The sequence below is a fragment of the Flavobacterium hydatis genome (genome assembly GCF_000737695.1).
Lineage (GTDB): Bacteria > Bacteroidota > Bacteroidia > Flavobacteriales > Flavobacteriaceae > Flavobacterium > Flavobacterium hydatis.
Map to the genome: position 1 here is coordinate 173015 of NZ_JPRM01000006.1, position 57671 is coordinate 230685.

The 57671-nt window shown below is 32.2% G+C and carries 53 protein-coding genes (2 of these 53 running past the window's edge); 24 read left to right on the top strand and 29 right to left on the bottom strand.

Annotation, left to right across the window (positions count from 1 at the left end; genetic code table 11):
* The 6 genes from IW20_RS05300 to IW20_RS05325 all read left to right on the top strand — a co-directional run.
* Nucleotides 1–1352, top strand: the 3' portion of a protein-coding gene (locus tag IW20_RS05300; RefSeq protein WP_035619932.1) for a SusD/RagB family nutrient-binding outer membrane lipoprotein. Its footprint begins 97 nt before the window's first position; only the last 1352 of its 1449 coding nucleotides appear in the window; its start codon lies off the left edge, out of view; its stop codon occupies nt 1350–1352.
* A gap of 86 nt (nt 1353–1438) precedes the next feature.
* Nucleotides 1439–2173, top strand: a complete 735-nt coding sequence (gene rlmB / locus IW20_RS05305; RefSeq protein WP_035619647.1) for a 23S rRNA (guanosine(2251)-2'-O)-methyltransferase RlmB — start codon at nt 1439–1441, stop codon at nt 2171–2173.
* 51 nt (nt 2174–2224) lie between these two features.
* Nucleotides 2225–3013 (top strand): DUF2490 domain-containing protein, encoded by a 789-nt coding sequence (locus IW20_RS05310; protein ID WP_035619649.1) that lies wholly within the window; start codon nt 2225–2227, stop codon nt 3011–3013.
* 446 nt (nt 3014–3459) lie between these two features.
* Nucleotides 3460–3684, top strand: coding sequence for a carboxypeptidase-like regulatory domain-containing protein (locus IW20_RS26570; RefSeq protein WP_035619650.1), 225 nt, complete (start codon nt 3460–3462; stop codon nt 3682–3684).
* Between the two features lie 6 nt (nt 3685–3690).
* Entirely contained in the window at nt 3691–6651 is a 2961-nt protein-coding gene (locus IW20_RS05320; protein WP_035619652.1) for a SusC/RagA family TonB-linked outer membrane protein, read from the top strand.
* Between the two features lie 4 nt (nt 6652–6655).
* Complete coding sequence (locus tag IW20_RS05325) at nt 6656–8101, top strand: RagB/SusD family nutrient uptake outer membrane protein (RefSeq protein WP_035619654.1); 1446 nt, start codon at nt 6656–6658, stop codon at nt 8099–8101.
* Nucleotides 8102–8191: 90 nt separating this feature from the next.
* Here the strand turns inward: IW20_RS05325 and IW20_RS05330 are convergent, their stop codons facing one another.
* Both IW20_RS05330 and IW20_RS05335 read right to left on the bottom strand, forming a co-directional pair.
* A complete protein-coding gene (locus IW20_RS05330) occupies nt 8192–8692 on the bottom strand; it encodes a hypothetical protein (RefSeq protein WP_035619655.1) in 501 nt (166 codons plus the stop codon).
* A 79-nt stretch (nt 8693–8771) separates the two neighbouring features.
* Entirely contained in the window at nt 8772–9521 is a 750-nt protein-coding gene (locus IW20_RS05335) for a rhomboid family intramembrane serine protease (protein WP_394363650.1), read from the bottom strand.
* Nucleotides 9522–9759: 238 nt separating this feature from the next.
* Here IW20_RS05335 and IW20_RS05340 point away from each other — a divergent pair, with 238 nt between their 5' ends.
* A complete protein-coding gene (locus IW20_RS05340; RefSeq protein ID WP_035619657.1) occupies nt 9760–11037 on the top strand; it encodes a replication-associated recombination protein A in 1278 nt (425 codons plus the stop codon).
* 16 nt (nt 11038–11053) lie between these two features.
* Here the strand turns inward: IW20_RS05340 and IW20_RS05345 are convergent, their stop codons facing one another.
* From IW20_RS05345 to IW20_RS05365, 5 genes are read right to left on the bottom strand one after another with little or no spacing between them, the layout of a single operon-like run.
* A complete protein-coding gene (locus IW20_RS05345) occupies nt 11054–11812 on the bottom strand; it encodes a hypothetical protein (RefSeq protein ID WP_035619659.1) in 759 nt (252 codons plus the stop codon).
* A 4-nt stretch (nt 11813–11816) separates the two neighbouring features.
* On the bottom strand, nt 11817–12509 hold the full coding sequence (locus tag IW20_RS05350) for a YjjG family noncanonical pyrimidine nucleotidase (RefSeq protein ID WP_035619661.1): 693 nt from the start codon (nt 12507–12509) through the stop codon (nt 11817–11819).
* Nucleotides 12510–12511: 2 nt separating this feature from the next.
* Nucleotides 12512–13207: a RadC family protein gene (gene radC, locus IW20_RS05355; protein ID WP_035619663.1), complete on the bottom strand. Its 696-nt coding sequence runs from the start codon at nt 13205–13207 to the stop codon at nt 12512–12514.
* A gap of 5 nt (nt 13208–13212) precedes the next feature.
* The gene (locus IW20_RS05360) at nt 13213–14574 is read right to left on the bottom strand and encodes a UDP-N-acetylmuramate--L-alanine ligase (protein WP_035619665.1); all 1362 of its coding nucleotides are present in this window, start codon (nt 14572–14574) and stop codon (nt 13213–13215) included.
* Between the two features lie 44 nt (nt 14575–14618).
* The gene (locus IW20_RS05365) at nt 14619–15314 is read right to left on the bottom strand and encodes a tetratricopeptide repeat protein (RefSeq protein ID WP_035619666.1); all 696 of its coding nucleotides are present in this window, start codon (nt 15312–15314) and stop codon (nt 14619–14621) included.
* Nucleotides 15315–15434: 120 nt separating this feature from the next.
* Here IW20_RS05365 and IW20_RS05370 point away from each other — a divergent pair, with 120 nt between their 5' ends.
* Nucleotides 15435–21920, top strand: a complete 6486-nt coding sequence (locus tag IW20_RS05370) for an alpha-2-macroglobulin family protein (RefSeq protein WP_035619668.1) — start codon at nt 15435–15437, stop codon at nt 21918–21920.
* A gap of 67 nt (nt 21921–21987) precedes the next feature.
* Here IW20_RS05370 and IW20_RS05375 read toward each other — a convergent pair whose 3' ends face one another.
* Nucleotides 21988–24132 (bottom strand): S46 family peptidase, encoded by a 2145-nt coding sequence (locus tag IW20_RS05375; RefSeq protein WP_035619670.1) that lies wholly within the window; start codon nt 24130–24132, stop codon nt 21988–21990.
* Nucleotides 24133–24392: 260 nt separating this feature from the next.
* Between IW20_RS05375 and IW20_RS05380 the strand changes: the two genes are divergently transcribed.
* Nucleotides 24393–24923, top strand: a complete 531-nt coding sequence (locus IW20_RS05380) for an outer membrane beta-barrel protein (protein ID WP_035619672.1) — start codon at nt 24393–24395, stop codon at nt 24921–24923.
* A gap of 73 nt (nt 24924–24996) precedes the next feature.
* Here IW20_RS05380 and obgE read toward each other — a convergent pair whose 3' ends face one another.
* From obgE to hpt, 4 genes are all read right to left on the bottom strand, one after another.
* A complete protein-coding gene (gene obgE, locus IW20_RS05385) occupies nt 24997–25998 on the bottom strand; it encodes a GTPase ObgE (protein ID WP_035619673.1) in 1002 nt (333 codons plus the stop codon).
* 78 nt (nt 25999–26076) lie between these two features.
* Nucleotides 26077–27351, bottom strand: a complete 1275-nt coding sequence (locus tag IW20_RS05390) for a hemolysin family protein (RefSeq protein ID WP_081912435.1) — start codon at nt 27349–27351, stop codon at nt 26077–26079.
* 99 nt (nt 27352–27450) lie between these two features.
* The gene (locus IW20_RS05395; RefSeq protein WP_035619675.1) at nt 27451–28023 is read right to left on the bottom strand and encodes an adenylate kinase; all 573 of its coding nucleotides are present in this window, start codon (nt 28021–28023) and stop codon (nt 27451–27453) included.
* Nucleotides 28024–28115: 92 nt separating this feature from the next.
* A complete protein-coding gene (hpt, locus tag IW20_RS05400) occupies nt 28116–28646 on the bottom strand; it encodes a hypoxanthine phosphoribosyltransferase (RefSeq protein WP_035619676.1) in 531 nt (176 codons plus the stop codon).
* A 99-nt stretch (nt 28647–28745) separates the two neighbouring features.
* Between hpt and IW20_RS05405 the strand changes: the two genes are divergently transcribed.
* The 3 genes from IW20_RS05405 to purE all read left to right on the top strand — a co-directional run bounded on the left by IW20_RS05405 (nt 28746) and on the right by purE (nt 31342).
* On the top strand, nt 28746–29297 hold the full coding sequence (locus IW20_RS05405) for a hypothetical protein (protein ID WP_035619677.1): 552 nt from the start codon (nt 28746–28748) through the stop codon (nt 29295–29297).
* 54 nt (nt 29298–29351) lie between these two features.
* The gene (locus tag IW20_RS05410) at nt 29352–30500 is read left to right on the top strand and encodes a 5-(carboxyamino)imidazole ribonucleotide synthase (RefSeq protein ID WP_035619678.1); all 1149 of its coding nucleotides are present in this window, start codon (nt 29352–29354) and stop codon (nt 30498–30500) included.
* Between the two features lie 359 nt (nt 30501–30859).
* Nucleotides 30860–31342 carry a 5-(carboxyamino)imidazole ribonucleotide mutase gene (gene purE, locus IW20_RS05415; RefSeq protein ID WP_035619679.1) on the top strand — a complete coding sequence of 161 codons (483 nt, stop codon included), beginning with the start codon at nt 30860–30862 and terminating at the stop codon, nt 31340–31342.
* Between the two features lie 53 nt (nt 31343–31395).
* Here purE and IW20_RS05420 read toward each other — a convergent pair whose 3' ends face one another.
* Nucleotides 31396–32064, bottom strand: a complete 669-nt coding sequence (locus IW20_RS05420; protein ID WP_035619680.1) for a hypothetical protein — start codon at nt 32062–32064, stop codon at nt 31396–31398.
* Between the two features lie 205 nt (nt 32065–32269).
* Between IW20_RS05420 and IW20_RS05425 the strand changes: the two genes are divergently transcribed.
* The gene (locus tag IW20_RS05425; protein WP_035619681.1) at nt 32270–34297 is read left to right on the top strand and encodes a M3 family metallopeptidase; all 2028 of its coding nucleotides are present in this window, start codon (nt 32270–32272) and stop codon (nt 34295–34297) included.
* 171 nt (nt 34298–34468) lie between these two features.
* Nucleotides 34469–35878 (top strand): hypothetical protein, encoded by a 1410-nt coding sequence (locus tag IW20_RS05430; protein WP_035619682.1) that lies wholly within the window; start codon nt 34469–34471, stop codon nt 35876–35878.
* Between the two features lie 31 nt (nt 35879–35909).
* Here IW20_RS05430 and IW20_RS05435 read toward each other — a convergent pair whose 3' ends face one another.
* From IW20_RS05435 to IW20_RS05495, 15 genes are all read right to left on the bottom strand, one after another.
* A complete protein-coding gene (locus IW20_RS05435) occupies nt 35910–36398 on the bottom strand; it encodes a hypothetical protein (RefSeq protein WP_035619683.1) in 489 nt (162 codons plus the stop codon).
* Nucleotides 36399–36400: 2 nt separating this feature from the next.
* The gene (locus IW20_RS05440) at nt 36401–37576 is read right to left on the bottom strand and encodes a hypothetical protein (protein ID WP_165571405.1); all 1176 of its coding nucleotides are present in this window, start codon (nt 37574–37576) and stop codon (nt 36401–36403) included.
* Nucleotides 37577–37700: 124 nt separating this feature from the next.
* Nucleotides 37701–39551: a hypothetical protein gene (locus IW20_RS05445; protein WP_035619685.1), complete on the bottom strand. Its 1851-nt coding sequence runs from the start codon at nt 39549–39551 to the stop codon at nt 37701–37703.
* 106 nt (nt 39552–39657) lie between these two features.
* Nucleotides 39658–39921, bottom strand: a complete 264-nt coding sequence (locus tag IW20_RS05450) for a hypothetical protein (RefSeq protein ID WP_035619686.1) — start codon at nt 39919–39921, stop codon at nt 39658–39660.
* Between the two features lie 310 nt (nt 39922–40231).
* Entirely contained in the window at nt 40232–40645 is a 414-nt protein-coding gene (locus IW20_RS05455) for a DUF1842 domain-containing protein (protein WP_035619687.1), read from the bottom strand.
* Nucleotides 40646–40672: 27 nt separating this feature from the next.
* On the bottom strand, nt 40673–42508 hold the full coding sequence (locus tag IW20_RS05460) for a hypothetical protein (protein WP_035619689.1): 1836 nt from the start codon (nt 42506–42508) through the stop codon (nt 40673–40675).
* Between the two features lie 252 nt (nt 42509–42760).
* The gene (locus IW20_RS05465; protein WP_035619690.1) at nt 42761–43957 is read right to left on the bottom strand and encodes a phenylacetate--CoA ligase family protein; all 1197 of its coding nucleotides are present in this window, start codon (nt 43955–43957) and stop codon (nt 42761–42763) included.
* Nucleotides 43958–43968: 11 nt separating this feature from the next.
* Nucleotides 43969–44883 carry a glycosyltransferase family 2 protein gene (locus tag IW20_RS05470; protein ID WP_035619691.1) on the bottom strand — a complete coding sequence of 305 codons (915 nt, stop codon included), beginning with the start codon at nt 44881–44883 and terminating at the stop codon, nt 43969–43971.
* 19 nt (nt 44884–44902) lie between these two features.
* Complete coding sequence (locus IW20_RS05475) at nt 44903–46132, bottom strand: hypothetical protein (protein WP_035619692.1); 1230 nt, start codon at nt 46130–46132, stop codon at nt 44903–44905.
* Between the two features lie 44 nt (nt 46133–46176).
* Complete coding sequence (locus tag IW20_RS05480) at nt 46177–46989, bottom strand: hypothetical protein (RefSeq protein ID WP_035619694.1); 813 nt, start codon at nt 46987–46989, stop codon at nt 46177–46179.
* A 47-nt stretch (nt 46990–47036) separates the two neighbouring features.
* A complete protein-coding gene (locus IW20_RS05485; RefSeq protein ID WP_035619695.1) occupies nt 47037–47615 on the bottom strand; it encodes a class I SAM-dependent methyltransferase in 579 nt (192 codons plus the stop codon).
* Nucleotide 47616: 1 nt separating this feature from the next.
* Nucleotides 47617–49041 (bottom strand): radical SAM/SPASM domain-containing protein, encoded by a 1425-nt coding sequence (locus IW20_RS05490; RefSeq protein WP_035619696.1) that lies wholly within the window; start codon nt 49039–49041, stop codon nt 47617–47619.
* Nucleotides 49042–49115: 74 nt separating this feature from the next.
* Nucleotides 49116–49289 carry a DUF1843 domain-containing protein gene (locus IW20_RS25735; protein WP_081912436.1) on the bottom strand — a complete coding sequence of 58 codons (174 nt, stop codon included), beginning with the start codon at nt 49287–49289 and terminating at the stop codon, nt 49116–49118.
* A 74-nt stretch (nt 49290–49363) separates the two neighbouring features.
* Nucleotides 49364–49540, bottom strand: a complete 177-nt coding sequence (locus IW20_RS25740) for a DUF1843 domain-containing protein (RefSeq protein ID WP_081912437.1) — start codon at nt 49538–49540, stop codon at nt 49364–49366.
* A gap of 91 nt (nt 49541–49631) precedes the next feature.
* Nucleotides 49632–49943: a hypothetical protein gene (locus IW20_RS05495; protein ID WP_089052137.1), complete on the bottom strand. Its 312-nt coding sequence runs from the start codon at nt 49941–49943 to the stop codon at nt 49632–49634.
* Between the two features lie 380 nt (nt 49944–50323).
* Between IW20_RS05495 and IW20_RS05500 the strand changes: the two genes are divergently transcribed.
* The 9 genes from IW20_RS05500 to IW20_RS05540 all read left to right on the top strand — a co-directional run bounded on the left by IW20_RS05500 (nt 50324) and on the right by IW20_RS05540 (nt 55689).
* Complete coding sequence (locus IW20_RS05500) at nt 50324–50827, top strand: GbsR/MarR family transcriptional regulator (RefSeq protein WP_035619700.1); 504 nt, start codon at nt 50324–50326, stop codon at nt 50825–50827.
* Nucleotides 50828–50895: 68 nt separating this feature from the next.
* Nucleotides 50896–51231, top strand: coding sequence for a hypothetical protein (locus IW20_RS05505; RefSeq protein WP_035619702.1), 336 nt, complete (start codon nt 50896–50898; stop codon nt 51229–51231).
* Nucleotides 51231–51944, top strand: a complete 714-nt coding sequence (locus IW20_RS05510) for a YqjF family protein (protein ID WP_035619703.1) — start codon at nt 51231–51233, stop codon at nt 51942–51944. The genes IW20_RS05505 and IW20_RS05510 overlap by 1 nt, the downstream gene beginning before the upstream one ends.
* A complete protein-coding gene (locus IW20_RS05515; protein WP_035619704.1) occupies nt 51941–52297 on the top strand; it encodes a hypothetical protein in 357 nt (118 codons plus the stop codon). Before IW20_RS05510 ends, IW20_RS05515 begins: the two co-directional genes overlap by 4 nt.
* 13 nt (nt 52298–52310) lie before the next feature.
* Nucleotides 52311–52697, top strand: coding sequence for a hypothetical protein (locus tag IW20_RS05520; RefSeq protein WP_035619706.1), 387 nt, complete (start codon nt 52311–52313; stop codon nt 52695–52697).
* A gap of 80 nt (nt 52698–52777) precedes the next feature.
* Entirely contained in the window at nt 52778–53560 is a 783-nt protein-coding gene (locus IW20_RS05525; RefSeq protein ID WP_035619707.1) for a fatty acid desaturase family protein, read from the top strand.
* Between the two features lie 4 nt (nt 53561–53564).
* Nucleotides 53565–54473, top strand: a complete 909-nt coding sequence (locus IW20_RS05530; RefSeq protein ID WP_035619935.1) for a TIGR01777 family oxidoreductase — start codon at nt 53565–53567, stop codon at nt 54471–54473.
* Nucleotides 54474–54610: 137 nt separating this feature from the next.
* A complete protein-coding gene (locus tag IW20_RS05535; RefSeq protein WP_035619709.1) occupies nt 54611–55066 on the top strand; it encodes an SRPBCC family protein in 456 nt (151 codons plus the stop codon).
* 224 nt (nt 55067–55290) lie between these two features.
* Nucleotides 55291–55689 (top strand): DUF1090 family protein, encoded by a 399-nt coding sequence (locus IW20_RS05540; RefSeq protein WP_051885578.1) that lies wholly within the window; start codon nt 55291–55293, stop codon nt 55687–55689.
* Between the two features lie 58 nt (nt 55690–55747).
* On the opposite strand, the gene IW20_RS05545 is transcribed toward IW20_RS05540, so the two are convergent.
* Nucleotides 55748–56563 (bottom strand): UbiA prenyltransferase family protein, encoded by an 816-nt coding sequence (locus IW20_RS05545; protein ID WP_035619710.1) that lies wholly within the window; start codon nt 56561–56563, stop codon nt 55748–55750.
* A gap of 134 nt (nt 56564–56697) precedes the next feature.
* Here IW20_RS05545 and gcvP point away from each other — a divergent pair, with 134 nt between their 5' ends.
* Nucleotides 56698–57671: the beginning of an aminomethyl-transferring glycine dehydrogenase gene (gene gcvP / locus IW20_RS05550; protein WP_035619711.1), read on the top strand. The gene runs 1876 nt beyond the window's last position; the window shows 974 of its 2850 coding nt (coding positions 1–974); it begins with the start codon at nt 56698–56700; its stop codon lies beyond the right edge, outside the window.

Below are 57671 nucleotides of genomic sequence, written 5' to 3' on the forward strand. Positions count from 1 at the left end.
TTCCTGGATCTCTTATAAATTATGCGCAAAAGGAATTAAGTGATTACGTAAACACTCCAAGTGTAAACGAAAACAACTTTAGATTAACAATGCAGTACTGGCAAGAAGCTATATATGTAAACGAAAGTAATTATGACTTTGTTAACAGAAATGTTTCTAATAACATTTACGTAGATAACTATGTTAATGTATTGAACAACTTAGGCAAAGCAAAAGAACTTGTTAATGCTTATGTACCAACTATCGCTGAAGCTCCAGCATGGCCAAAAAACAAAAAGAATCAATTGGCTATTATTGATATCATGCAGGTATACACATTTCAGATGTTAGTAGATACTTTCGGAAATATCCCTTATACTCAAGCTGCAAATCTTTCAGCTTACCCATTACCAGCATACGATGATGCTTCTAAAATTTATGAAGATTTAATTGTAAGAATAAATGCTGACATAACTAACTTAGACGCTACAGCAACAGGCTTTAAGACTTTTAGTGATGGTGACAAATATTACAATGGAGCTATTGCAAAATGGATTGTACTTGCTAATTCGTTAAAATTAAAATTAGGAATAGCAATTGCTGATGCAAATCCAGCTTTAGCACAGACTACAGCACTTTCTGCTATAGCTGCAGGCGTTATGACTTCTCCTGCTAATAATTGTCAATTCCAATACTTATCTCCATCTCCAAATTTCAACCCTTTGTTTGAAAACTTGGCTGCAAGTGGTAGAGATGATTTCTTTGCTGCTAAACCATTAGTTGATTATATGAACGCATCTAATGACCCTAGAATAAGTCATTATTATGAGCCAACAGCAGATGACACATTTATAGGTCAAGAAGTTGGAAAAAGCGGAAAGTATAGTGATTTTTCTAGTATCGGAGCATTTGCATACACTCGTACAACTCCAGGTATTATATTAAACTATACTGAAGTTGCTTTTTATGTAGCCGAAGCTAACGCACGTTGGACTTCACCAGCAGCTGCAGCACCTTTTTATGATGCAGCAGTTAAAGCTTCAATCTTAGAATGGGGTGGTAATGCAGCAGATGTAACAGCATATCTTGCTACAAAACCTTATGATGCTACTAATTGGAAAAAATCAATTGGGGAACAAGCTTGGGTAGCAATGTTTAACCAAGGTATAACTTCATGGAATTTCTGGAGAAGATTAGATTTCCCTGTTTTAGTTGCACCTCCTACTGCTATTACTAATGCTGGTGGTAAAGTTCCAGTAAGAATGACATATCCAGTTCTTGAACAACAAGTAAATAATTCAAATTGGAAAGCAGCTGCTGATGCTATCGGTGGAGATTTATTAACAACAAAAATATTCTGGGATAAATTCTAATTTTTTATCTTAGTAATCATAATTAAGCCACTCTGTTCGTTCAGAGTGGCTTTTTTTTATATGAACATTATAACTATATTTGCCGTATGGAAAAAGAACATCAAATATTCGGAATAAGAGCCATCATAGAGGCGATACAATCAGGAAAAGAAGTAGACAAGGTCTTCATACAAAAAGAAATATCAGGCGAACTGATGAAAGATTTAATGAAAGTGATGAAACGCGCCAACATAAATTTTTCTTATGTTCCTGTTGAAAAACTAAACAGATTAACACCAAATAATCACCAAGGCGCTGTTGCAACAATATCACCAATTGGTTTTATTGAATTAGAGCATTTAGTAGATTCAACTATTGCTTCTGGAAGCACTCCCCTATTTTTAATATTAGATCAAATATCTGATGCCCGTAATTTTGGTGCCATTATCAGAACAGCTGAGTGTACAGGTGTAAACGGAATCATCGTACAAAAATCAGGTTCAGCCCCAGTTAACGGAGATACTGTTAAGACATCTGCCGGAGCGGTATTTAATGTACCTATTTGCAAAGTAGAACACATAAAAGATGCTATTTTCTACCTACAAGGTTCAGGCATAAAAACTGTTGCTGCAACCGAAAAAACCGACCAAAACATATATGACGTTTCATTAAATGAAGCTGTCGCTATAATAATGGGATCTGAAGATAGAGGTATTAATCCATCGGTATTAAAAATAGTTGATGAAAAAGCTAAACTTCCAATGTTTGGAACAATAGGATCTCTAAATGTTTCTGTTGCTTGTGGAGCATTCTTATATGAGGCTGTTCGTCAAAGAAAATAAAACAAACACATAAGATTAGAAGATAAACAGAATGATTTTAAATATTTTTTTATGCATTCCAATTCTATTCGTAGTATTTCAACAAAAAAAGTCATATTTATACTTGTAATACTTCTAATTACAAGTATAAGTCATGGACAAACTTCTACATACAATCAATTCTGGAGCGAGATTCAATTCAACAGGACTATAAATGAAAAATGGTCACTTGAATTAAATCTTGACAACACTTACAGCAGCACAGAATCGTCTTCACAAATTTTCCAAACAAACACCCAGAAAGCTTTTAGAACATGGGGACACTACTACTTAAGCCCACGATGGAAACTATCTAGCTTCTTAGCCTATTATGACAATAAAGATGTTCCTGAAATAGGACAATTTAAATCTCCTGAATGGAGGTTTGCATTACAAGGCATTTACTATTTTCATAAAATAGGATATACTCTCAGTACACGAATGAGAATAGAACTCCGATATATAAGAGATGAGAACGGAGAATATCAAGACATATATAGATATCGCCAACAAATAAAATATCTAAAGCCTATAAATAGCAAAATACTGCGCAAAGGAGTTGTTTATGCAATAGCTTCTGATGAAATTTTCTTCAAATCTGATGCAAAAATCACTGGGTTAAGTTTCTTTGATCGCAATAGGTTAAACCTAGGCGCAGGATATTTATTTACAGATGACATACAGATTGAGCTAACCTATGCCAATGAATACCTTCCAAGAGATACAGATTCTCAAGTAATAAATGCCGCTTCTGTGACACTAACTTTTAATAATATTTTCAAGAATAAAAGTAAAAAAACAAATCAAAAAACAAATCAATAACACTCCTGTTACAGACAAAACAATTTAATAACATTAGCTTTTATTGCCTACCAAAACACATCTATTCTAAGTTAAATTTAACGTTTTTAAGTAAAAAAAAATATCGTAAAGGTGCTGTAACCCCTATTACCAATGCTTTTTTTAAATATTTCAAGAGAAAAAAGCATTATTTAACTCATAATTTAGCAACAAAAATTACTTTTATTTTTTTCTTTTATTCTGCTCAAAAAAAACAAAAAACAAAAAAAAACCAACCAAAAAATTTAAATATTTTTAAAAATTTAACGATATCGCTTACAATAAGCAGATCCGAAAACAAAGAAAAATTGATTTTTTAATAAGAAATACTTTGTTTATTTACATATTTCGAATAAAAGGAGACAAATCCATTAGGAAGATTAACAAATTATTAAGATTTTTGTCAAACTAATTCAAAATATTTAAAAATGAAACTAAAATTCAATGGATTCTTAGTACTGCTATTGGTACTAGTGGCGCAATTAGGTTTTGCGCAAGAAAAAGTTGTTTCAGGAATTGTTTCTGATGACACAGGAATGCCAATTCCAGGGGTTACTGTATCTGTAAAAGGAACAAAAAATGCAACACAAACTGATTTCGACGGAAAATACTCAATTAAAGCGTCGTCTAATCAAATTATCCTTTTCACTTAAATTGGGATGAAAAGTAAAGAGCAACCGGCTACATCTTCTGTTGTTAACGTAAAGTTAGCGGGAGACGCAATGGAGCTTGAAGGCGTGGTAGTTGTAGCTTTTGGAACACAAAAGAAAGAAGCTATAACAGGAGCTGTTGCAAAAATTGATGCAAAAGCATTGGAAAATACGCAAGCATCTAACGCAATTCAATCTTTAACAGGTAAAGTTGCGGGTGTACAAATCCAAGCAAATTCAGGACAACCTGGAGACGCACCTCAAGTACGTTTTAGAGGTATTGGATCTATCTCATCTTCTAATGCACCTTTGTATGTTGTAGATGGTTTTCCATATAATGGAGACATAAACGCTATAGCAACTCAAGATATCGAATCTATCAGTTTCTTGAAAGATGCGTCATCTAATGCATTATACGGAAGTAGAGGAGCAAACGGTGTAATCATTGTTACAACCAAAAAAGGTAAAAAAGGTCAACTAAAAGTTACTTACGAAGGAAAAATAGGGGTTAACTCTAGAGCTGTTCCAGAATACGACATGATTACTGATCCAGGGCAATACTACGAAGCAGCCTATGGAAGAATCAGAAATGGTTTAATTTTTCAAGGAAAAACTCCTGCAGTAGCATCAGCAACTGCATCAAAAAATTTAATAAGTGGGAACCCATCTTACTCATTAGGGTATAATAATTACAACGTAGCAAACGATCAAGTAATAGATCCTGCTACAGGAAAAATAAATCCTAATGCACAATTATTATATCATGATAATTGGGAAAAAACATTATTTAACGACAATACAAGAATTGAGCACTTTTTAAGCTTAGCGGGTAGCTCAGAAAAACTTAATTCTTACTTATCTGTAGGTTACCTATCTGATAATGGATACACAATTAACTCAAACTTTAAACGTGTAACTCTAAGATCAAATGTTGACTATACGATTACTGATAAAATTAAAGTAGGAGCTAACCTTAACTATGCAAACTCTAATCAGAATGCTCCAATCTCACAAGTAAGTTCTGGAACATACAGTAACCTATTTAGCTGGGCGAGAAATATAGCTCCAATTTATCCTGTTTACCTTAGAAACGAGGCTGGAAACATTGTAACGAACAAAGTAGGAGAGAAAGTATATGACTTTAACCAATCAGGAGATCGTCCTTATGGTTTCAACTTAAACCCATACGGAACTACATTATTAAATACAAATTTAAACCAAGAAAACAAATTTGGAGCTAGAGGTTACGTATCTATCGACTTCTTTAAAGATTTCAACTTCAGATACAATCTTGGTTATGATTTAATGTCTGGATACTATGTAAATAGCACAACTGGAATTGGTGGGGATGACCAAGGGGTAAACGGTAGTATAGGAACAGCATCACAAGATGATTATACTATTACAAACCAACAATTATTATCTTGGAAAAAATCTTTTGGAGAACACTCACTTGATATTCTTGTTGGACACGAGTCTTCAGATTTCACATCAAAAATGTTGACTGGACAAAAAACAGGTGTTGTAATACCAGGTTTACCAGTAGTAAGCAATGCAACTAGATTTTCTTATTTAGATGGTTACAATGACTTATACAAAGTAGAAGGATTCTTCTCTAGATTAAACTATAGCTACAAAAACAAATATTTTGTAAATGGTAGTTTCAGAAGAGATGGATCATCAGTATTCGCACCAGAAAACAGATGGGGTAATTTCTACGGATTTGGAGGAGCATGGTCTGTAACGAAAGAATCTTTCTTTCCTCAAACTAAATGGATCACTGACTTAAGAATTAAAGGAAGTTATGGAGAACAAGGAAATGATAATATCTACTACCCTTCTTCTACAAGAATCAGCAGCCGTAGCTACTTTGGAAGTGAAAGAAACTACTATGCATACCAAACACAATATGAGATTTTACCTGATGCAGACGGAAACGCGAGTGTAGTTACTGTATATGAAGGAAACAAAAAAATTAAATGGGAGAAATCTAAAAACTTAAACATTGGATTCGAAGTTGAATTATTCAACAGAGTGAACCTTGAAGCTGAATATTTCGAAAGAAATGTAAGTGATTTAATATATAACCGTCCTTATGCACCAGCAACTGGAATCCCGTTTGTTACTGAAAACATTGGTGACATGTCTAACAAAGGAATTGAGGTTAACTTAGGTGTTGATGTAATTAAAACACAAGATATCGATTTTAACATTTGGGCTAATGCAACTCATTACAAAAATAAAGTAACATCATTACCAAGTCCTTTTACAAGTGGTATCTTCAGATTTGAAGTTGGTGCTCCAGCTTATGCTTACTTCCTAAGAGAATTTGCAGGTGTTGACAAAACTAATGGAGATGCTTTATGGTACATGGATGTAAAAGATGCTTCAGGAAACGTAACTGGTAAAACAACAACAAATGTTTACGGAAATGCAACTCAATACTTAAGTGATAAAGATGCAAATCCAGATGTATATGGAGGTTTCGGAACTATGTTCAGATTTAAAAACATCACATTCCAAGCAAGTTTTGCATACCAAGTTGGAGGATATATGTATGATGGTGTTTACCAAAGTGCTTTAAGTTCAGGTGACGATAATGTAGGTCAAAACTACCATAAAGACATAGCAAAATCATGGTCTGTTGATAATCCAAATTCAGATATGCCAAGAATTGACCATATTTCTCAATATCAAATGGCGTCTTCTGATTATTTCTTAGCAAAATCAGATTACATCAGCTTACAAGATGTTTCTATATCTTATGATTTCAAAAATAGTAAATTACAAGATCTTGGAATTTCATCTACTAAATTTAGTTTAATGGGAACTAATTTAGCATTATGGTCTGACAGAAAAGGTATGGATCCAAGATTAAGCAATTTAGGATCAAGAACAAATAATGGTCAGTCATTAAATGTTTATGGAGTTATGAAAACTATCTCATTTGGTTTAACAGTAAATTTTTAAGAATATGAAAAAAATATTAACTATAACATTATCATTGTTGATGTTAACAAGTTGTGATAAAGAATTTCTAAACACAACACCTGAATCAACAATTAATGACGAACAGCTTGCAACATCCGAAGAAGGGTATGCTGCAATTATAAACGGTGTATATTCTGCATTAAGATCATACGGATTATCTATCGGGGCTAACCACGAAGATTACGGACACAAATCTATTCTTGCAGCAACAGATATTATGTCAAATGATGTTGTGCAAACAAAATCAAGTTGGTATGGATCTTTCTACAACTACATAGGAAGACAACAAACAAGTATTAGATCTAAACTTGCTTGGAGTACATACTATCCACAAATTAAGACTTTAAATATCGTTCTTAATGCAGTTCCTGCTGAAGCAGCAACAACTGAAAAACTGAAAAACATTAGAGGAGAAGCATTAGCTTTAAGAGGTTACCTTTACTTTATGTTAGCACGTATGTATGGCCCAACTTATGTAGGTCATCAAACAGACCTATGTGTACCTATTTACACTACAGTATCATTAGAGCCACACGCAAGATCAACTGTAAATGAAGTTTATACTTTAATAGAAAATGATTTAAAAGAATCTCTTCCTTTATTAAAAACTTATACACGTAGAAATACTTCTGCAGTTAATCTATCAGTTGCTCAGGCATTTTTAGCAGATATTTACCTTGAAATGGGTAAATATGCAGAGGCAGCAACTTTAGCGCATACTTCAAGACAAGGATATCCTTTATTAAGTGAAGGTGAATGGAACACTGGATTTTATGACGTGAGTAACAAAGATACTATGTGGGGAATAGCATTAACATCTGCACAAAGTTCTTTCGTAGCTAGTTTCTTTGGGCATTTTGATAACACTAACGGTTCTGCTTATGCAGGTGGTGGAGAGATTTACAAAAATATAGACAAAAGACTATATGATGCTATCCCTGATACCGATTACAGAAAAAAAGCATTTGTTGCTCCAACCGGAAATGTTACTTATCCTAAATTACCAGCTTATGCTAACATCAAATTTAGAGACCCTACAGTTAATGGTGGTGACTACATTTACTTAAGAGCAGCCGCAATGTACTACATCGAAGCTGAGGCTTATGCAAGATCAGGAAACGAAGCGCAAGCAGCTCAAACTTTATACGATATTACAGTAACTAGAGACCCTTCTTACGTAAAATCTACAAACACAGGAGCAGCCTTAATCAATGAAATCATTCTTCAAAAAAGAATCGAACTTTGGGGTGAAGGATTTGCTTGGTTTGACATGAAACGTTTAGGACTTCCTTTAGTAAGAGATTATGCTGGATCTAATCATGCAACTTTTGGAAAATTCAATATCCCTGCTGGTGATAATAAATTCACCTTCCAGGTTCCACAAGCAGAAATAGATGCAAATACATTAATTGTACAAAGCCCACTATAATTCTTAGTGTTCTTATAAACATAAAAACCATCCCAAATTTGGGATGGTTTTTTTTATACGAGCTATTCAATAAAATAATCAGTTTATTATCTATTTCCCCTCTTCTTTAAGGAAACAATTTAACTGCTCAATGATTGCATTTTTATGCAGCTTAAAATCATAATCTCGAACAAACTCGGTACCTTTCATATTGATACTAGCAGTAACAGCTTCGTAAGTTGAAAATGCTTTTAAATCATCTTTATCGATTATATACAATACTTGTAAAATAGAATCTTGTTTTAAGTATTGGGTGTCGTAATGTTTTAATTTATATTTTACCTTGTTTGATAATTCCAACGATAAATCATCTTTTATGTTTTTCCCCACTTCTTTTGGTGGAAATGGAATTGGCTGCAAAGCAATAAAATAATTTTCTTTATCTGTTACAATATTAATTTTTAAAGATTTTGATTGTGTCGTATAAAATGGAGTCGGGTTAATATAATAAAACATGGAACCGTCAGCCTGAATTCGATTCTGGATTTCGCATTGTGCAAAAACCATTGGCATCGACAATAAACACCCTACTAATAAACTTATCTTTTTCATATCCAGAGTTTTTGAAAGAATTAAATTATTCTAACAAAAATACTCATTAAAGAAATATGTTTTTACAATGAGCTAACAATTAGAGATTATCATCTAATTCTTCTTGTTTTACAACGGTGTACTCTACTAAAGTATCTGAATAGAAATATGGTGTTTCCTCAGGGATTTCGGTATTAACAAAATTACCATTTTCATCAAAATGTTTCATAAAATCATCCTCTTCTGGGTTAAAATCAGGTTTTTGCCAATCATACAAAATAGGCTTTTGATATTCGGGAGTTTTAAATTGTATCGACATTACAAAACCTGTAATAAAACCTGCCAAATGTCCTTCCCAAGAAATAGAGTTATCTACTTCGGGGAAAACATACCAAATCATTCCTCCGTAAAACATAATTACCGATAATGACAAAGCAACCAAACGGTAATATTTTGTTTGAATTCCTTTAAAAAAGATAAAACTTACCAAAACATAAATTAATCCACTTGCACCAATGTGATAATTAGATCTTGCAATAACCCAAGTAATCAATCCTGAAAATAATATTCCGTAAACAATTACTGCAATGGTTTGCTTAGGATAAAAAAACTGAAGCGCAGCTAATAAAACCAATAATGGTATTGAGTTATTATACAAATGACTAATATCTGCGTGGATAAAAGGACTAAAAATTATGCCTTGCAATCCCGAAAATGTTCTTGGGTAAATTCCGTGTTCGTAAAAATCAAAATCATAACGAATTTGCAACCAATATACAATCCATAAAAGCAGCACAGAAAACAATGGTAGTGCAATAACCGAATTGGTAAACTTGAAATCTTTTTCCACTATTGTATATGATTATGATTAACAACTAAATTCAAGTCAAAAATTTATCCAAAATAAATATAGTGCTATTTTGTCAGACACCGATGTATTGATTAAGCACCTTTTTTAGCCCAGATCGCAACGGCATCCTTTATTATTACTTCTTTAGTAATAATAAAGATAGAGTGAAGAGCTGGAAAAGCTCCTAAAAAAACTAATTGTGGCAACAAATTAAAATTGAAAATAGTAATTTTACAAAATGGAAGCACCATTAGCAGAACGTATAAGACCTCAGAAATTAGAAGACTATGTTAGCCAGAGTCATTTGGTTGGACCAAATGGTTCACTAACTCAACAAATAGCAAAAGGAATTATTCCTTCTTTGCTGTTTTGGGGACCTCCTGGAACTGGAAAAACAACTTTGGCACAAATCATAGCGCAAGAGTCTAAACGTCCTTTTTATATCTTAAGTGCTATAAATTCGGGGGTAAAAGACATTCGTGATGTTATCGAAAAAGCAAAACAAAGTGGCGGCTTATTTACAGCCAAAAATCCGATTTTGTTTATTGATGAGATTCATCGTTTTAGTAAATCGCAACAAGATTCACTTTTGGCAGCTGTCGAAAAAGGTTGGATAACACTTATTGGTGCAACTACCGAAAACCCGAGTTTCGAGGTAATTCCCGCTTTACTTTCCCGATGTCAAGTTTATATTTTGAATGCTTTTACAAAAAGTGATTTAGAATTATTATTACATCGTGCCATGAAAACTGATGTTGTATTGGCATCTAAAAAAATTGACTTAAAAGAAACCGAAGCTTTATTGAGGCTTTCTGGTGGTGATGGAAGAAAGTTATTAAACATTTTTGAATTGGTCATAAATGCATCGCCAGATGATAAAATAACGATAACTAACGAACGTGTCTTCGAACTTGTACAACAGAACACTGTTTTGTATGACAAAAGTGGAGAACAACATTATGATATTGTTTCGGCATTTATTAAATCAATACGCGGAAGTGATCCTAACGGTGCCGTTTACTGGTTAGCCAGAATGATTGAAGGTGGTGAAGATGTGAAATTTATTGCACGAAGAATGCTTATTCTATCGAGTGAAGATATAGGAAATGCAAACCCTACTGCATTTATAATGGCTAACAATACTTTTCAGGCTGTTACTACAATTGGTTATCCCGAAAGTAGAATAATATTAAGTCAGTGTGCAATTTATTTGGCTACATCGCCAAAAAGTAATGCATCTTATATGGCAATTGGTAACGCACAACAGTTGGTAAAACAAACTGGAGATTTGCCTGTACCAATTCATTTGCGCAACGCTCCAACAAAATTAATGAAGGAGTTAGGTTATGGTGATGATTATAAATATTCGCATGATTATGCAAATAATTTTGCAGAACAAGAGTTTCTGCCAGACGCATTATCTGAGACTGTAATATATAATCCCGGCAACAATTCTAGAGAGAATAGCAACCGGGAATTTTTGAGAAATCGTTGGAAAGATAAATACGGGTATTAACTCCGTATAAAATAGTTTAGAATTTTACAATTACTTTTTCTGAAACTAGTTTATCATTTTTATAGTATTCAAAATACCATTCGTTGTCTTTTGCATTTAATGAACCTTGAATATCTCCTTTTATAGCAATGAAAGAATCTGGACGAGACGTTTTCATTAATTTCATAACTACTTTAGGTGTTTTATCGATTAATTGATAACCTGTTTCTGTAGGTTGTGCATACAATAAATTAGGATCATTACTATTTACAACTGAGTTAACAACAGCAGCACTTGTTGTTACCGCAACAGGGGCAACTGCAACTTGATTATTTACTGAAGTCTGGTTATTATTCATAGCTCCTGATGCTTTTTTGCCATTGTACTTATAATGTAAAGCATTTATTGATAAAAAAGCTTGATTTAAAGCTTCGGCATATGCCCCATCAAAATCTTTTATTTTACTTTTCCCTATCTCTGATGTAAAAACTATTTTTCCGTAACAATCTTTAAATGTTACATATAGTTTTGTTACCAGAAAACCATTATCTCTAACTACATCTACATTCAATAATTCGCAACGGTTGTAATCTTGCGGAATTGCATCATTTGCATAAAATGCTTCGAAACCTGCTTTATTTAAATTAAACTTGGTAAGTGTAGCTAATCTGTATTGATTATCTGTCTTCATAAAATCATATTTCAACGGAATAATTACTGCTTTGTAATCATTCACTGACTGAGAAAAGCCATAGCTAGAAATAAATATAAGTAATAATAAGATTTTTGTTTTCATAATTTTATAAGTAATTTTTAAGTTCTAATAAATGGTTTATTTGTTTAATGTTATGTTCCGCTTCTACTTTTTTATCATTGAAGAAAATCGCATCAAGTCCAGCGTTTAAAGCTCCTTGAACATCGGCATCTAAACAATCTCCAATCATGATACTATTTTCTTTTTTAGAATTAGCAGAATTCAATGCATACTCAAAAATAATAGGATTTGGCTTCTTTACCCCAGCCTTTTCAGAATTTGTTATTGTCTGAAAGTATGTTTCAATATTAGAATTTGTTATTTTCTTATACTGAACTTCTGCAAATCCGTTTGTAATGATATGCAATCTGTATTTATCTTTTAAATACTCTAGAATTTCAATTGCTCCATCAAAAAGATAATTATTTAATGGCAGTAACTGAATATACTCTTCGGCCATTTCATCTATTGATGCATCTGAAACAACATAATCTAAAGCATCAAAAGTATGTTTTAGTCTATTATAACGTAATTCTACATGCGAAATCTTATCGTTTTGATACAATTTCCAACAAGCTTGATTTATTGGAATATACTTTTCTATAAAAGCATTAATTTCAATTGTCGGGTGATTTTTTTTCAAAATAGCTTCGAATGCTAACTCTGAGTTTTTATCAAAATCCCAAAGCGTATGATCTAAATCAAAAAAAACATCTGTAATTATGGTATTATTTTTCATTCTTAAAAAATTCCTTCGTCTAAAAAACTGTAATATCCAGTTTCGATAATTATAATATGATCTAACACTTTAATATCTAAGCTTTCACCTGCCAATTTAAGCTTTTTTGTAATTTGTTTATCAGCTTCGCTAGGATTTAATCCTCCTGAAGGATGATTGTGACATAAAATCAGTGAGGTTGCTCCTATCTCTAATGCCATCTTAAAGACTAAACGAACATCTACCAGCGTGCCGGTAATTCCTCCTTTACTCAATTGAGATTTTGAAATAACTTTATTTGAGTTATTCAAAAATATAATCCAAAACTCTTCATGCGGTAATTCGCCAATGATAGGCTGCATGATTTCAAAAACTATTTTACTCGATGTAATCTTGATTAAATCAGCAACATCTTCTGCCCTTCTGCGTCGTCCTAATTCGGTTGCAGCAATTATAGAAATAGCTTTAGCCTCTCCTATTCCTTTAAAACCTATTAATTGCGTGATAGATAATTTGCCTAAAGTATTAAGATTATTATCTACACTGGAGAGAATTCTTTTACTCAAATCTACCGCCGATTCGTTTTTGCTTCCTGAACCAATCAAAATAGCGATTAGTTCAGCATCACTTAAAATATCTTTGCCTTTTAGCATCAATTTTTCACGTGGTTTATCGTCTTCGGACCAATTGGATATAGATAAAAAAGAACTTTCTTCCATTAACGTTATAGTATTGTAATTAATCCCTTTACATCATCAAAGTTCAAACCACCGTAATTTCCCGAACTCATTAATAACAATGCCGAATTTTCTAGATTTAAATTGAATAAATAATCTTTAAAGTCTTTTGGGTTTGTATAGATAATCAAATCTTTACGATTAAAAGCTGTCGCGATTTGCTCGTAAGTTACCTCTTCTAATTGTTTTATTTTTACTGCATCTGGCGAATAAAAAACTACAGCAACATCTGCGTATTCTAAAGCTCCTTCATATTCTTTTAAGAAATCCGCATTTAAACTACTATAGGTGTGTAACTCTAAACAAGCTATTAATGTACGATTTGGGTATTGTTCTTTTACCGCTTTTGTTGTTGCAGCAACTTTACTTGGTGAATGTGCAAAATCTTTATAAGCAACTTTATCCTTTGTTTCTGCAATTTTCTCTAAACGTTTAGAAGCTCCTTTAAAACTAGCAATTGCTTCATAAAAATCAGCTTCATCTACACCCATATTTTGGCAAATCCATTTTGCCCCAGCTAAGTTATTTAAGTTATGAGCTCCAAAAACTTCTATAGGCATATTCCCTTCTGGAGTTTCAAGAAGTGTTACTCCGTCGCTTACCGTATAATTTGGTGTCTGATATGGTAATTTTCTTATTGGGTTCGTAGCCGCTTCTGCCACACGTTTCACTTCCGAGTCATCTTCATTATAAACCAATATTCCTCCGTTTGTAATTTTTTCGATAAAAATTTCAAATTGCTCTACATAGTTCTCATAAGTAGGAAAAACATTGATATGATCCCAAGCAATTCCAGAAATCAAAGCAATGTTTGGTTGATATAAATGAAACTTTGGTCTTCTGTCTATTGGTGAAGATAAATACTCATCTCCTTCCAGAACCATAAAATCATTCTCTTCGGTAAGATGCACCATAGTATCAAATCCTTCTAATTGTGCACCAACCATATAATCGACCTCGATATTATGATAATGCATTACGTGCAAAATCATCGAAGTAATTGTAGTTTTTCCGTGAGAACCTCCAATAACAACACGTGTTTTATTCTTTGATTGTTCGTATAAAAACTCTGGATAAGAATAAATTTTCAATCCTAATTCTTGAGCTTTTAGTAATTCTGGATTATCTGCCTTAGCATGCATTCCTAAAATTACAGCCTCGATATCTGAAGTAATTTTTTCAGGAAACCAACCCATTTCCAGAGGCAAAATTCCTTTTTTCTCCAAGCGTGATTTCGAAGGTTCAAAAATCGCATCATCACTTCCTGTTACTTGATATCCTTTATTGTGTAATGCTAATGCCAGATTGTGCATTGCACTCCCACCTATGGCGATAAAATGTGTTCTCATTTTAGTTTGTTCGGTTATTCGTTTATTTATTATTGGTCAGTTAATTAGTGCTGATTCTGTTTGTATTCTTCCAAAATCGTTTTGGCCTTTTCAGGCTGATTCATTTTTTTCTGATACAAATTAGCAAGCATTAAATAACTGGCTTTTGATTTACTTACAATGATGGCATGTTTATATTGTCGTTCAGCATCCAAATATCTTTTAAAATATTCATCGATATGCCCTCTTGACAAATAACCATCTATCGGTGAAAGTTTTAACAATTCATCCGAATATTTTAAAGCTTTAGTCTGACTACCTCCCGCAATTCCTGGCAGTTGCAAATTTAATTCTATAAGCGCCCAACGTGCTTCTATATGTTTAGAGTCTAGTACAATTGCTTGCTCAAATGAACCTCTTACTTCATCTATCATTCCAAAAGCCTTAAACTTACTTACTCCAAGGGCTTTCATACCTAAAGCTGCTCCATATTTATAAAAATAGTTAGCTCCAGATGGGTTAAGTTGTTTTAACTTTTTATAATACCCAACTGCCTGATCCCATTCTTTAGTATGAGTAGCAATATCTCCTAAATATTCAATTGTTTTTAAATCAGATGGTTTTTCTTTTAAAACTGATTCAAAAAGTAATTTAGCTTTATCAAATTTGCGTGCTTCAAATAACTTCTGTGCCTTGTCAAAATTAGATTGCGACCATATTAAGGTCGGAAGCAAAAGAAAGACAATTATTATTTGTTTCATTCTTCAAAAATAGTGGAAATATAAAACGTATCATTTCTTTTTAAGTATAAATTAGTAATTTGTACGAGATTTATTTTCAATACTACATCAATCTTTTAAAATAATACTAAACCAGTTTTTATGAAGAATATCTATTTTGTCTTATTACTAATTTCCACCTCCTTATTTGGGCAACAATATGAAAAGAACTGGAATAAAGTAATTGAAAACGAAAAACTCGGCAAAATAAAAACCGCCAATCAAATTGTTTCAAAAATTTACAAAAAAGCAGTTGCCGATAAAGACGAAGTACAAATTATAAAATGCTTTTTTTATAATTCAAAATACCTACAAGTTGTTGACGAAAATGCTCAATCAAAGATTCTAGACAACTTGAAATTTGAAATAAATCGGGCTTCAATACCATCAAAAGCAATTCTAAATTTAGTTTATGCTAAATGTTTGAATGATTATTATACTCGAAATGATTATAAAATTGGAAGGAGAACAAATGCCACTTTTTTAAATGATGATTTTTTGACATGGACCGAAACCTATTTCAAAGATCAGATTAATCTAGCACTGAAGAATTCTCTAGAAAATGAAACCGTTTTAAAGAATACTCCTTTAATAAAATACGAACTCATTTTTGATTATTCAACTATAGACAGGTTCAAGACCTTGGGTTTATTAGACTATGTTATATCAGAAAACATTGGAATTTATACACAAAAAATTCGCCAGTGGGGAATCCAAAAAAGTGATTTTTCACCTTATAAAAAAGACTTATTAGCAAAATCAGATACTTTTTTAAAGCTAAATTTTGACTTTATAACAAACGAAAATCTAAAATTGACTTTAAAATTATATCAAAGACAAGAAGCAAACAAGCCTAATACAGAAAACTTATGGCAACGAATTCAGTTTTGCAAACAATATTTAATAGATTTTGATAATGACTATTTCCAAGCATTAATATCTCTCCAAAAAAGTTCAACTGACATACTTTTAATTCAAAAAATTCAATTAGAGAAAGCTACATATTTATCGGAAAATGCTTCAAAAAAAGACTATCCAAATTATAACATTCAAGCAATTAAAACTTTAGATAGTATCCTAAATATAAATAATCGTTCGAATGCCTATAAATTAGCTATTCAAAAAAAAGAAACTATTTTAAATAAGACTTTGAATGTAGAGCTTCAAAAATACAATTATGACAATGAAAATACCCGAGCATTTGTAAAATATAAAAATGTTGAAAATTTTAAAATTTCATTTTATAGAATAACCCAAAATCAAATTACTTATTTAGAAAGATATAATTCAAAAAGAGACAGTGTAAAAAACTTCATTATTGAAAACAAACAACCCATTGTTACAAAGTCTTATTCCCTTACCAATAAAAAGGACTTTTTAGAATATTCAACCGAAGTACTACTTCCACAACTAAAAACGGGCTCATATTTAGTGTATTTTGAAAGTGAATCCGATTCAAAAGACAGGAAAGCTTTTACTTTTGAAACCATTACAATTTCGAACATAATACTTTTAGCCTCACAGAACAATAAATCAGAATTTTATCAGGTTTTAGATAGGAAAACAGGAAAACCATTAGAAAATGTAACTATTCAATCCTCAACTTTCAACATTAAAACCAATAAAAATGGAGTTGCCGTTTTTAATAAAACAAAGGAAAATTCCGCTTATGAAGTTATAAACTTGTACAATACAAGCGATACACTTTCGATTAAAAAAAACTATTTATACTACAATAGTGAGTATTCATCAGAAGATAAAGAAACCTCTAAAGGGAAAGTCGAATTTTATCTAGACCGCGCCATTTATAGACCAGGACAAACTGTATATTACAAAGGAATTGCTGTACAGAAAATAAAGCAAAAAACATCAGTCATCCCAAATACAAGATTTAGCATTATTATTGAAGATGCCGATAATGATGAACTCAAAAAATTTGATGTAACCACAAATGAATTTGGTTCTTTCTCTGGTGAATTTGTGTTGCCAAAAACAGGACTTACAGGAAACTACACAATAACTACTGAAGAGCCAGATAATTATGAAAATGATGTAGTTTACAACAAAAAAGAAGACGAACACCCATTCTGGGATAAGGTTGATTTTGAAGATTCTAAAATCGACTTTAGAGTTGAAGAATACAAACGCCCAAAATTTGAAGTTACTTTTGAACCTAAAAAAGAAAGCTTTCAACTTAACCAATCAATAAAGATAAAAGGCAATGCTAAAGCTTTTGCAGGAAGTAACATCTCTGACGCAAACGTAACTTATACCGTAAGTAGATATACTAGTTATTTTAGAAACTATTATTCCCAAGAGCAGAATGAAACTATTGCTAGTGGTGAAACCAAAACTGATACTTCAGGAAAATTTATAATTGAATTTATTGCTCAGCCTTCTAAAAACGCAATAAAAGAACAATTGCCTATTTTCAATTATCTCATAAAAGCAACTGTAACAGATATAAATGGTGAAACCCATGAATCTGAGACAACTATTAAAGTAGGTTATCATGATTTAAATTTAAATGCAATAATTGCCAGCAAAATTGAAACTAAAAACAAAAACGAAATCAAACTTAACAGCACCAACTTAAATAGTGAGTTTCTAGCTGTAAAAGGTGAACTGAAGATATATTTCATCAGCCCACAATCATCTAAATTCAAAGGAAGAATTTTTCCTCAGCCAGATATCGAAGGTATATCACCACAAGATTTTGAAAAATTATTTCCTTACGAAAACAATCCGAATCTTAAAGAAAAAATAACTGAATCGTTAGTCTTTTCTAAAAATATTAACACCGAAAATGACAAAATTATTCCTTTAGATTTTATCTCAAATTATAAATCGGGAGATTACAAAATTGTTTTTTCAGCAAAAGACAGCTTTAATAATCTGATTGAAAACATTTCAAATTTCGAGCTTATACAAAGCAAAGACAAATTTGACACTAGTAGATTATTTAATGCACAACAAATTAATATAGACCCAAAGAAAGATGGTTTTGTATTAATAAAACTTTCATCTGTTGTTCCTGAATTATACATAACTGCAACTGGAAATTATAATAGTTCCATCTATTATGAGGAAACTTATCATCTTCAAGATAACGAAACTACAATTAAAATTCCTTTGAAAAAAGATTTCCAAAATGTGGTAAGCCTCACCTTTGAAAGCATATTCGAAAATGATAGATTCAATTCTAATCTTACTGTATTTCTAAAAACCGAAAATCCGCAATTAAAATTTAATGTAGAAACTTTTAGAAGTAAAATACAACCCGGAAGTAACGAAAGTTGGTCTTTTAAGTTAAAAGGAAATAAGACTAAAAATGAAGCTGAAGTACTGGCATCAATGTATGATAGTTCTTTAGATCAGTTTAGCACAAAAGAATGGAATGGTTTAACTTTTAATGAATATAATATCGGAACTACCTATAAATCACTTTTAGGTTTTGAAAAAACTAACACATCAATTTCTAACTTGAATAATCCCTCAAACCGTATAAATTTAAGAAACGAAAGCACTAAATTAATTTGGTTTGGGTTTGACTTTAATAATAGTACTGATGCTCTATATCTGCAAAAAGAATATCAAAGACAACTCAATAAAAAAATCAAAAAACCTTTAAACGCTAAAATGATTTCTGGAGTCATCTCAGATAATAAAGGTTTACCAATTCCAGGCGTATCAATCACTATCAAAGATACTCAGAGAAGTGCCAGTTCTGATTTTGATGGATATTACGAGATTGAAGCTGTAAATGGCGAAGAATTAGTCTTTTCGTTTATAGGATACGATAGTCAATCAATTATTATACAAAACAAAAAAAACCTTGATATTATTTTAGAGGAAGCTTCACAGAGCTTACAAGAAGTTATAGTTACTGCGTATGGAATTAAAAGAGAAAAAAAATCACTCGGATATGCTGTTAGAAAAGTCAGTTCAGAGAGTATTGAAGTTGAAGAAGACAATCAAGTATATAGTATTGCAGGCACATTATCAGGAATAGTAAAAGGAATAGCAATAAGAGGAGTTGGTTCTCTTGATTCAAATAGCAATCTTTTATATATACTCGATGGTGAAGTTGTCTCCGAAAACTCTGTTAAAAACCTTAACCCTAACGACATTCTTTCTATGGATGTTTTAAAAGCCCCACAAGCAATTGCTCTTTATGGAAGCAAAGCTGCCAATGGTGCGATAATCATTACTACAAAAAATGCTCTAGAAGAACTAACACAAGTAAAAGCAAGAAAAAATCTATCAGAAACTGCTTTCTTTTACCCTAATTTAAAAACTGATGCCAACGGTAAACTAAGTTTTAACTTTACTTCTCCAGAAGCTTTAACAGCTTGGAAACTTCGATTAATGGCACATAACAAAGCTGCTGTTTCGGGTTATCTTGAGAGAACAGTGATTACACAAAAAGAACTAATGGTTTTGCCGAATTTCCCAAGGTTCTTTAAAGAAAAAGATACTATTGTTATCAGCACAAAAATAGCTAACATTACTGGGGAAGCTAAAACTGGAATTGCCGTTTTACAGTTTTTTGATGCTGTAACCATGCAACCTATTGATGCCAAAATGCTAAACGCAAAAAACATCCGAAACTTTACAATTCCAGCATTTGGCAATACAACTGCAAGTTGGACCATTTCAATTCCAGAAGGTTTACAAGGTGTACAATATAAAATTCTAGCCAAATCAGGTAATTTCTCTGATGGAGAAGAAAACATACTTCCTGTTTTAACTAATAATATGTTGGTCACCGAAAGTATCCCAATTTGGGTTCGAGAGAATTCAGCCAAAGAATATACGTTTGAGAATCTAAAAAACAATACTTCTACAACTTTAAAAAATCACCAACTTACATTAGAATATACTTCTAATCCTGCTTGGATTGCGATTCAGTCTTTGCCTTATTTGATGGAATATGAACATGAATGTGCCGAACAAACTTTTGCGCGTTTTTATGCAAATTCTTTGGCCTCAGAAATCATATCGAGTAATCCGAAGATTGCAACTGTTTTTGAAAATTGGAGAAAGAACGGAAAACTGAATTCGAAATTAGAAGAAAACGAAGAACTAAAATCAATTATTCTAGCAGAAACTCCTTGGTTAAATGATGCACAAAGCGAAGACGAAAAGAAAAAGAATATGGCACTTTTATTTGATTTAGAAAAAATGAAAGCTTCGCAAGAAGCTACTTTTGATAAATTAAAACAAAAACAAAAAGCATCTGGAGGATTCTCTTGGTTTGACGGAAGTGACGAAAACGAATATATTACAAGACACATTCTAGCAGGTTTAGGTCATTTAACTAAATTGAATAAAACTGAAGATAATGATGCTAAAATTGATGTTATTGCCAAAACTGGAATTCCGTTTTTAGACAATAAATTTTTGGAATATTATAAAATCCAAACTAAAAACTTAAAAGCATCTAATAAACTAATCTGGATTAATCCTTATTCTGATTTGCATTATCTCTATACCAGAAGTTTTTATTTAGATAATTATCCTCTATCAGACACTTTAAAAAAAGCAACTAAATTGTACTTGGAAACAGCCAAAAAAGATTGGCTAAAATATTCTCTTTACGAAAAAGGACTAGCTGCATTAACCCTAAATCGTTTCGGAGAAAGTGAAACTGCTAAAAAAATTATTGAGAGCTTAAAAGAATCGGCTTCTAACAATGAAGATTGGGGAATGTATTGGATATCTAACAAAGCGGGATGGTATTGGTACCAAGCACCTATAGAAACTCAGGCATTATTAATTGAGGCTTTCGCCGAAGTAAATCACGACACCAAATCTGTTGATGCAATGAAAGTCTGGCTATTAAAAAATAAACAAACCAAAAACTGGCCATCAACAAAATCGACTACCGAAGCTATTTATGCTTTATTAATGCAAGGCAATGATTGGTTAAGTGTAAAGGACAATACAGTCATTAAAGTTGGAGATGAAAAAATCCTAACCAAAAAACTAACCGAAAACGAAAAAGAAGCTGCAACTGGTTATATCAAACTCAACTGGAAAGCTGATGAAGTAAAAAAAGAAATGGCTTCTATAAAAATCGAGAACAAATCAAAAGTTCCAGGTTTTGGAGGCGCGTATTGGCAATATTTTGAAGATTTAGACAAAATTAAAACCAACCCAAATACAGCTTTATCAGTTTCTAAAGAATTATATATAAGAACAAAGGCAGTTGGCGGAGATCAATTACAGAAAATCACAACTAAATCTCCTTTAAAAATTGGCGATTTAATCACGGTAAGATTAATCATTTCGTCCAAAGAAGATATGGAATTTGTTCATTTAAAAGATATGAGAGCCTCTTGTTTTGAACCTGTAAATGTTCTTTCAGAATATAAATACAAAGATCGATTAGGATATTATATGAGTACAAAAGATGCCGCAACACATTTTTTCTTTGATCGAATAAATAAAGGAACATATGTAATAGAATATGACATTAGAGTAAATAATGGCGGTAACTTCTCTAACGGAATTACAACAATCGAAAGTATGTATGCTCCAGAATATTCAAACCATACCAAAGGTATAAGAGTAAATATAAAATAAGTTAAGAGCAACAAAAAACCCCATCTCATACAAATGAGATGGGGTTTTGTAATTATAGAAACTACTATTACTTCACAATTGTCATTTCATCAACAATGTGTTTAGCTCCTGCATATTTATCGATAATCCAAAGTACGTAACGAATATCAACATTGATAGTTCTTTGTAATTTAGGGTCAAAAATAACATCTCCAGCCATAGCTTCGATATTACCATCAAAAGCAACTCCTATTAATTCTCCTTTTCCGTTAAGAACTGGTGAACCTGAGTTTCCTCCTGTAATATCATTATCTGTTAAAAAGTTTACTGGCATATATCCAGCTTTGTCTGCATATTGACCAAAATCTTTTGCTTTGTTCAATTCTAATAATCTAGCTGGCAAGTCAAATTCTTGATCTCCTGCTTTATACTTTTTAACCATTCCGGCCATTGTAGTATAATTATTAATCTTAGCATCGTTTCTCTTATCTTCTGGTAAAGCACGAACTTTTCCGTAAGTTAATCTTAAAGTAGAGTTTGCATCTGGGTATTTAATTGTGTTTAATTTAGACACTCTTAAACCTTCTACAAGTTCACGGTAAGCAATTGCAAAACTATCATCAGCTTTTAATTGTCCGTCTGTTTTAGTACGGTATTTAGTTAGCAAATCGTTAGAGATAATATACAATGGATCGTGTACAATCGCCAATGGTTTAGGGTCAGCCATAAATGCTAATACTTTATCTTTAGTTGTAAAATAACTTATTTCAGTCGCTTTTGCAACATCTGCAGTAAAATCACCATTATTCTCTGATTTCATTTTAGCTATTTGTGGAGCTAAACCATACTCAGCAGCTTTTGCAGCGTATAAATTCAATTGAGCAGTTAATACATCTTTTTCAAGCGGTGCATAAAACTCTCCATAAACACTTTCAATCATTGCATTAATCTTAGGTAACATCTCTGCTTTTTTAGCATCGTTTTCCTTGTAATAAGCAATTAATGCATTACCTAAATTTGCAGGTCCTGTAGCGTAATTAGAAGTACGCAAAAGTTGTATTAAGTAATTATCGTGAGTCGCTTTTAAATTAGTTTCTCTATAATAACCATTAATAGTAGGAATTACATTTTCGTATTTTTCTTTATTCTCTGGTTTAGTTGCCCATTCGTAGAACTTATCTTCTTGTTCTGTTTTTGTAGCTACTGTTCCCGCTTTTGTTAAAGCATCGATCATACCTTGACGGTTTTTCCAGTAGTTTGCTGTCGAAGCATATTTAGACGCATATTGCAAACGAACTGTTGCATCTTTGTCCATATACTTTTTCATTTGGTCCATTCCAGTTTTTGCACCTTCAACCCAAGCAGGGTAAGCATACTTAATGTTTTGCTCAATTCCACCTGCTGGCATCCAACGGTTTGTTCTTCCTGGATAACCTAAAATCATGGCAAAATCATTCTCTTTAACACCTTTTAAACTTACAGGTAAGTAATGTTTTGGTTGTAAAGGCACATTGTCTTTAGAATATTCTGCAGGATTTCCGTTTTTATCGGCATATACTCTAAACATAGAGAAATCTCCAGTATGACGTGGCCACTCCCAGTTATCAGTATCTCCTCCAAATTTACCAACACTTTCTGGTGGTGTTCCTACTAAACGTACATCTTTGTAATCTTGGTATACAAAATAGTAGTATTCGTTTCCTTGAAAGAATGGACGAACTGAAACAGTATATTTTCCACCTTCATTATTTTCTTGCTCAATTAAAGCAATTTCTTGCTGAATAACTTTGTTTCTTTCAGCTTCAGTCATTTTATCATTTACTTTAGATAAAATTCTTTTAGAAACATCATCCATACGAACGAAGAAACGAACATATAATGATTTTGGTTTCATCTCGGCACTTTTATCTTTTGCCCAAAAACCATTTTTTAAGTAATTCTGCTCTTCAGTAGAAAGTTCTGCAATTGCGTCGTAACCACAGTGGTGATTTGTTAAAACTAAACCGTTTTTAGAAACGATTTCGGCAGTACATCCTCCGTTAAACTGAACGATAGCATCTTTCAAACTATGGTTGTTGATACTATAAATTTCTTCGGATGTAAGTTGCAAGCCCATCTTCTGCATATCTCTATGGTTTAATCTCTCGATAAACATCAAGAACCACATTCCCTCATCTGCTCTCACAGGAAAAGCCATAAGGCACATTGTCAAAAATAAAATTATTTTTTTCATACGTATTAAATATTATTAGTTCTGCGAATATAGTGCATTTTCACAATTAAACATCTAACCAGAATCCCTAAAATAAACATATCAACCAAATCACACCTAATATTTATGAATTCCGCAGATTCAAAAACAATTCCACATTCATATATTCATTTTATTTCACAATTAAATATGTAATAAATAATTTATTAAAAATTAATTACTCATAATCAATTTCTTATAAAAAAATCTATACTTTTGCATAAATTAAATTTATATTAGAGATGAAAAAATTACTATTATGTGTTGCTTTAGTTGTTTCTGCAATGGCTACTGCACAAAAAGGGTCAATACTTGTAGGAGGAAACGTAGGATATTCTTCTGAAAAAATTGGCGATGCAAAGGCAGAATCATTTGAATTTTCTCCAAGATTTGGTTATCAGTTTTCAGAAAGCTGGACTGCAGGAGTTGACGCTACTATTGGTAGCATCCACAATGATCTTGTTGACAACTCTAACAATCAAAAGATTGGAGCATTTGTTCGTTACTCTAGACCATTAAACGAAACGTTTGCAATTTTTGCTGACATAGGATCTGGTTACCAACAAAACTCTATTAATGATGCTAAAGGAATGTACGCTTACATTACTCCAGCTTTATTCATAAACATGAAAAGAGGTTTTGGTTTAAATTTCTCTATTGGAGGACTTAACTACGACAACATTGATGGAAAAAATGACCCAAGACAAGAACGTATTGGATTCAATTTCGGAAAAACAATGAACATTGGTATTTCTAAAAACTTCAGTTTGTAAAAACACCTTGCCCCATAAAATAAAAAACCACCAATTGGTGGTTTTTTTATTTTATGATATATCTATAATAGAATTAATCATTCAACATTTTCCACAATTTATCTTTCAATTCAGATAGTCCTTGCTGCGCAACAGATGATATAAACATATAAGGAACATCTTTAAAAGCAACATCAAGTTCAGTCTTTAATTCAGCTTTAAGTTCGTCATCTAGCATATCACATTTAGAGATCACTAACAAACGCTCTTTATCTAGCATTTCAGGATTATACTTAGTTAATTCATTAACCAAGATGTCATACTCTCCTTTAATGTCTGGTGTATCTACAGGAACAAGAAATAATAAGGTTGAGTTACGCTCTATATGACGCAAGAAATAATGACCTAATCCCTTTCCTTCAGCAGCACCCTCGATAATTCCAGGAATATCTGCAATTACAAAAGATTGAAAATCTCTATAAGCTACAATACCTAAATTTGGTTTTAATGTTGTAAACGGATAATCGGCAATTTTAGGCTTTGCAGATGTTAATACAGATAATAAGGTAGATTTCCCTGCATTAGGAAAACCAACTAATCCTACATCGGCAAGAACTTTAAGTTCTAATATTACATCCATTTCTACACCTGGCAAACCTGGTTGTGCATATCTTGGAGTTTGGTTTGTAGAACTTCTAAAATGCCAGTTTCCTAAACCACCTTTTCCTCCTCTAGAAAGGATTTGTTTTTCTCCGTGCTCCGTAATTTCAAACAAGGTTTCGCCTGTTTCTTTATCTTTTACAACAGTACCCAATGGCACTTCAATAAATTTATCATCACCATCGGCTCCAGTACTTCTGTCACCTCCACCATCTCCACCGTGACCCGCTTTAATATGACGAGCAAACTTTAAATGAAACAATGTCCAAAGTCCTTTATTCCCAACTAAAAAAACATGACCACCACGACCACCATCTCCACCATCTGGACCACCTTTTTCAATAAACTTCTCTCTATGTAAATGCGTAGAACCTTTTCCTCCTTTACCGGAAGAAACAAATATTTTAACGTAATCTACAAAATTTCCCTCTGTCATATTTCTCAGTATTCAGTCGCAGTTACATTTTTCAGTGCTATTTGCAATTGAAAACTGTAACTGAAAACTATTTTAATGTTAACCTTTTAATGCTTTTATTAATACTTTATCAATCTTTACGCCATCCATATCGATGACCTCTAATTCAAATTTTTGCCAAATTAATTTCTCGCCTTCTTTTGGAATACGAGATAATTCAGTCATTATTAAACCACTTACCGTGGTAACTTCATAATCATTAATTAATTCATCTAACTCAAAATAAGTTAAGAAATCATGTAATGAATAATGTCCATCGACCAACCAAGTTCCGTCTTCTCTTTCTATTAACTGAAATTCGTCTTTATAAAAATCGGCAGCATCTCCTACAAGAGCTTCCAGAATATCATTTAATGTTATAATTCCTTGGAAAATTCCATATTCATCAGAAACGAATGCATAATGGATTCCTGTTTTCTTAAAATTCTCTAATGCTTTGTAAGCCGTTGTCTGCTCCATTATAAAAGGAGCTTCAGTCATTATAGACGCTAAGCTGAAATCTTCTTTTTCAATATTAGCAAAGATAGTTTTCAAGTTAACAACCCCCGAAATATCATCATAGTTCTCTGTATAAACAGGATAAATGGAGTGTAAATCTTCTAAAATTAATTCTTTTACACGCTGTTTATCTGAATTTAACGGCAAGAAAACCACCGATTTTCTGTGTGTCATTAACGAGTTTACTTTTCTATCACCGATATGAAAAACACGTTCCACAATATCTTGTTCTATCTCCTGTACTTCACCACCCTCTGTACCTTCTTTAATAATGGCTTTTATTTCTTCTTCGGTAACTTTACCATCGGCAGTAGGCTTTATTTGCAAAACATTCAATAAAAAATCTGTCGAATTAGTCAGCAACCAAATAAATGGAGCTGTAATAATCGAGATAACCTTCATTGGCAAAGCCACAGCTTTGGCTATAGCCTCTGGATGATTCAAACCAATTCTCTTAGGCAACAACTCACCCAAAACAAGAGAAAAGAAAGTTAAAACTACAACTACAATCCCTACAGCAACAGAATGTGCGTAAGGCTGTAAAACTTCAAATTTGCTTACAAAAACCTCAACATCCATCGTGATTTTATCTCCACTATAAATACCTGTCAAAATCCCTATTAAGGTAATTCCGATTTGTACAGTCGATAAAAACTTATTTGGCGAATTGGCTAAATCAAGAGCGATTTTAGCACTTTTATTTCCTTTTTTGGCTGCTGTCTCTAATCTATTCTTCCTTGCCGAAATCAATGCGATTTCCGACATAGAGAAAACCCCATTTAAAATTATTAGAAAAAATATTATTAGTATCTCCATTTTTATATTTAAACATTTAAAGTTTAAAGCCTAAAATTTGCCCAAATAAATATTACTCAGGCAAATCTTAAACCTTAAACTTTAAACTATTTCTTTTTATTACAAATTATCAATTACACTAGTCAAACGCTCCGTTATTTCTTCAATAGATCCGATTCCGTTTACAGCGTGAAATTTATTTTGCTCTTTATAATATCCTATTAATGGAGCTGTTTTTTCATTATATTCCTGATATCTAACACGAATTTTTTCTTCGTCCTGATCATCAGCTCTACCACTTGTTTTTCCTCTTTCTAATAAACGAGCTACCAGAATTTCATCATCAGCTTCTAAAGCGATTGTAGCTGTAACACTAGATCCAATTGTTGGTAAAAATTCATCTAAAGCTCTTGCCTGATCTAATGTTCTTGGGTAGCCGTCAAACAAAAAACCTTCTGTATCAAGATGTTTGTTTACTTCATCTATTAACATTGCAGTGGTAACTTCGCAAGGAACTAATTCGCCATTGTCCATAAAAACTCTTGCTTTCTTACCTAAATCTGTATCGTTTTTTAAATTAAAGCGAAAAATATCTCCTGTTGAAAGATGCGTTAATTTATATTTTTCTTTTAAAAATTCTGCCTGAGTTCCTTTTCCTGCTCCAGGTTTTCCGAATAAAACAATATTAATCATAGTTTGTGTGTTGTGTCGTACTTCCTTTTTTATTTTTTAAAGAAGTTTAAAGTGAATAGTTAATTTATAATTCTTTGGTTTTTGGTTCTAGTTTATTCTGCTAATTTATATACCTCAGCCAAATTTCTTCCCAAACCATCGTAGTCTAAACCGTAACCAACAATAAATTTGTTTGGAATTCGAATTCCGATATAATCAATCTTAATGTCTTTTTTGTATGCCTCTGGTTTAAAGAACAAAGTAGCAATTTTTAAATGCTTTACATTTTGTTGTTTAAACATCTCTTTAAGTTCAACCAAGGTATTCCCAGTGTCAACAATATCCTCAATGATAATTACTGTTCTACCTGTTAAATCCTGATTTAAACCTATTAATTGCTTTACATCATGAGTTGTTTCTGTTCCTTCATAAGAAGCCATTTTTATAAAAGAAACCTCGCAGTGTTTTTTATATTTTTTCAAAAAATCGGCAACAACCATAAAAGAGCCATTTAATACTCCAATAAAAATTGGAATATCATCTCCAAAATCATCTTGTACCTGAGCTACCATTTTAGTAATTGCAAAATCAATTTCTTTAGCCGAAATAAACGGAACAAATTGTTTATCGTGAAGTTGTATCATTATTTTTTACATTTAAAATAATGGGCAAAGATACAGAATTCGAGTTTTAGAATCGAAAATTGACTCTAAATTTGTATTTTTAAATCAAAAATAAAATCAATGCCCTCTGAATTACAAAAAAACCTTGATTACGTAAGTGCTTACAGAGAAAACAGACTTAAAGGAGCGCAAACTGTTTTAGAAAATCCTGATTATTTTCCCGAATTAATTTCGATTTGCTTCGACGTTCATGACAAAAACACGCACAAAGCCTGCTGGATTTTAGAATTTGTATCTTATGAAAAGCTCGAATGGCTACAACCTCATCTTGATTTTTTTTGTTCGAATCTTAAAAAATTAAAAGATGAAAGTGGCATTCGTCCTATTGCCAAAATCTGCCAACTTTTAGTTATTGCGCATTATAAAAAATCAGAAACAAATATTTCTCTTTCCGAAACGCAACTTCAGGATATTATCGAAACCAGTTTTGATTGGCTTATTACCGATACCAAAGTAGCTGCAAAAGCTTATTCTATCCGAACTTTGCATATATTAGGAAAGTATTACGACTGGATTCATCCCGAATTGCAAATTATCTTAACCAAGGATTATGCAAATCATACCGCTGCTTATAAAGCAGTTGCAAGAGAGGTTCTTAAGAAAATAAAATAGCATTTTCCTATTCAATCATTATAAAGTATCTTTGCGCATCACAAACACACAACAATGAATTATTTTTCTTCTGATTTTAAATTAGGAATCTTAGGTGGTGGACAATTAGGCAAAATGCTACTTTTTGACACTCGCAAATTTGACATACAAACCTATGTTTTAGACCCAAGCGATGAAGCTCCTAGCAAAATTGCCTGTAACAAATTCTGTCAAGGGGATTTAATGGACTTTGAAACTGTTTACAATTTTGGAAAACAAGTAGATGTTTTGACCTTCGAAATAGAGCTTGTAAACCTCGAAGCGCTGGAAAAACTAGAAAATGAAGGCGTAAAAATATACCCTTCTCCAAAAACTTTAAGGGGTATTCAGAATAAAGGAATCCAAAAAGATTTTTACATTAAAAACAATATTCCTACTGCTCCATTTGAAAGATTTGAAAATCTGGAAAGCTTAAAAGCTAAAATTCAAGATTTAAAATTGCCTTTTGTATGGAAATGTACGGAATTTGGATATGACGGAAATGGTGTAAAAGTTATTCGTCAAGCTTCGGATTTAGATAATTTACCTAATGTAGAATGTATTGCAGAAACAATGGTTCCGTTCAAGAATGAACTTGCCATTATTGTTTGTCGCAATCCATCGGGAGAAATAAAAACGTATCCTGTTGTAGAAATGGAATTTCATCCAGAGGCAAATCAGGTAGAATATGTAATTTGTCCTGCAAGAATCGACGAGAAAGTAGCTCAAAAAGCAAGAGCAATTGCGCTTAATGTTTCGGAGAAATTTAATCATGTTGGTCTTTTAGCAGTTGAAATGTTCCAAACTCAAGACGATGAAATCTTAGTAAACGAAGTTGCTCCTCGCCCACACAATTCTGGACATTATTCTATCGAAGCAAGTTATACTTCACAATTTGAAAATCATTTACGTGCTATATTAGATCTTCCGCTAGGAAATACCGATAGTAAAGTCGCAGGAGTTATGGTAAACTTAGTTGGAGCCGAAGGATTCTCTGGCGATGTAGTTTATCAAAACATCGAAACTATTTTAGGATGGAACGGTGTTACACCACATATATATGGTAAAAAACAAACCCGCCCTTTCAGAAAAATGGGTCACGTTACAATCGTAAATGGTGATATGAACGAAGCAAGAAGAATTGCCGAGGATGTTAAGAATACGATTAAAGTGATTAGTATATAGTTTTCAGTTGCAGTCACAGTTTACAAGTTGAAACGAAATAAACACTTTTAGTTTAATTAATTTTTAAATGAGTTTTGTAGAAATATCAATTAACCTTTTGAATTTAAGCAATGAGTCAAATTGGTTTAAAATTCATTTTGAAAGATTTACAGATAAATACGAATATAAAGGTGAGAGAATAAAAAGTTTTATTCTATTTATAATTCTTGTATTATGTTCACTAATATTAATACTCGGAGTTTTATTTTTGATTTATAAATTCCTAATCAAATTAAACGCTTAAACTTTAAACAAAAACACAATCAGTTTTCAGTCGCGGTTTGCAACTTTAAACTTTGAACCTTAAACAAAAAAAACAAATGAGCAAAGTAGCCGTAATCATGGGGAGCATCTCCGACATGCCAGTAATGCAAGATGCCATAGACATATTAAAAGGATTTGATATAGAAGTTGAAGTTGATATTGTATCTGCTCACAGAACTCCAGAAAAATTATTCGATTTTAGTAACAACGCTCATACTCGCGGTATCTCGGTAATTATTGCTGGAGCAGGTGGAGCAGCACATTTACCTGGAATGGTTGCTTCGATGTCGCCGCTTCCTGTAATTGGAGTTCCAGTAAAATCAAGCAATTCTATCGATGGTTGGGATTCGGTTTTATCGATTCTGCAAATGCCAGGCGGAGTTCCAGTTGCAACTGTAGCTTTAAACGGGGCCAAGAATGCTGGAATCCTTGCAGCACAAATCATAGGAAGCCATGATAAAGTAGTTTTAAACAAAATCATAGCGTATAAAGAAAGCCTAAAAGAAGCTGTTTATAAATCTTCGGAAGGCTTGAAATAGTTTTTAGTTTTCAGTCGCAGTATTTAGTATAAACTGCGACTGAAAAACTAAAATTATGCTTCATCTTCAATTTCCTCGAGAACAGATTCAAACTCATATTCATTTATATCTTCGTTATTTATCCAATTCTCTGAGGTAACCAAGCTGTAATTTATATTATCTTTTGTTGTCAATTCCCAAACTATATCGTCAGCTTCGGGAAATGGAATATTTTGTGACATTTGATTTTCAAACAATCTTTTAATCAAATTCCTGTCAGACAAGCCTTTATTCAATAATTTTAGGACATTTTCGGCTGTCAATTTTTGTACTTCACCATTAGTTGATGTCATCGAAAAATGAACAACTGAGGCTTTTGCATTTGGAAATTTTCCGTTGTATGCTTTAAACAGTAATTGATTTATATGGAACAAAGTTCCTTGCATATCTATCTCTGGATATTCCTCGCAAACTTTATCAATTAACATATTGTGTGCTATTTGCTCGATTTGTCCATCGGTCAATCTATCTGCAAATTTGTATTCCAAAACTATTTCCGCAGCTTCGTTAGGTTCGTAATCGGAGATAGCCATTTCTAATAATTCTGGCAAACTACTTCTCTCTGCCGCTGCTCCATCTGGATAGTTGAATTTTTCTAATAACTGAATAAAATCTACATCAGTCCAATATCCTTCTACTTCATTAACCGTATCTATTCTCTTTATCGCAATTTGATAATTCATCGTTTTTCTATTTTACAGTTTCTAACTAGTTTTTTTTCAATTTACGCTTTTAAAAACGTGCACAGGAATAAATAACATATCTATAACACAATTTAAGAGGATTTTATGCCGAGAATCGATTTTGTTTAGATGATTAAATTTTTATAAATTGCTATCTTTGAGTTTCAAAAATATCGACTTCTATTAATAAAATAATTACATCATAATGAGCGTTTTACTTTCAACATTTATTACTAAACACAATACTGCTCCTTTTTCGCAAATTAAAATCGAAGATTACGTTCCTGCATTTGAGGAAGGGATTTCTTTGGCGAAAGCCGAAATTGATGCTATTGTAAATAATACCGAGGCTCCAACTTTCGAGAACACTATCGAAGCAATGGATTATACTGGAGATATTCTGGACCGCGTTTCGAGTATATTTTTCAACCTAAATTCTGCTGAGACTAGTGACGAAATGCAAAAAATCGCTCAGGAAGTTTCTCCGCTATTATCTGAATTCGGAAACGATGTTCGCTTAAACGCTGACTTATTTGCTAAAGTAAAGGCTGTTTATGACCAAAAAGAAAGCTTAAATCTTAATCCGGAACAAACGACTCTTCTTGACAAAAAATACAAAAGTTTCTCCAGAAACGGAGCAAATCTGCCTGAAGAAAAGAAAAACCAATTACGCGAAATCGACAAAGAATTATCTAAGTTGAGTTTGCAATTTGGTGAGAATGTTTTGGCTGAGACGAATGCTTTCGAATTACATCTTACTGATGAAAAAGATTTAGCTGGATTACCAGAAGGAACTATCGAAGCCGCTCGTTCATTGGCTAAAAGCCAAGAAAAAGAAGGTTGGATTTTTACCCTAGATCATCCGAGTTACCTTCCGTTTATGACGTATGCTGATAATCGTGAATTGCGTAAAAAACTAGCTATCGCTTTTGGCGCAAGAGCTTTCCAAAACAACGAATTAGATAATCAGGAAATAGTTCTTAAAATTGTAAAACTACGTTTTGAAAGAGCCAATTTATTAGGTTATAAAACGCACGCTCATTTTGTTCTAGAGGAACGCATGGCCGAAAACCCAGAAAAAGTTCTTTCTTTCTCTAATGATTTATTGGCTAAGGCTAAACCTGCTGCTAAGAAAGAGTTTGCTCAACTTACTGCTTTCGCAAAAGAGTTAGACGGAATCGAGCAATTAGAAAAATGGGATAGTGCTTATTATTCGGAGAAGTTAAAGCAACAGCTTTTTAATCTGGATGATGAAAAATTGAAACCTTATTTTCAATTAGAGAAAGTACTGAACGGTGCTTTTACAATTGCAAAAAAACTATACGGACTTACTTTTACCGAAGTATTTGACATCGACAAATACCATGAAGAAGTAATGACTTATGAAGTTACGAATGATAAAAACGAATTGGTTTCAATCTTCTACGCCGACTTTTTCCCAAGAAAAGGAAAACGAAATGGTGCTTGGATGACTTCGTTTAAACATCAATACAGAAAAGATGGCGTAAACGAAAGACCACATATCTCGAACGTTTGTAATTTTACAAAACCAACTGAAACAAAACCTTCATTACTTACATTTAATGAAGTAACAACTTTGTTCCACGAATTTGGTCACGGATTACACGGAATGTTAGCTGATACAACTTATCCAAGTTTATCTGGAACATCTGTTTATTGGGATTTTGTAGAATTACCGAGTCAGATTATGGAAAACTGGTGTTACGAGCCTGAAGCTCTAGCATTGTTTGCAAATCATTATGAAACTGGCGAAATCATTCCGATGGAATATGTAAACAAAATCAAAGAAAGTGCTAGTTTTCAAGAAGGTTTAGCAACATTACGCCAGCTAAGTTTTGGATTGTTAGATATGGCTTGGCACTCGCAAGACCCAACAAGTATTACTGATTTAAAAGCATTTGAAACAGAACAGTTTAAAGACAGTCAATTATATCCTGATGTAAAAGAAAATGCTATGAGTACTGCTTTTTCACATATTTTCCAGGGTGGATATTCTTCTGGTTATTACAGTTATAAATGGGCTGAAGTTCTAGATGCTGATGCATTTGAATACTTTCAGGAAAAAGGAATCTTTAATCACGAAGTAGCAACAAAATTTAAAGACAATGTGCTTTCTAAAGGAGGAACAGAACATCCGATGATTTTGTACAAACGTTTTAGAGGTCAAGAGCCAAAACCAGAAGCTTTATTAAAAAGAGCGGGATTGATATAAATTTTCAAATCGTTAGATAAGTAAAAAGCCGGAGTAAACACTTCGGCTTTTTTTATTAGAAAACGCGCTGATTAACACTCTTTATACTATCTAAAAGTTTTCTTACTAATGCGATATAATTATTTTATATTTGTTTATAAATCGTTTTAAACATCATTTAAATATTTATTAATGACCGAAAAATACTCTGTAACACAAAAAAAAGCTTTAAACTCCATTTGGATATTGATTTCAGTTATTGCATTCTTTTACTGTAGTAATTACTTTGTTTCTTTTTATGGACCAGAAACAACCACGTATGATACGATATGGAAAGCTCAGAGTTGGTTCTTACACAGTCTTGTTTTTGCTTGGTACTTTTATAAAAATGACCTTATAAAAAAAGGAATTATTATTCAGTTATTATTCATACCCTATTTTACATTAAGGAATGATTTGTATTTAACGGCCGATTATTATCTTCCTATCGACAATAGCACCTACATTCATTCTTTTGTTCATTTTTTTACATTTATCATCCCGATACTGTACTTTTCAACTTCGTATTTTAGAAATGAAAAACATACCACAACTTTATCAAAAGCAAAAACATTCCTGATTCAGTTGGTCATAACAATTGTTTTATCGTACATAATAGAGAGTGATGTCGATGAGTTTTATAAATTCTTTGCTTCTATAAGCGACTCTCCATATACACAGGATATAATTGTTTGCTTTATTTTTCTTCTAATTTCAATAAAAACTGCACTTGTTTTGGCTGGATATTTTTACATATCAAACCGAATTTATTCTAGAAAAGAAATAATTAACCCAATAGATGTTCAGCCTATTTCTAGTTCATTTTTTAAATGGGGATTTATTATCAGTTATACGGTTTTAATAATGTGTATTATAGATTTAGGTAGTAATGCTCTTCGCGTTTCTTTTTATGCATTTGATAAGATTGAATACACTCGCGTTTTATTTTTCTTATCAAGTTTCTTTGTCCTTTTTGTAAGTGGTCGTTTTCTAGGAAACTTGCTTCAATACAGAAATTATTCGCTTAAAAAATATTTTGGTGTAATCAACGCTCTTTCGTTGCTTCCTATATTAAATCTTATTTCGTTTTTTATCTTATTATTTTCGAAAAAAGACAACCAATCTATTCCAGAATATATAACTAAACTAAAAACTAAAAGAAATATCCATCTGGCTATTTACTGCGTTCTGGCTATTTTATTAATTTGTTATGGATATTTCTCTACTGAAGCTGAATATCGAAACCCGAATGTTTTTTATAAAATACCAATGTTAATCATTGCCGTAATTTTATTATCGAGATTCAGGATTACTACTAAAATTGTTCCTTTTGCAATAGCGATTATAACTTATTATGAGGATATAAAAGAGATCTTTGACTTTACAAAAGGGTATCTATTTTTTATTCAGGATAAAATTTTCTCTTTCCTTTGGCTGGCAGTAATTTCAGTGTTTATGGTTTATTATGTTTTTTATTATATAATACATAAATCATTTTATACTGAATATTTTCAAAACCAGGATGAAATAGAGTTTGAAGAAAACATCAAACAATTCCAATAAAAAAAAGCTGTCGGTTGACAGCTTTTTTTATTTATTTCTTTCTAATTATAACCGAAGTACTACTACTGTTTTTCGCAAAAAAATCTAGTTCAGGAGCTTCTAATTTAAAGTCAAAATCATACTTCCCGTCTTGAGGAATTTTAAACGATTTGTTTTCTATTTCAAATTCCCAATTCTCGATATGTTCTATCGAATCTTTACCTTTTGATGATGAATGAATAATTTCATCTTTTGTTATTTTTGAGTTTATGGTATGTTCTCCATTAGCCACATAAGTACTGTCAAAATGAATAATTTTACCATTAAGGCTAATACTGTATTTCATCTTATATTTTGAAAACGACGAGTCTTTGCGTGTCGTAACTTTGGACCAAAACACAATTTCTTCTCCTTTTTTTAAATCTAAACTATCTATTGATGAAATGGCGTTTTGAAACAACGGCATTTCTCCCAAATTTTCTCCAACTGGATTGCAGGAAGTCAAAGCTAAAACTAATAAACCAACGATACTTTTTTTCATAATTATTTTTTATTAACTAAATCTAAAGTGAAGTTTTCTGAATAATAATTAAACATTTTGACGAAAAAATCAGTCGTTTTTTCATTTAAATTATTTTCAGTTTTCAGTAAGAAAGTTTTTTTGTCATAATTGATTATCGAAAAAACCATAAATTGTTTTTCATAAACTTCTCCATCATAATTTAACCTGGTAATCTCTACGATAGAAGATGCTCCTTTTGGGATTACCTTACACTTATCGTCTGTATAAAACAACTCGCTTGCCCACTTTGTATCTTGAGCCTCATAGGATTTCCCAGTCTCTAATTTATTTAAAAATTCGTAAAATAAAGTATCTCCATTTGGAGCTAATCGATACAACTTAACCAATGAGTGACCATCATATTCTGGGCTTGCAATTTCATTTACATTTAGAAAAGCTCCCATTTCTTTTTTGAAATTTTTGAAATAAAACTTCATTAAATTTATTTCGATTTTTGGTCTGTTATCTACATAATCTTTCCATGTAAATTCTTGCTTTGTAAAATTAGTGCTCAAAAGATTTTTAGCATTTCGCAAAAAATAAAAAGCCAAATCGAGTTTGTCTTCATTAGGAAAAGCTTTGCTCCAACTAATGCCTCCTCTATAAATTAAATAACTTTTGGTTGTTGAATCGTATTGAAAATGTATTGTTGTAAAAGTTTTATCTTCACTAAATACGATGCTGTTTTTATCTTCAAAATAGATAGTTTCTATTTCATAATCTTCTTTTAAATCATCGATTGTAAGCAGGTTTGGATTATCATCTTTTATAATTACTACGCTTTCTTCGCCTAATTTGTTATTAATAAATAAGGAATTTATAATTTCGACATAATCATAACTTTCTTTTGTAGCCAAAGCAATCTTTCCAAATTTAGAATCGGCATCGATTTCATCCTTTTTAATAGAACTTGTTCGGAAATAATAGTTCTCCGGAATACTCAATTTCATTTCATCTGAAACTTGTGTGTTTTCTAGATTCGCTTTTGTGTTTAAAATTCTTTGGATTTCTTTGGAAGAAATTTCAAGTTTTTTCCCCACGCTTAAACTACTCTCTTCATTTGTCTTTTCTATACGTTTACAACCTACTAGAATTGTAACAAAAGCAAAAAGGATTAAGCTATTTTTTCCTAATTTTAATCTGAAATTATTTTCCATACGTATTTTATTCATTCACAAATATAGAAATTTAGAAATTTTAACAAACCCTTTATTATAAAATATATAAAAGCAAAAAGCCAGTAACTAAATTTAGTACTGGCTTTTTTATTGAATTAGTAACTTATTTTAATTTTGGTAAATTTCCCATATTTGTAGGCAATGCACGAATTTCACTAAATATATGACTTATCCCATTCTTATTTCTTGGATCTAGTGAATAGCCATGACAATATAAACAAGAAGTAACTGCTCTACTACCACTACTAGGATCTGCATTCGAGCTCGGTGCCTGAAAAAAAGTTTCCATTGTAGTGTTTGCTAATCGTCCGGTACCAATCGCATTTCCTGGAGTTGGTGGAGTCCCATTATAAGGATATGAATAACCATTTGGCACAACACCTCCAGCAGTCCATGTAGCTCCTATTAGTAGATAATTTTTCCTAATATCATTACCAACCAACATTTTGCGTACCGCATTATTAATAGAGATAACTTCACTATTAGAGTTTGCAGGTGTTTTATCTTCTTCATTTGGTATCGTATCAGAAGCAACACCCCAAGCCATAATTCTTCTTACTTTAGAACTACTAAGCGCAGGATCTACAATTTTAATTACATCAGTATTAAGTGTATCATTAACTACTGTCATATTCTGGATATTTTGTCCTCCTACAGTATCATTTGCATTATCATTAAAAAGCCATCCTTTACCAGTATCTCCTTTTACTTGCTTTACTTTACCATTAACATCTGTGTATGAATATGCTGTATTTGGTGCATTTTTTAGATGCTCGAAAGTTGCCCAAATCATTTCAGGATGCCCAGCAACACTTCCTACCACATGCATTCCCACCAATGCTAATGTTGTTACGGTTGTCTTATCTGTTAATTTCCAAAGTTTAGGATCTGTCTTGTCATACACCGGAACTTTAGCTTTAATTGTAATATAAGTTTCTGCATTTGGCAAATCCTTAGCTTCAACCCAAGATGTTTTTAATTCCATTGCCAAAGCATCCGGGTCTGGTGGTGCCGCAAAACCTTTCAATTTTGCATAAGCAAGAATACTGTCTCGTGCAGCTGCAGTTGTTGGAAATTCTTTTGCTTTTAATCCTTTATCTCCTTTATCTTTTATACCAGTCAAGAAGTAAGCATAAACATCATTTACCATTGTTATATAATAAACTAATGAATTATTGCTCGCAACTAATGCTCCGCTAGACCCCGCCTGTCCTTGTTCTGTATCAATTATATTTCCTTTTGAGTCAAGAAGAATCGTTTTATTTCCCTCTTTAAATTCCTGTACAATATTTTCAGGATGAACTTTACCAGCAATTATTGCTTTAGGACTTGAAATTACTTTGCCTTTTATATCTACAAAAGAATGTAATCCATTGGCATTGGCAACTATTTTACCTACAACAACAGATTTATTTCCAGCATCTTTAACGGCTTCATTCTTTTCTTGAGGTTCTACTTCAAACATTTTCCCGCTTTTATCAAACACAATCGGTAATCTATTTGGTCCTGTTTGCTCAATATTACCTACCGCACTCATTATAGTATTTGGTGCATGAGGAGTCAATACACGATTTCCGTTTTTATCTGCTGCCGAAACATTATAAAACACAGGAGATTCCATTACAGTTCCTCCACTTTTATATGAACCACTAGAAGTTGGTGAGGTAATCCATAAAAACATCTGTTCTGACCATTTATAAAAATCACAATTGTTATTATGAGGGAATGTTACACTATTTGCAGGCTCAACTAATCCGTTTTCTGTGACTGTTCCGCCCTTAAACCAAGTTTTAAATTCGGCTTCAGTAACAACACAAGACTGTTTTACATCTTGTGGCAAATATTCATAATCTTTATCTGTATTAGACAACAAATCTGTTTTCTTACATCCTAAAAAAAGGAGCATTCCAATTGCAATAAATGCAATACTGGTTTTTATATTCAATTTTCTCATGATTGCTTGGTTTTAAACAACATTAATTCATCTTGACAAATAGGTGTTGTTATTGGTTTTATTTTTACAATTTAAGTAGAAGAATCACACTACTTACATACAAAAGTTACTGATGGACTTCCTGCGGATTTAAGCAAAGGGTTTCCATTACACTACTTCCGTTACGCAAACTGTCTCTACCAACAATTGTTGCAAAGGCCGAAATCGAGAAAGAACCTCTTATCGGGACTTGATTAATTCTTGGTACTTTAACATCCTCAGCAACCTTTTTCTCTTTTACAAGTTTTTCACCAAGAGATTGGTCAGAATGATAATACAGGCTTCGATAAATCAATGTATCAGAATCTAAATTTGGGGGATCGTGTGACATATTTATTGTTTTATAGGTTAAGTATTAAAAATCAATGGGGCTGATTTTTATTCTATTAAATCTATTTGGTTATTCAGGAATAAAGAAACAATAATCCGACAAACTCAAACAACGTATAAATACCTGATTTTCAATAAAAAAAATATTTTAATTTTAAAAAAACCTTTGAACATATACAGAAAAGCAATAAGTAAAAAAGATTGTCTGGATAGACAATCTTTTTCAATAAATTAAAAAGCGAATTGTTTCCAACTTTTTAATTTAAATTCTTACTCCACTTAAGCAGAATTGTTTCATAAGATTTTTACTTTTATGACAATTGCTCTTTTAAGCTTGGTAAAGCAGTTACTGGTACTTTTTCTATATCATGTTGATAATATGAAAAACCTCCTGTTCCATTCCATGCATTATCTATTGCAAAATGTGCATTGAAATTGGCTAAAAAAGCACCTATTCCCGGAGGAGAAACCGCATGAACATATTGACCATGAAGACCAACTACTTTAGTAAAGGGTCCGAATCCTGTTGCATATATTTTTCCTTTTACCTGAACAACAATATGACTATCAGGACCAGCGATTGCTTGTGTAATTACTACTGTACCTGTCACTGAATGTTGCGATGGTACAACTACTAAACTAAATTTTGCAATAGGCGCACCTGGCGTTCCTACATTTCCAATTGTGCCATTTGCTAAATAAGCACCTTCTAATAAATTTGACATAATTTTTTGATTTAGATTTTCTTACTCTTAAGGCTTTTCAGAAACCGCCTCGTTTTTTTTAGTGGGTTCTGCTCCACTTTCTATTATAATTTTATCTTTCTTTGAAGCTCCAACGCTTATCTTCACATTTACATAACCTTTGTTGTCTGTTAGACCTGCTCCATAAATTCCTTTCAAATCATCGTTGATGCATAATTCTAACTTTCCAACGAGTCCCGGTGGCGTACTTGCCTCCAACCCGATTAAGAAAACTGTATCCCCGACTTTACCAACAAGTGCACCCTCGTTTGCGTTTGGAAGAGCATATCCTGGTTTTGCACTAATAAAAGTTGGATTTCCAGCTGAATTGTATTGTCTACCGTTATTGATATTTGGGTTTGCAGTCCATAAACCATCTACATACTTTATAGTTGCAACTCTGCTGGGATTCAATCTAATACCTGTATCAAGCCAAGGATTCGCATTCTTATTATCAGGTGGAATAGGGTTTCCTAATACTTTAAAATCACTAGGTGGAACTGCAAAATTGCATGCTGGAATTGGCGCCGTGAATTCCTCATAATCAAAATAATCTGCCAAGGCAAGACTGGTTCCTTGACCTACACCTGATTGTGATTGCATAAATGTTATTGGTCTGCTGCTGGTTCCACTTCCATTCTGAGGGCTGTACCAAGTCCACAAATAGGTGGAATCTGGATAATTATTTCCTGAAGGTGGAAAAAGCACTCCTACTACAGTAACTCTTCTGTCTGGACAAAGTACTGGATTACTAATAATCGTTGCCTGAATTCTTCCTTGTACAGCTGGAATTTGAACCCAATTTGGTGGTTGTTGAGGGAATGGAAAGTTTCCGAAACCAAGAACATTTGTTATTTTATCACCAAAATAATTTATTAGAAAACCAGCACCGCTGTTAGCCGGTGGCGTTGTTCCGCTTGGAGCTGGTCCTGTAAGAAGCGCTTGTTGGGAAGTAAATTTATTTTGGGGATTGTATGTATATTTCATCAATGTGCTCTGACTCCTATCAGAAGAAACGCGGTATTGTGCATCAGTTCTCCAGTTGTATAAAACTCTTGTAGGCAAAGGACTGAAAGCTTGGTTAACAGGTGTCATAAAAACAGTCATCCCAAAATTTGTATTCCATGTAAATAGCTCATATCTATTAGGATTTCCAAAAGAATAGCCCTCTATCGCCGGAGGCACCAGAGGAGAATTTAACGGATTACTCGTTAGTTTCTCAAAAGTGGGGAAATAGGTAAAAGAAAACATTTGAAAAAGTGCCAACTGATTAACGTCTCCCATACCAGGAGATGCAACAGGTCCTTGCCCGAACATAAGACGCACTGGAAAATTGGTATTGTGATCAAACCACATCCAGGTGGCAGGTGCCGGATCGCTATTACCAACCGGAATTTTCCACCAATCTACTTTCTGTGCTTTCATCCAGTTCAGGTAACTAGTTCCTGAACATTTAGCTTTATTGCTTTCATTTCCAAACCAGTTTGTAGTTGGAACTTTCCAGCCTACATTTATCGGTGTATAACGACTTCCGTCTGTAGATATTTCCGTTTGAGTTGGCGTTACTCTATACCACCATCTTCTGCCGGAGCTACCTACTAAAAGAGCATTTAGTCCAATTCCTTCTGCATAATAAACAGTGGCGGTACAAATTTCAAAAAATGGACTTGCAAGATCTGCAGGTGTACTATTACTTTGAGGGGGACTAAAAGGGTGAAGCAAACAAGTACATTTCCAATATTGTGGGAGTTTAGGTTGAGGGCCTGTAAAAGGCTCCAAAACAGGATATCTTGAATCTGATATCGGATCAACACATGGTGTCGAAGAAGTAGATAAATCTTTCATGGTAATTAGCTTTGGGGGTTATTATTTCTAATTGTATGATTTATTTTTATTAACGTTCGTATGTTTTGATTTCGTTACATATAGCTTTCCTAAACATTTTTTTTATATTTTATTTACTAAAATTACAATGCCTATAAAATCATGAATAAAAAAATGTCATAAAACAGGTTTTTTTATCCATGAAGTAAATAATTATGTGTAATGAAATTATTCGACGTAACTAATTAAAGATGATTACTTTATAAAAAATCATCATCTCAAATCTAACAATATTGGTGTTTTTGTAGTATTAGGATCTATATATAATTGAGCTGCAGTAACTAACAAAACTTCGACTTTCATAGAACCTCCATCATAATGCAAAAATTCTTTTAAGTCGGCACATTTTTGCTCAACAAAATCCTCTCTTTGATTTTTAGATACATTTTGAACAATTAACATTCTAACAACATCTTTAAAAAATTCATCGGTAGACAATTGAATCTGAAAAGTATCTGCATCGCTTACAAGAGAAATTATGTCATCTAAATCAAAATGTTCTTCTGCAACTATAAAAGATTTAGTTTCTCTGGATTTTAATTCCAAAAAGCTCTTTCCATTTAATTCTATCAATCGTCCTAAATCGCCTATGGCATATCTAAAAACAGGAAACCTTTTACGGAATGTATTGGTAACTGCAATTGTACCATATCCGTCTTTATCAGGATTTATAATTTCGACTATAATACCTTTTATAATTGAGAATAATGATGGATTTTTAGTAAAATTTGACCAAGCCCAAATTCCAGTTTCGGCTGAACCATACATGGAATAAACTTGTTGAACTCCGAAAGTCTTTTGCAAAAGCTTTTGAATATTGGGTCTTAGAAATTCGCCTGCGTAAAGCAAATTTTCTATTTCTAATTTTCTATTATTTTCTTCTAAATATTTTGCAAAACATAATAATTTAGAAGGTGTTCCAAATATAAAATTTGGCTTAAAATAATTGGCTGCCTTTTCTACATCACTATAACTTGCATGTGCACTCAATGGTAGTGTTGTGGCCTGACATTTTTCTAAAATATCATCCATAATTGCTGCAGTGCGATACATATCTGAATAACCAAAAATGTTTAAAGCAATTGTTTCTGGAGTAAAAAAGTTATTTTTTGTTAATTCGCCCGCCATTACAAGACGCTGGTTATGATTTTCTTGTATATCAACCGGAAATATTAAAGGCTTCTGACTGCTACCGCCTGAGCGTACTAAATACACTCCTTTTTTTTCTTCTTCAAGTTTAAACTTTGTATTTAAAATAGGTATTAACTCTTTTTTACTTAGCATTGGTGCATCAATAGCATAATCATTTCCTTTATAAAAATCGCTGTATAAAGGATTCTGTTTTGCTAATTCAAAATAATCTTGTAATACTGAGTTGTCTATTTCTGGAGAGATATAAGCTGGATACATAGTTTCTTATTTTATTTACTTCTTCTTTTTAAATAATAACCGTTTTTAATTAAGATCCCGAAATGATTTAAAACAAATAGAGTTTTTTGTTGCCAGGACGGTAGTCGCTCCATTGCATGTTCTAACCATCGTTGTGACAACATTCCCATTAATTGCTGATCGTATCGATTAGCACTTTCTTTATATCGTTTTATTGAAAAAGGAATTTCTAATGCTGCCCAATTTGTGTAACGACTTCCAGATAAACTTCCTTCTACTTCTCTTACTTCTATACAAACTTTATTCAGTAATCCAACCCGAGCCTGTTGTGGCAAATTTTTTAAAATGCGATACCAAAAATCAATTCCTTCATTTAAAGAAACATTAATTTCATAACGAATGTCTTGCAGGTATTTTTTTTGGATTACAACATTACTGCCAACTCCCATAATAAAATCTGGTGAACTAACAGTATGCAATGGATTGGGTATTAAAAATAATTCATTGGAAAGCGGAGTTAATTCAGTTTCAAATGATTTTATCTCTGGTAGATATTCATCGGATGGGACTAAGACAATTCCAAGTATTAAAACAGCTATATTTTCTTGTTCTATAATTGAACTAACATCACTTAAACAAGAAGAGGTATAACAATCGTCTGCATCCAAAAAACTTATAAGATCTCCTGTTGCAAGTTCTATCCCAATATTTCTTGCATTACTCGGTCCTTTATTTTCCTCCAATTCAATAACCTGAATATCGGTTTGCAAAAATTGTGGTGCAAAAAATGATAATGAATCTTTTAAATAAACTAAACTTTGATCTGTGCTAAAATCATCTATAACAATAATTTGTGATGCTTTTTTATCCTGAAAAGCCAAGGAACGAATCGTATCGTATATATAAGCTTCCTTATTGTAAAGAGGTATAACAACTGTATGTTCCATGATGTTTCATCATTTTATATTACTCTAATACCGGATAAATCAAAGCTCTGCCTTGATGTACGTTTACAATCGACTCATCTGAACCTCGAAAAAAACCAGCTCCGTAATTTTTGTCATCTTTGCATAACAACATTCCTACTAGATGAATCTGACGATTATTTTCGGCATCATTAAACTCCTTTTGATCAACAAAATGCTGAATGAGATATTTATTCCAGTTTTTTCTAACAATAGTATTCCAGTCTTCGCTTGTACAATCACTTTTAACATAAGCCCCAATTCCTCTTCCGCCGCTATTTAATTTTAAAATCAAATTTTCTTTACTCGCGGTAAAAGCATCGCAGCCATCATCATTAGTAATAACAAAACTCGGAATAAGGTAATCTTGCAAAAAATCATAATCCTCTTGGCTTAAATAATCTCTCATTATTTGAGCATCGTACATTACAGCCAAAACTCTTTTGTCATGAATTAAAATTAAGGTTCGGATATCATTAAAATAAGCGTTTGTCTCGATTAACTTATCCATTACATCTGGACTTATTTTCTTTAGTTCTTCGCGATCCATCTCTAATATAAATTGCGAAATCGGTATTCCGTTTACGTATATTAAATCATCTACCACAACTAAATCCTGAGGTCTTGCCGAAATTAATTCGATTTGAAATTTTGCTAATTCTTTCTGAACATAAAAAATATCACTCCCTTTTTCGTCATCATGAATAATCGCTACTTTTTTATGAGAAGCTAATTGATGATGCAAATCGCCTATAAGATTTTTTAAATCCGCATTTTCAGTACTTACGTTACTTTTATATGCGTCTATCTGATTGTTTATTAATTGTAAATAATAACTAATCATCCAACCGTTTAGAGAATATCGCGCTCCTATTTCACAAATTTTGACCTGATTGTTTGTGTCATATAAAAAATCAGGGCGATAAAAACCCTGATTATATGGTTTTCCATTACTTTTTTTCAATAAAGCTTCCAGGTCTTTGCCTAATTGATAATATTCTCGAATTCTTTCGTCTTCAAAATAATTCAAAACAATTGCCGCACAAGCTTTATTTAAAATAGTACATAAGCGATTCATTTCTTTGCTATATTCTGAAGAAACGATTACCGAAGAATTAGCAAAAGAGTTAGTATCTAATCCTCCCCTGCCTTTTTGAAAATATTCAGGAAATAACTGATTCCATTTTTCATGTTTATCAGCTTGGTTTTGCTGCAGCTTAATTTTAGACATAATAATTAGGAGTTTATTTTCAAGAATTATTATTAGAATATGCTTTAAAAACTAAGCTCTTCTACTTCCATAAGATCTACCATTACGGCAGATTTCTTAGCTAAATAATCTTTAATGATTCCTTCTAATTCATACGCTTCAAGATCAACATTCATTGCCTTGGCATAATAAAAAATAGAACTCACTGCAAAAAAGAAATGATTTTTTTCAGTTGGACCACAATGAACACTTATCCATGCCAATGCTTTGTCGCATTCCTCTTCTGAGAAACCGTAATCATTTTTCAACCACGATTCAAATTTTGGCAATATATACTCTACTTCCCCATGAGTATAAATTTCGTGTATCAGAGTAGTCAATAAAGCAATCATTATATCTTTATTTCGCAATGAGTTTTGATCTTTCCATCCTTTAAAATCACAAGCACTTTGATTTAGATATCTACGCGAAAGCCAGTCATCGTCTGTACAAATAGTAGTTGCCATAGTATAAAATAATTGCGAATGCAAAATTCTGCCTACAACTGCCAGATCTTCATCTACAATTCTATTTAAACTAGTAATGGATTGCAATAGCGCTCTTTCATCTGCGATTGGCTGGTTTTTATGAACTAGCATTGTCATACGATTGCTAATTCCTGCAACTGTCATTGCGCTATTATTGGTTTGGCTCCAACTATGAAAAAAACGTTGTAACCTATCCTTATCTTGTACTTTTGATGTCAATTGATTAAAACTTTTTTCAATTTTCGAAAATGATTCTTCCTGAACTGGCAAGAATTTTAATAATTGATCTTTTAAATATGATTCTTCCATTCCTTCTAGAACCGGAAGAATAATTGAACTTAAATTAGCCATGATTATTTCGATTTTAAATTGTTGTCTGATTTTAACTTTGATGAGTATTAATTAGCAAATTTGGAGCGGTAATATTTAATTTTTCTGATAACATCAATGTCTTTAAGGTGATATTGTTCTAACCAATTGGCTTCATCAAAAAAAGCACATTGAGATTCCGCAATTACAATAATGGTCTTCTTTAAAGAGATCTGATATAGTTTATCTAATAATTCAGCATATTGAAAATCATAAAGAGGATTATATAAATAAAAAACATTTCCATCAGAAATATCGGTCTTTAAAATATCGCCAGAAGTTACCGTAACATTGGTGATTTCTTCTTTCTTGATTAAATCAATACAAACTTTATTTCGCTCTTCGAGAATTTCAATTCCTTTAAACTGAACATTTGGATATTTTACCGCGCCATATAAAATAATATTCCCATAGCCTGAACCTAAATCATAAAATATCGTTTTGTCTGTGATAGGAATGGGATCAAAAAGATTATCTAAAAAACTAGAGGATCCATATCTGTAAGAGTTTAAACCATACTTTATAGTAATTTCCGACAGGCTTAATCCTTCTTCAATATGTTGCGAATACCGATCAATTTCTGATTGAATATTTTTTAACTGCTCCATATTATTTCATCATTAATAATTCTAATTTTTCCAGCGTTTGTTTTGCTCTTTCCATTTTAGCTGCATATTCATCGTTTACTTTCTGAACATCGGCATTACAAAAACTGCAAACTGTTTCTTCTTCGTAAACATAATTATCACATCCGTTGCATAATTTAAGTGCTTTGGGGATTCTCGGAATTCTGGCCGAATAATCTGGAACTAAAACTGGAGTTTCACTATTTGGTGATTGTATTTCTACTATTACTCCATTTTCATCTTCAACAATAATTTCAAAAAGTCCCATATCAAAAGATACACCTGGTGCTTCTTGTATTTTTCTTATGCGTTCTTTAAGACCTTTCTTTTTTAGTTCTAAAGCACGATGATGACAAAAAGGATTATTCCCTCTCTTACCAAACAAAACATGGCTTGTCCAGGTACATCCTGCTAAACAAGAAGACTCATAATAGCAACCTTTGCAGCCGCCCCATAATTCTTCTTTATTTCTATATCTGGAAAAAACCATTTCTTCGCTATACTTCCAAATATCTTCCAGATCCATATCTTTAACATTTCCTCCTGTGTAGGCGCTTGTTGGTAATGACGGACATCCTTTAATTTTTCCATCTGCCTCAATCCCTATTCCTGTATGTCCTGCTGAACATCCTGTATAATATTTTTCATTTCCTTGTCTCCAAATATGTTCATACGGTCCAAAATAACCAATGTTATTCCCTGCCTGTATCAAGATATTATGTGCTAAAGCTTTTCTGTATATTACAATAAGATCGTCGTAAAAATCTATTAATTCATAAGGCTGAACTATTAATTCATCTGAATTATCTACGGCATTTCCCATGGCAACTGCAAGTTGTATTTGCCAGTTCTTTACATCATTTTCTATTAGAATATCTAAAAGCTCATTCAGCTCATTTTTGCTTCTTTTTGTAATTACTGTGTTTACACTAGAAGTTATATTATGTTTTTTTAGCAATTGCAAGCAATTAACTGCATGCTCAAAAGAATCTCTTCTTCCTCTTATTTTATTATGTGTATCGGGCATCCCATCGATGGAAACTCCAATATTATTTATCCCTGCTTTTTTAGCATCAATAATTCGCTCTTCGTTTAAATTATAGGCACCAGATTGCATAGAACATTCAATCCCGCTTTGATGTATTCTTTCGATAATTTCAAGCCAGTCTTTTCTTAAAAAAGCTTCTCCACCAATAATGGAAATTTCTCTTGTACCAAGACGTTTAAGACTATCAATAACACCAAAACATTGTTCTGTAGTTAATTCTCCAGGTCTTACTTTTCCTGCTCTGGATCCGCAATGTGAGCATTTCAAATTACATGCTAAAGTAATTTCCCATACTACATGAACCGGAGTAGCTGTTTCATAATCATCTCTTACTCTGTATCGTGTTGAAGTCTTGTCCATCTTAATTTCATTTATGGTTAATTGATTAAAAAAACGGCTTAAAAAGTAAAACTTAATAAACCGTCTTTTTTAGATTACTTTTTCTTTTTCAAAGTATCAATTGCATCAAGCAATTCTACCAATGCTACATGCAAATCTTTTTGATCTCTTATGGTTTTCTTAGCTTGTTCAGCTACTGCAACCATTTTTTCTAAATCATTTGAAGCTATCGCTTCTCTGATTCCTACTCCGTAAAGTACTGTTGCCATAATATCTTGTGTTTATAGTTATTCCTACTCTTTAGGTTTTTCAGATACCCCCTTGTTTTTCTGTACAAGTCAGTTTATTTTTTCTTTTTTAAAGAATCTATCGCGTCTAGCAAGTCTAGTAAAGCTACAGTTAGATCTCCTTGGTCTTTTATGGTTTGCTTTGCCTGTTTAGCAACAGCCTCCATCTTAGCCAAATCATTTGATACTAAAGCTTCTCTAATAGCGACACCATAAGGCATAATTATTCCCATCGTTATAGTTTTTAATACTAATTATTGTTTAACTTCATGACTAATAACTTTTGTACGTTATGTATCATGTAAAGAAATCATTGTAGTTGCCCTACTGACCCAATGTTATTGTTCTTCCAAATTGTGAATCATCACTAACATTTGTACAAAACATCCACTCAGTAGTAAAACGAGTACCATCTTCATTCTCTCCCGTTGCTACATATTTATGATGGATATTAAGTTGTGGTTTGTGGCTTTCTAAATTAAGATTATAGAATAAAGATCTTCCAAGTGTACCAAAACCATAGGTTCCACTAGCTCCTTCAATAACAGGAAGAATAACAGGTCCAACGCCTCCACCATTCCATTCAACATAAGGATACACATTCACATTTTTTACTTTTACAGGTATTGCTTGCATAATAATAGTTTTTGTCCTACTCATAAGGCTTTTCAGATCCGCCTCCGCTTTGTACTGTGCGAAACAGTCCGTTTATTTTAGTGGGTTCTGCTCCACTCAATTTAATGAGTTAGCTGAATCATTTAAAAATCAAAAACTATTATAAATGATAGATTTAGGGCTAACTTCTATTTCAAAGCTATTAGAAATAAATAGGCATTTTTAACAAAATGATATCAAACAGGGAATTTTGGTCATGGAACAAACAAAAAAATGACACGAAACCTAAAACCACGTATAAACACCTGATTACAACCATATTGAACAACAAATTCACACTTTTACGCAATAAACTTTCATTTATTTTTGAAAGTTTAAAAACTTTTACTTACATTTGAACTATGGAATTCAAAGAAGCAAAAAATAAATTCGTTCAAACATGGGGAGCCTTAGGTTCTCAATGGGGTATTAATAAAACCATGGCACAGATTCATGCTTTATTGATGGTATCTAACGAACCTGTTTCGATGGAAGATGTAATGGAAGAATTGCAAATTTCCCGCGGTAATGCAAGCATGAATTTAAGAGCTTTGATGGATTGGGGAATAGTTTACAAAGAATACAAATCGGGAGAAAGAAGAGAATTCTTTACTGCTGAAAAAGATTTAGACGAACTTGCTGTAAAAATTGCTAGAGAAAGAAGCAAACGCGAAATTAAACCTGCTCTTAAAATATTAAAAGAAGTTTCCTCGATAGACTCAAAAGATTCGGCAGAAGAAAAACACTTTGTTGAGCAAACCACCAAGTTGTATGATTTTGTATTAAAGGCAGACAATATGCTAGATAAAATGACTGAAATTAATGAAAACTGGTTGGGACGTTTGGTCTTAAAGATTATGAAGTAAAATCTCAAATTAAAAAAATTTAACCAAAACTTTCATTTTTTTCTGAAAGTTTAAAATAATAAATAACTATGAAAACTATAAAATATACCAACACATTTGCCATCGGTCTTCCATTTGCTCTTTTGCTTACCTATCCCATATTTAAAGAAGTCGCATTAATATTAGCCTTATGCTCAATTATACTAACTGGGTTCCTGCAATTTTCAATTGGTGTAAAAATGTTAGTCGATAATCCGCATGATAAAAACCTTCAAGCATATATGGCAGGAGTCGTTTCATTCTTTATTCTATGGTTTATTAATCACTATCTAAATTATAATGTTTTTCTAAACTATATATTAGTCCCAACTCCTCCATTATTAGCAATTTATCTTTCAAGTATAATCTATAAAAAACAAAACTAATGAGCTTCTTAACCGCCGAATGGAAAAATTTAGCATTATTTAATTACGAAGTTGATGCTAAAACATTAGAAAAATATGTTCCTCCTGCAACAGAAATAGATCTATGGAACAACAAATGTTATGTGAGTCTTGTTGGTTTTATGTTTGAGAATACAAAAGTATTAGGCATAAAAGTTCCTTTTCATATTGATTTTGAAGAAGTAAATCTTCGATTTTATGTAAAACGATTTGAAAATGGACAATGGAAACGTGGAGTCGTTTTTATAAAAGAAATAGTTCCAAAAAGCGCCATTACTTTTATTGCAAACACATTATACAAGGAACATTACCAAACCAATAAAATGGAACATTCTGTTAGCGAAAATGAAGAATACAAGAGGTTTGTTTACCAATGGAAAAATCATAACAAATGGAATATTATTGAGGTTCAAACTGAAAAACAGGAATCGGAAATAGAATTAAACTCAGAAGCCGAATTTATTACCGAGCATTATTTTGGATATACAAAATACGATAAGAACACCACTTTTGAGTATGAAGTAACTCATCCAAGATGGGAACAACTACCAATAATCGACTATAAAATAGATGTTGATTTTGAAGATAATTATGGGAAAGATTTTGCTTTCCTCAATCAATCAAAACCACTTTCAGCTTTTTTAGCGATTGGTTCTAAGATTACTGTCGAGAACAAGAAAAAAATAAAGTCATGAATGCTAATCTTAATATTATTGGGTATTTCATTTACTTAATAATTACCATTTTCATCATTGTAAAAGTTGGAAAAGCCTGTTATAAAAATGGCAATGTATTCGTTTCAGAACTTATACCCGACCATGAAGATTTATGCCTTCGAATAAACCAGATATTGCTTCTGGGCTATTATCTATTAAATATTGGTTATTGTGCCATGACTTTAATTTCTTGGGAAACAATAATAGTAACCAGCCAACTCATAGAAGTTATAGCAACAAAAACAGCAATTATCATATTTATAATCTCAGGATTACATTACATAAACATCATTATAATAACTAAATACATTCAGAAATTAATTAATAACTAGTAAATCAAACATCATGGAAACTACAAAAATTTTAGTCGGTTATGCAATCTATTTACCAATAGCACTTTTCCTAACATATTATGTTTCTAAAACTTTATTCGCCAATGGAAAAATATACATGCTAGACATTTTTAGAGGAAGAGAAGAAATTGCCGATGCTACAAATAAGCTTTTCGAAACAGGTTTTTATCTTCTTAATCTTGGCTTTGCATTAATGATATTAAGAATAAGCGAAGACATTAGTAACTATCAAATCTTAATTGAAGCTTTAAGTTATAAAATAGGAAGTTTTTCTATTTACCTCGGATTAATGTTATTCCTTAATTTGTATTTCTTTTTTAGAGGAAAAAGAAAAGCCAGAGAAGCACAAGAAGAAGACAGATTAGTTCTAAAAGTTTAATTAATAACAAAATCTGGCAGTTCCGAAGCTTTGGGACTGCTAGATTTAATTCATTCATAGTAAACTTAAAAGAATCTGCAATGACACATCAAGAAATACTAAAAAAAGTACAATGGAAAGATTTGAAAAATCTAAGTTTTACAGAAATGTTAATCGAAAATAATTTGACAATTCCATGGTTTCTAATCTCTATCACACTTTCTTATTTTGGATATTATTTATTAGCAATACCTTTTTCAGCTTTTTTCTTTTTAACAGGATTAAGACAAGTACACAATGGTTTTCATAACTCATTAGGAACTAATAAATTTTTAACGTGGTTTACACTTTATTCAAACAGTATTTTATTGATGGTTTCAGTCCATGCCGTTAAATTTAATCACATCAGACATCATAAATATTGTTTGTCAGATGAAGATTATGAAGGAAAATCGGCAAGAATGACATGGTACGGAGCTATTCTTTATGGTCCTATGCATATGTTTCTAATTCATAAAATAACCTTACAACTAGGAAACAAAAATTATAGAAAAAATGTATTATTAGAACTTATTTCTATTGCCATAGTAACATTTGCCGTTTTCTATTTTAATATTCATTTTTTAATCTATCATATTATTGTCATGGTTTTTGCCGAATTTTTAATGGCTTTTTTCGCTGTTTGGACAGTACATCACGATACCGAAGAATCACCGGAATATGCCAGAACACAACGAGGAAATTGGAAAAACAAAATTACATTTAGTATGTTTTATCATTTAGAACATCATTTATTCCCAGCAGTTCCAACTATTAAACTACCCGAACTGGCAAGAAGAATTGACGTAGTATTCCCTGATATTGAAAAAAAGCAAACTTTTTAAGACAATGAAAAAACTAATTATTGCAGCTGGAACAGGTTTTTTAGGACAAGTTTTAGTCAATCATTTCAAAAATAAATTTGAAGAAATTGTAATTCTCACCCGAGGAAAATCACAAACCGTTAATGGAATTAAATACGTTAACTGGAATGCCAGAACTTTTTCTGGTTGGGAAAATGAACTTGAAGGCGCAACGGTATTAATAAATCTTGCAGGAAAATCTGTAGATTGTCGTTATACCAAAGAAAATAAAAGAGAAATTCTATTATCTCGAATCGAAAGCACACGTGTTTTAAACAAGGCTGTTTTAAATTGTAAAACTCCGCCCAAACATTGGCTAAATTCATCTACATCTACAATTTATCGTTTTTCATTAGATAAAGAAATGGACGAAACTACTGGCGAAATCGGAAATGATTTTTCTATAAATGTGGCTTTATCTTGGGAAAAAGCATTCTTTAAAACCGAAACTCCAAATACATTAAAAACTGCTTTAAGAACATCGATAGTTTTAGGAAAAAAAGGCGGCGCTTTAATTCCGCTTAAAACCTTAGCTAAAATTGGATTCGGAGGAAAACAAGGAAAAGGAAATCAATTTATTAGCTGGATTCACGAAGACGATTTTGCAAATGCAGTAGATTTTATACTCCAAAAAGAAATGATTGGGATTGTTAATGTTGTTTCTCCTAAACCGATTCGCAATGCTGACTTTATGAAGAAACTTCAAAAAACTGTTGGTTTTCCTTTCGGAATCCCACTCAATACATTTCTGCTTAAAATAGGAGCTTTCTTTATTCGAACACAACCCGAATTAGTTTTAAAAAGTAGAAACGTAGTTCCGAAAAAGCTTTTAGAAAATGGATTTGAATTTAAGTTTGATAATGTAGATAATGCTTTTCGAAACCTATTAAATTAAAACCATAGTCCACGGTTTCAACCGTGGGATGCCGATTGCGATAATTAATTGCGCTCCAACGGTTGAAACCGTTGGCAATGCTATAATGGTATTTATATTTATAATCTGTCTCAAACTATTAGTGCAAAACACAAATTATGACAACGATTCATCTTACCACAAAAATAAAAGCATCAAAACAAATCGTATTCGATAATTCTAGGGATATTGATGTTCATCAACAATCTGTAAGCAAAACAAAAGAAGTTGCAATTGCTGGCGTAACATCTGGATTAATAATTTATAACGAAACTGTAACATGGCGAGGAAAACACTTCGGGTTTTACTTAACACACAAAAGCCGGATTACTGCAATGAATTTTTACAACTACTTTGCAGATGAAATGGAAAGTGGAAAATTTAAATCATTTAAACATGAACATTTTTTTGAAGAAAAAAACGGGCAAACAATCATGACTGATAAACTACAATATGAAACTCCGTTTGGCATTTTAGGTGAATTATTTGATGATTTATTTTTAAAGAAACATTTAATTCAACTTCTTACAGAAAGAAACAAAACCTTAAAAGAAATATCTGAAAAAGACAACTAAAGTATTTTTCTCCCTTTTAAAATGAATATTGATAAAATTTCTCGAAGTTTATTGAAATAAAATTCCTCTCAAATTTTAAAATTCTGAAAAAACTGCTTTGGCATGCTTTATGACAGCTTTTTATCAAAGCGTACTAAATATAGTATTCGTAATCAATGGATTTATCTAAAAAACGAACTAATTTTATATAGAAAATTCAGAATAACAATTTTAAAATAAACATTATGTCAGTAAAAACAAAAATTTTATCAGTAGCCTTTTTTGCAATCACATCTATCGGGTTTGCACAAACTAATTGTAAAGAATTAAAAGGTTGCGAAAGAAAGTTATGTGAATTGAATACAAAATTAGAATACGCAAAAAAAGCAGGTAACCAAAGTCAGATTAAAGGAATTGAAGAAGCAATAGCACAAACTAAAAAGAACTGCACTACAAAAACAGTTACCAATGATCTTGACAAAAAAGTAAAAGAAAAACAAAAAGAAGTTAAGGAAAGAACCGATGAGTACAACAAAGCGGTTAAAAATCAAGAATCGAAAGAAAAAATCGATAAGAAAAAGAAAAAATTAGACGAAGCTAAAGCAGAATTAAATAAAGCTCTTGCGGATCAAAAAACGAAATAAAACTTTCGTTTATAAAAAAACCGATGTTTAAACATCGGTTTTTTTGTTTCTATATCTTTTATCCATAAAACTCAACCATCATCCACCAAAAAATCGGAATACTTTCGACCCAGAAAGAAGTATAATATTTAGGTCTTTTTTCATTTGCAAAAACAATGAAAAGGGATAACACAAGAACCATGATTAAATTTATCACCAATTGATTTTTATCAAGATTTAGTCTTAAAAACTCCAAAAAATAAAACGGAATTAAAAGCGATAGTCCCAAAATCTTAGTTCGCTTTACTCCTATTTGCTGAGGAACAGTTTGCAAATGCGGATCATCATTTGCCAAATCGATAATCTCAAAAATTAATATTAGTACAAAAACCAAGATAAAACGCTGTACACATTTTAAATAAAAATCAGAAGTAAAAGCAATTTCAGCATTTATTAATGGTAAAACCAAAGTGGCTCCAACCCAACAAAGTGAAACTATATATATTTTGACCCCAGCCCAATTTCTAGCATTTTTTCTATTAGGAAAAAAAGGAAGTGTATAAAGCGCCGTAATAGCAAGAATTCCAACCGAAACAATTTGTGTTATTTGATGTAATTGAAAAAAATAATATCCAACCAACAAAAGGGAACAAAAACTAGAAACAGCAATAATTTTTAATTGGTTGCCTATTGGCGCTCTGTTTACACGAACTAAGGCATCGTATTTTACAAAATTATATCCTACAATGGTCCCGAAAAATGCGAACAAAGCCATTGACTCATCATACTCAATACCAAACATATGGAACGTTAATCGCACCAAAGCATAACATGATAAAGCAACGTGAATACTGCTATTGATATAAAAATTAAATAACTGTGTAACTACCTTCATATAACAAAACTAATCAATTAATAAGAAATCAACCCTTTAGTTGTAAATTTGATAAAAAATGCAATAAAAAATAGCTATTAAATTATTAATAATACTTAATTTTGCACCACAAAAAACAACACTTTTACTACTATATGAAAACAGATGCTTTTGCTTTAAGACACATTGGTCCGAGAGAAACCGACCATCAACAAATGTTGAAAACAATTGGAGTTGAATCTATTGAACAACTCGTTTATGAAACGCTTCCAGATGACATTCGTTTAAAAGCACCGTTAAACTTAGATCCTGCAATGACAGAATATGAGTTTTCAAATCACATACACCAATTAGGAAATAAAAATAAGGTTTTTAAATCATATATTGGTTTAGGATACAACCAAGCTATTGTTCCAGCTGTAATTCAAAGAAATGTTTTTGAAAACCCAGGATGGTACACAGCATACACACCTTACCAAGCTGAAATAGCTCAAGGTCGTTTAGAAGCAATCCTTAATTTTCAAACTACAGTTATTGAATTAACCGGAATGGAAATTGCAAATGCATCATTATTAGATGAAGCAACTGCTGCTGCCGAGGCAATGGCACTTTTATTTGATGTAAGATCAAGAGACCAAAAGAAAAACGAAATCAATAAGTTTTTCGTTTCTGAAGAAATTTTACCACAAACATTATCAGTTTTACAAACTCGTGCAACACCTATCGGAGTTGAACTAGTTATAGGAAATCACGAAACATTCGATTTCTCAACAGCTTATTTTGGAGCAATCCTACAATATCCTGGAAAATACGGACAAGTTCATGATTATGCTGCATTTATCGCTAAAGCAAAAGAAAACGAAATTAAAGTTGCTGTTGCTGCCGATATTTTAAGCTTAGCAAAATTAACTCCTCCTGGAGAAATGGGAGCTGCTGTTGTTGTAGGAACTACACAACGTTTTGGAATTCCGTTAGGATACGGTGGACCACACGCCGCTTATTTTGCAACTAAAGACGAATACAAACGAAGCATGCCAGGACGTATCATTGGTGTTACAATCGATACTAACGGAAACCGTGCTTTGCGTATGGCATTACAAACTCGTGAGCAACATATAAAACGTGATAA

Coding starts and splice junctions, on each gene's coding strand:
- rlmB (WP_035619647.1), top strand. CDS start 1,439: ATGGAAAAAGAACATCAAATATTCGGAATAAGAGCCATCATAGAGGCG.
- IW20_RS05310 (WP_035619649.1), top strand. CDS start 2,225: ATGCATTCCAATTCTATTCGTAGTATTTCAACAAAAAAAGTCATATTT.
- IW20_RS26570 (WP_035619650.1), top strand. CDS start 3,460: ATGAAACTAAAATTCAATGGATTCTTAGTACTGCTATTGGTACTAGTG.
- IW20_RS05320 (WP_035619652.1), top strand. CDS start 3,691: ATGAAAAGTAAAGAGCAACCGGCTACATCTTCTGTTGTTAACGTAAAG.
- IW20_RS05325 (WP_035619654.1), top strand. CDS start 6,656: ATGAAAAAAATATTAACTATAACATTATCATTGTTGATGTTAACAAGT.
- IW20_RS05330 (WP_035619655.1), bottom strand. CDS start 8,692: ATGAAAAAGATAAGTTTATTAGTAGGGTGTTTATTGTCGATGCCAATG.
- IW20_RS05340 (WP_035619657.1), top strand. CDS start 9,760: ATGGAAGCACCATTAGCAGAACGTATAAGACCTCAGAAATTAGAAGAC.
- IW20_RS05345 (WP_035619659.1), bottom strand. CDS start 11,812: ATGAAAACAAAAATCTTATTATTACTTATATTTATTTCTAGCTATGGC.
- IW20_RS05350 (WP_035619661.1), bottom strand. CDS start 12,509: ATGAAAAATAATACCATAATTACAGATGTTTTTTTTGATTTAGATCAT.
- radC (WP_035619663.1), bottom strand. CDS start 13,207: ATGGAAGAAAGTTCTTTTTTATCTATATCCAATTGGTCCGAAGACGAT.
- IW20_RS05360 (WP_035619665.1), bottom strand. CDS start 14,574: ATGAGAACACATTTTATCGCCATAGGTGGGAGTGCAATGCACAATCTG.
- IW20_RS05365 (WP_035619666.1), bottom strand. CDS start 15,314: ATGAAACAAATAATAATTGTCTTTCTTTTGCTTCCGACCTTAATATGG.
- IW20_RS05370 (WP_035619668.1), top strand. CDS start 15,435: ATGAAGAATATCTATTTTGTCTTATTACTAATTTCCACCTCCTTATTT.
- IW20_RS05375 (WP_035619670.1), bottom strand. CDS start 24,132: ATGAAAAAAATAATTTTATTTTTGACAATGTGCCTTATGGCTTTTCCT.
- IW20_RS05380 (WP_035619672.1), top strand. CDS start 24,393: ATGAAAAAATTACTATTATGTGTTGCTTTAGTTGTTTCTGCAATGGCT.
- obgE (WP_035619673.1), bottom strand. CDS start 25,998: ATGACAGAGGGAAATTTTGTAGATTACGTTAAAATATTTGTTTCTTCC.
- IW20_RS05390 (WP_081912435.1), bottom strand. CDS start 27,351: ATGGAGATACTAATAATATTTTTTCTAATAATTTTAAATGGGGTTTTC.
- IW20_RS05395 (WP_035619675.1), bottom strand. CDS start 28,023: ATGATTAATATTGTTTTATTCGGAAAACCTGGAGCAGGAAAAGGAACT.
- hpt (WP_035619676.1), bottom strand. CDS start 28,646: ATGATACAACTTCACGATAAACAATTTGTTCCGTTTATTTCGGCTAAA.
- IW20_RS05405 (WP_035619677.1), top strand. CDS start 28,746: ATGCCCTCTGAATTACAAAAAAACCTTGATTACGTAAGTGCTTACAGA.
- IW20_RS05410 (WP_035619678.1), top strand. CDS start 29,352: ATGAATTATTTTTCTTCTGATTTTAAATTAGGAATCTTAGGTGGTGGA.
- purE (WP_035619679.1), top strand. CDS start 30,860: ATGAGCAAAGTAGCCGTAATCATGGGGAGCATCTCCGACATGCCAGTA.
- IW20_RS05420 (WP_035619680.1), bottom strand. CDS start 32,064: ATGAATTATCAAATTGCGATAAAGAGAATAGATACGGTTAATGAAGTA.
- IW20_RS05425 (WP_035619681.1), top strand. CDS start 32,270: ATGAGCGTTTTACTTTCAACATTTATTACTAAACACAATACTGCTCCT.
- IW20_RS05430 (WP_035619682.1), top strand. CDS start 34,469: ATGACCGAAAAATACTCTGTAACACAAAAAAAAGCTTTAAACTCCATT.
- IW20_RS05435 (WP_035619683.1), bottom strand. CDS start 36,398: ATGAAAAAAAGTATCGTTGGTTTATTAGTTTTAGCTTTGACTTCCTGC.
- IW20_RS05440 (WP_165571405.1), bottom strand. CDS start 37,576: ATGGAAAATAATTTCAGATTAAAATTAGGAAAAAATAGCTTAATCCTT.
- IW20_RS05445 (WP_035619685.1), bottom strand. CDS start 39,551: ATGAGAAAATTGAATATAAAAACCAGTATTGCATTTATTGCAATTGGA.
- IW20_RS05450 (WP_035619686.1), bottom strand. CDS start 39,921: ATGTCACACGATCCCCCAAATTTAGATTCTGATACATTGATTTATCGA.
- IW20_RS05455 (WP_035619687.1), bottom strand. CDS start 40,645: ATGTCAAATTTATTAGAAGGTGCTTATTTAGCAAATGGCACAATTGGA.
- IW20_RS05460 (WP_035619689.1), bottom strand. CDS start 42,508: ATGAAAGATTTATCTACTTCTTCGACACCATGTGTTGATCCGATATCA.
- IW20_RS05465 (WP_035619690.1), bottom strand. CDS start 43,957: ATGTATCCAGCTTATATCTCTCCAGAAATAGACAACTCAGTATTACAA.
- IW20_RS05470 (WP_035619691.1), bottom strand. CDS start 44,883: ATGGAACATACAGTTGTTATACCTCTTTACAATAAGGAAGCTTATATA.
- IW20_RS05475 (WP_035619692.1), bottom strand. CDS start 46,132: ATGTCTAAAATTAAGCTGCAGCAAAACCAAGCTGATAAACATGAAAAA.
- IW20_RS05480 (WP_035619694.1), bottom strand. CDS start 46,989: ATGGCTAATTTAAGTTCAATTATTCTTCCGGTTCTAGAAGGAATGGAA.
- IW20_RS05485 (WP_035619695.1), bottom strand. CDS start 47,615: ATGGAGCAGTTAAAAAATATTCAATCAGAAATTGATCGGTATTCGCAA.
- IW20_RS05490 (WP_035619696.1), bottom strand. CDS start 49,041: ATGGACAAGACTTCAACACGATACAGAGTAAGAGATGATTATGAAACA.
- IW20_RS25735 (WP_081912436.1), bottom strand. CDS start 49,289: ATGGCAACAGTACTTTACGGAGTAGGAATCAGAGAAGCGATAGCTTCA.
- IW20_RS25740 (WP_081912437.1), bottom strand. CDS start 49,540: ATGGGAATAATTATGCCTTATGGTGTCGCTATTAGAGAAGCTTTAGTA.
- IW20_RS05495 (WP_089052137.1), bottom strand. CDS start 49,943: ATGCAAGCAATACCTGTAAAAGTAAAAAATGTGAATGTGTATCCTTAT.
- IW20_RS05500 (WP_035619700.1), top strand. CDS start 50,324: ATGGAATTCAAAGAAGCAAAAAATAAATTCGTTCAAACATGGGGAGCC.
- IW20_RS05505 (WP_035619702.1), top strand. CDS start 50,896: ATGAAAACTATAAAATATACCAACACATTTGCCATCGGTCTTCCATTT.
- IW20_RS05510 (WP_035619703.1), top strand. CDS start 51,231: ATGAGCTTCTTAACCGCCGAATGGAAAAATTTAGCATTATTTAATTAC.
- IW20_RS05515 (WP_035619704.1), top strand. CDS start 51,941: ATGAATGCTAATCTTAATATTATTGGGTATTTCATTTACTTAATAATT.
- IW20_RS05520 (WP_035619706.1), top strand. CDS start 52,311: ATGGAAACTACAAAAATTTTAGTCGGTTATGCAATCTATTTACCAATA.
- IW20_RS05525 (WP_035619707.1), top strand. CDS start 52,778: ATGACACATCAAGAAATACTAAAAAAAGTACAATGGAAAGATTTGAAA.
- IW20_RS05530 (WP_035619935.1), top strand. CDS start 53,565: ATGAAAAAACTAATTATTGCAGCTGGAACAGGTTTTTTAGGACAAGTT.
- IW20_RS05535 (WP_035619709.1), top strand. CDS start 54,611: ATGACAACGATTCATCTTACCACAAAAATAAAAGCATCAAAACAAATC.
- IW20_RS05540 (WP_051885578.1), top strand. CDS start 55,291: ATGTCAGTAAAAACAAAAATTTTATCAGTAGCCTTTTTTGCAATCACA.
- IW20_RS05545 (WP_035619710.1), bottom strand. CDS start 56,563: ATGAAGGTAGTTACACAGTTATTTAATTTTTATATCAATAGCAGTATT.